The sequence below is a fragment of the Acidisoma silvae genome (assembly GCF_020618775.1).
Lineage (GTDB): Bacteria > Pseudomonadota > Alphaproteobacteria > Acetobacterales > Acetobacteraceae > Acidisoma > Acidisoma silvae.
Genome location: NZ_JAESVB010000002.1, coordinates 511,079 through 565,922, shown reverse-complemented (window position 1 = coordinate 565,922; position 54,844 = coordinate 511,079). Strand labels below are relative to the sequence as shown.

56 protein-coding genes and 1 pseudogene (2 of these 57 cut by a window edge) are annotated in these 54,844 nt (G+C 64.9%); 8 read left to right on the top strand and 49 right to left on the bottom strand.

Features of this window, described 5'->3' with window-relative positions:
* The 4 genes in view from addA to tsaE are tightly spaced (each overlapping or abutting the next) and all read right to left on the bottom strand, a layout consistent with a single transcriptional unit that may run on beyond the window.
* Positions 1 to 3,326: the 5' portion of a double-strand break repair helicase AddA gene (gene addA / locus ASILVAE211_RS07265; RefSeq protein ID WP_227320622.1), read on the bottom strand. The gene continues 232 nt to the left of window position 1, outside the view; the window shows 3,326 of its 3,558 coding nt (coding positions 1-3,326); the start codon lies at positions 3,324 to 3,326; the stop codon falls past the left edge of the window.
* Positions 3,323 to 6,295 (bottom strand): double-strand break repair protein AddB, encoded by a 2,973-nt coding sequence (addB, locus tag ASILVAE211_RS07260; protein ID WP_227320621.1) that lies wholly within the window; start codon positions 6,293 to 6,295, stop codon positions 3,323 to 3,325. The genes addA and addB overlap by 4 nt, the downstream gene beginning before the upstream one ends.
* Positions 6,292 to 7,053 (bottom strand): nucleotidyltransferase family protein, encoded by a 762-nt coding sequence (locus ASILVAE211_RS07255; protein ID WP_227320620.1) that lies wholly within the window; start codon positions 7,051 to 7,053, stop codon positions 6,292 to 6,294. The genes addB and ASILVAE211_RS07255 overlap by 4 nt, the downstream gene beginning before the upstream one ends.
* Complete coding sequence (tsaE, locus tag ASILVAE211_RS07250) at positions 7,050 to 7,523, bottom strand: tRNA (adenosine(37)-N6)-threonylcarbamoyltransferase complex ATPase subunit type 1 TsaE (protein WP_227320619.1); 474 nt, start codon at positions 7,521 to 7,523, stop codon at positions 7,050 to 7,052. Before tsaE ends, ASILVAE211_RS07255 begins: the two co-directional genes overlap by 4 nt.
* 85 nt (positions 7,524 to 7,608) lie before the next feature.
* Between tsaE and ASILVAE211_RS07245 the strand changes: the two genes are divergently transcribed.
* Entirely contained in the window at positions 7,609 to 8,622 is a 1,014-nt protein-coding gene (locus tag ASILVAE211_RS07245; protein ID WP_227320618.1) for an NAD(P)/FAD-dependent oxidoreductase, read from the top strand.
* A gap of 187 nt (positions 8,623 to 8,809) precedes the next feature.
* On the opposite strand, the gene ASILVAE211_RS07240 is transcribed toward ASILVAE211_RS07245, so the two are convergent.
* From ASILVAE211_RS07240 to ASILVAE211_RS07210, 7 genes are all read right to left on the bottom strand, one after another.
* Entirely contained in the window at positions 8,810 to 8,965 is a 156-nt protein-coding gene (locus tag ASILVAE211_RS07240) for a hypothetical protein (RefSeq protein ID WP_227307226.1), read from the bottom strand.
* Positions 8,966 to 9,073: 108 nt separating this feature from the next.
* Positions 9,074 to 10,603 carry a SpoVR family protein gene (locus ASILVAE211_RS07235; protein WP_227320617.1) on the bottom strand — a complete coding sequence of 510 codons (1,530 nt, stop codon included), beginning with the start codon at positions 10,601 to 10,603 and terminating at the stop codon, positions 9,074 to 9,076.
* The gene (locus ASILVAE211_RS07230; RefSeq protein ID WP_227320616.1) at positions 10,600 to 11,880 is read right to left on the bottom strand and encodes a YeaH/YhbH family protein; all 1,281 of its coding nucleotides are present in this window, start codon (positions 11,878 to 11,880) and stop codon (positions 10,600 to 10,602) included. The genes ASILVAE211_RS07235 and ASILVAE211_RS07230 overlap by 4 nt, the downstream gene beginning before the upstream one ends.
* Before the next feature lie 10 nt (positions 11,881 to 11,890).
* Positions 11,891 to 13,840 carry a PrkA family serine protein kinase gene (locus tag ASILVAE211_RS07225; protein WP_456304487.1) on the bottom strand — a complete coding sequence of 650 codons (1,950 nt, stop codon included), beginning with the start codon at positions 13,838 to 13,840 and terminating at the stop codon, positions 11,891 to 11,893.
* Positions 13,841 to 14,115: 275 nt separating this feature from the next.
* Positions 14,116 to 14,556 (bottom strand): RbsD/FucU family protein, encoded by a 441-nt coding sequence (locus ASILVAE211_RS07220; protein WP_227320615.1) that lies wholly within the window; start codon positions 14,554 to 14,556, stop codon positions 14,116 to 14,118.
* Positions 14,557 to 14,616: 60 nt separating this feature from the next.
* Positions 14,617 to 15,099, bottom strand: a complete 483-nt coding sequence (locus ASILVAE211_RS07215) for a phosphate-starvation-inducible PsiE family protein (protein ID WP_227320614.1) — start codon at positions 15,097 to 15,099, stop codon at positions 14,617 to 14,619.
* Between the two features lie 73 nt (positions 15,100 to 15,172).
* Positions 15,173 to 16,183 carry an alpha/beta fold hydrolase gene (locus ASILVAE211_RS07210; RefSeq protein WP_227320613.1) on the bottom strand — a complete coding sequence of 337 codons (1,011 nt, stop codon included), beginning with the start codon at positions 16,181 to 16,183 and terminating at the stop codon, positions 15,173 to 15,175.
* Positions 16,184 to 16,408: 225 nt separating this feature from the next.
* Between ASILVAE211_RS07210 and ASILVAE211_RS07205 the strand changes: the two genes are divergently transcribed.
* Complete coding sequence (locus ASILVAE211_RS07205) at positions 16,409 to 16,900, top strand: YciE/YciF ferroxidase family protein (RefSeq protein ID WP_227320612.1); 492 nt, start codon at positions 16,409 to 16,411, stop codon at positions 16,898 to 16,900.
* A gap of 21 nt (positions 16,901 to 16,921) precedes the next feature.
* Here the strand turns inward: ASILVAE211_RS07205 and phnN are convergent, their stop codons facing one another.
* The 8 genes from phnN to phnG are packed head-to-tail and all read right to left on the bottom strand — an operon-like array spanning position 16,922 to position 23,120.
* Positions 16,922 to 17,485, bottom strand: a complete 564-nt coding sequence (gene phnN, locus ASILVAE211_RS07200; protein ID WP_227320611.1) for a phosphonate metabolism protein/1,5-bisphosphokinase (PRPP-forming) PhnN — start codon at positions 17,483 to 17,485, stop codon at positions 16,922 to 16,924.
* Positions 17,482 to 18,618, bottom strand: a complete 1,137-nt coding sequence (locus ASILVAE211_RS07195; RefSeq protein WP_227320610.1) for an alpha-D-ribose 1-methylphosphonate 5-triphosphate diphosphatase — start codon at positions 18,616 to 18,618, stop codon at positions 17,482 to 17,484. The genes phnN and ASILVAE211_RS07195 overlap by 4 nt, the downstream gene beginning before the upstream one ends.
* A complete protein-coding gene (gene phnL, locus ASILVAE211_RS07190) occupies positions 18,615 to 19,331 on the bottom strand; it encodes a phosphonate C-P lyase system protein PhnL (RefSeq protein ID WP_406566022.1) in 717 nt (238 codons plus the stop codon). Before phnL ends, ASILVAE211_RS07195 begins: the two co-directional genes overlap by 4 nt.
* Complete coding sequence (gene phnK / locus ASILVAE211_RS07185) at positions 19,328 to 20,101, bottom strand: phosphonate C-P lyase system protein PhnK (RefSeq protein ID WP_227320609.1); 774 nt, start codon at positions 20,099 to 20,101, stop codon at positions 19,328 to 19,330. The genes phnL and phnK overlap by 4 nt, the downstream gene beginning before the upstream one ends.
* Positions 20,098 to 20,943 (bottom strand): alpha-D-ribose 1-methylphosphonate 5-phosphate C-P-lyase PhnJ, encoded by an 846-nt coding sequence (locus ASILVAE211_RS07180; RefSeq protein WP_227320608.1) that lies wholly within the window; start codon positions 20,941 to 20,943, stop codon positions 20,098 to 20,100. Before ASILVAE211_RS07180 ends, phnK begins: the two co-directional genes overlap by 4 nt.
* Positions 20,940 to 22,058 (bottom strand): carbon-phosphorus lyase complex subunit PhnI, encoded by a 1,119-nt coding sequence (locus ASILVAE211_RS07175; RefSeq protein ID WP_227320607.1) that lies wholly within the window; start codon positions 22,056 to 22,058, stop codon positions 20,940 to 20,942. The genes ASILVAE211_RS07180 and ASILVAE211_RS07175 overlap by 4 nt, the downstream gene beginning before the upstream one ends.
* 4 nt (positions 22,059 to 22,062) lie before the next feature.
* Positions 22,063 to 22,635, bottom strand: coding sequence for a phosphonate C-P lyase system protein PhnH (gene phnH / locus ASILVAE211_RS07170; RefSeq protein WP_227320606.1), 573 nt, complete (start codon positions 22,633 to 22,635; stop codon positions 22,063 to 22,065).
* Complete coding sequence (gene phnG / locus ASILVAE211_RS07165; protein ID WP_227320605.1) at positions 22,632 to 23,120, bottom strand: phosphonate C-P lyase system protein PhnG; 489 nt, start codon at positions 23,118 to 23,120, stop codon at positions 22,632 to 22,634. The genes phnH and phnG overlap by 4 nt, the downstream gene beginning before the upstream one ends.
* A gap of 72 nt (positions 23,121 to 23,192) precedes the next feature.
* Between phnG and ASILVAE211_RS07160 the strand changes: the two genes are divergently transcribed.
* Complete coding sequence (locus tag ASILVAE211_RS07160; RefSeq protein ID WP_227320604.1) at positions 23,193 to 24,338, top strand: alpha-D-ribose 1-methylphosphonate 5-triphosphate diphosphatase; 1,146 nt, start codon at positions 23,193 to 23,195, stop codon at positions 24,336 to 24,338.
* Positions 24,339 to 24,350: 12 nt separating this feature from the next.
* Here the strand turns inward: ASILVAE211_RS07160 and phnE are convergent, their stop codons facing one another.
* The 3 genes from phnE to ASILVAE211_RS07145 are packed head-to-tail and all read right to left on the bottom strand — an operon-like array spanning position 24,351 to position 26,871.
* The gene (phnE, locus tag ASILVAE211_RS07155; RefSeq protein ID WP_227320603.1) at positions 24,351 to 25,163 is read right to left on the bottom strand and encodes a phosphonate ABC transporter, permease protein PhnE; all 813 of its coding nucleotides are present in this window, start codon (positions 25,161 to 25,163) and stop codon (positions 24,351 to 24,353) included.
* 32 nt (positions 25,164 to 25,195) lie between these two features.
* The gene (locus ASILVAE211_RS07150) at positions 25,196 to 25,966 is read right to left on the bottom strand and encodes a phosphonate ABC transporter ATP-binding protein (RefSeq protein ID WP_227320602.1); all 771 of its coding nucleotides are present in this window, start codon (positions 25,964 to 25,966) and stop codon (positions 25,196 to 25,198) included.
* The gene (locus ASILVAE211_RS07145; protein ID WP_227320601.1) at positions 25,963 to 26,871 is read right to left on the bottom strand and encodes a phosphate/phosphite/phosphonate ABC transporter substrate-binding protein; all 909 of its coding nucleotides are present in this window, start codon (positions 26,869 to 26,871) and stop codon (positions 25,963 to 25,965) included. Before ASILVAE211_RS07145 ends, ASILVAE211_RS07150 begins: the two co-directional genes overlap by 4 nt.
* Before the next feature lie 182 nt (positions 26,872 to 27,053).
* On the opposite strand from ASILVAE211_RS07145, the gene ASILVAE211_RS07140 reads away from it, so the two are divergent.
* The 4 genes from ASILVAE211_RS07140 to ASILVAE211_RS07125 all read left to right on the top strand — a co-directional run bounded on the left by ASILVAE211_RS07140 (position 27,054) and on the right by ASILVAE211_RS07125 (position 29,984).
* On the top strand, positions 27,054 to 27,536 hold the full coding sequence (locus ASILVAE211_RS07140) for a YbaK/EbsC family protein (protein WP_227320600.1): 483 nt from the start codon (positions 27,054 to 27,056) through the stop codon (positions 27,534 to 27,536).
* 39 nt (positions 27,537 to 27,575) lie between these two features.
* Positions 27,576 to 28,208 carry a TetR/AcrR family transcriptional regulator gene (locus tag ASILVAE211_RS07135; RefSeq protein ID WP_227320599.1) on the top strand — a complete coding sequence of 211 codons (633 nt, stop codon included), beginning with the start codon at positions 27,576 to 27,578 and terminating at the stop codon, positions 28,206 to 28,208.
* A gap of 89 nt (positions 28,209 to 28,297) precedes the next feature.
* Positions 28,298 to 28,813 carry a DUF2852 domain-containing protein gene (locus ASILVAE211_RS07130; RefSeq protein WP_227320598.1) on the top strand — a complete coding sequence of 172 codons (516 nt, stop codon included), beginning with the start codon at positions 28,298 to 28,300 and terminating at the stop codon, positions 28,811 to 28,813.
* Between the two features lie 148 nt (positions 28,814 to 28,961).
* Entirely contained in the window at positions 28,962 to 29,984 is a 1,023-nt protein-coding gene (locus ASILVAE211_RS07125; RefSeq protein ID WP_227320597.1) for an alpha/beta fold hydrolase, read from the top strand.
* Positions 29,985 to 29,987: 3 nt separating this feature from the next.
* Here the strand turns inward: ASILVAE211_RS07125 and ASILVAE211_RS07120 are convergent, their stop codons facing one another.
* From ASILVAE211_RS07120 to ASILVAE211_RS07075, 10 genes are all read right to left on the bottom strand, one after another.
* Entirely contained in the window at positions 29,988 to 30,479 is a 492-nt protein-coding gene (locus tag ASILVAE211_RS07120) for a chemotaxis protein CheW (protein WP_227320596.1), read from the bottom strand.
* Between the two features lie 23 nt (positions 30,480 to 30,502).
* On the bottom strand, positions 30,503 to 30,850 hold the full coding sequence (locus tag ASILVAE211_RS07115) for a hypothetical protein (RefSeq protein ID WP_227320595.1): 348 nt from the start codon (positions 30,848 to 30,850) through the stop codon (positions 30,503 to 30,505).
* A 13-nt stretch (positions 30,851 to 30,863) separates the two neighbouring features.
* The gene (locus ASILVAE211_RS07110; protein WP_319799541.1) at positions 30,864 to 31,418 is read right to left on the bottom strand and encodes a chemotaxis protein CheD; all 555 of its coding nucleotides are present in this window, start codon (positions 31,416 to 31,418) and stop codon (positions 30,864 to 30,866) included.
* Positions 31,415 to 32,449, bottom strand: coding sequence for a protein-glutamate methylesterase/protein-glutamine glutaminase (locus ASILVAE211_RS07105; protein WP_227320594.1), 1,035 nt, complete (start codon positions 32,447 to 32,449; stop codon positions 31,415 to 31,417). The genes ASILVAE211_RS07110 and ASILVAE211_RS07105 overlap by 4 nt, the downstream gene beginning before the upstream one ends.
* Positions 32,446 to 33,312, bottom strand: coding sequence for a CheR family methyltransferase (locus ASILVAE211_RS07100; RefSeq protein WP_227320593.1), 867 nt, complete (start codon positions 33,310 to 33,312; stop codon positions 32,446 to 32,448). Before ASILVAE211_RS07100 ends, ASILVAE211_RS07105 begins: the two co-directional genes overlap by 4 nt.
* Positions 33,312 to 33,785 (bottom strand): chemotaxis protein CheW, encoded by a 474-nt coding sequence (locus ASILVAE211_RS07095; RefSeq protein WP_227320592.1) that lies wholly within the window; start codon positions 33,783 to 33,785, stop codon positions 33,312 to 33,314. Before ASILVAE211_RS07095 ends, ASILVAE211_RS07100 begins: the two co-directional genes overlap by 1 nt.
* Before the next feature lie 2 nt (positions 33,786 to 33,787).
* Entirely contained in the window at positions 33,788 to 35,854 is a 2,067-nt protein-coding gene (locus ASILVAE211_RS07090; RefSeq protein ID WP_227320591.1) for a chemotaxis protein CheA, read from the bottom strand.
* A gap of 9 nt (positions 35,855 to 35,863) precedes the next feature.
* Positions 35,864 to 36,229: a response regulator gene (locus ASILVAE211_RS07085; RefSeq protein WP_227320590.1), complete on the bottom strand. Its 366-nt coding sequence runs from the start codon at positions 36,227 to 36,229 to the stop codon at positions 35,864 to 35,866.
* Between the two features lie 6 nt (positions 36,230 to 36,235).
* Positions 36,236 to 36,493, bottom strand: a complete 258-nt coding sequence (locus ASILVAE211_RS07080) for an STAS domain-containing protein (protein WP_227320765.1) — start codon at positions 36,491 to 36,493, stop codon at positions 36,236 to 36,238.
* Positions 36,494 to 36,604: 111 nt separating this feature from the next.
* Entirely contained in the window at positions 36,605 to 36,976 is a 372-nt protein-coding gene (locus ASILVAE211_RS07075) for a response regulator (protein WP_227320589.1), read from the bottom strand.
* 156 nt (positions 36,977 to 37,132) lie between these two features.
* Between ASILVAE211_RS07075 and ASILVAE211_RS07070 the strand changes: the two genes are divergently transcribed.
* Complete coding sequence (locus ASILVAE211_RS07070) at positions 37,133 to 38,356, top strand: FliM/FliN family flagellar motor switch protein (protein ID WP_227320588.1); 1,224 nt, start codon at positions 37,133 to 37,135, stop codon at positions 38,354 to 38,356.
* Here ASILVAE211_RS07070 and ASILVAE211_RS07065 read toward each other — a convergent pair.
* The 17 genes and pseudogenes from ASILVAE211_RS07065 to ASILVAE211_RS06985 form a co-directional block, all read right to left on the bottom strand.
* Entirely contained in the window at positions 38,353 to 38,793 is a 441-nt protein-coding gene (locus ASILVAE211_RS07065; protein WP_227320587.1) for a hypothetical protein, read from the bottom strand. The two genes, ASILVAE211_RS07070 and ASILVAE211_RS07065, sit on opposite strands and share 4 nt — an antisense overlap.
* 14 nt (positions 38,794 to 38,807) lie before the next feature.
* Complete coding sequence (locus tag ASILVAE211_RS07060) at positions 38,808 to 39,128, bottom strand: flagellar biosynthesis anti-sigma factor FlgM (RefSeq protein WP_227320586.1); 321 nt, start codon at positions 39,126 to 39,128, stop codon at positions 38,808 to 38,810.
* A complete protein-coding gene (locus tag ASILVAE211_RS07055; RefSeq protein WP_227320585.1) occupies positions 39,125 to 39,502 on the bottom strand; it encodes a flagellar protein FliS in 378 nt (125 codons plus the stop codon). The genes ASILVAE211_RS07060 and ASILVAE211_RS07055 overlap by 4 nt, the downstream gene beginning before the upstream one ends.
* Before the next feature lies 1 nt (position 39,503).
* On the bottom strand, positions 39,504 to 40,892 hold the full coding sequence (fliD, locus tag ASILVAE211_RS07050) for a flagellar filament capping protein FliD (RefSeq protein ID WP_227320584.1): 1,389 nt from the start codon (positions 40,890 to 40,892) through the stop codon (positions 39,504 to 39,506).
* 65 nt (positions 40,893 to 40,957) lie between these two features.
* Positions 40,958 to 42,424: a flagellin N-terminal helical domain-containing protein gene (locus tag ASILVAE211_RS07045; protein ID WP_227320583.1), complete on the bottom strand. Its 1,467-nt coding sequence runs from the start codon at positions 42,422 to 42,424 to the stop codon at positions 40,958 to 40,960.
* A gap of 62 nt (positions 42,425 to 42,486) precedes the next feature.
* Positions 42,487 to 43,176, bottom strand: coding sequence for a flagellar basal body P-ring formation chaperone FlgA (gene flgA / locus ASILVAE211_RS07040; protein WP_227320582.1), 690 nt, complete (start codon positions 43,174 to 43,176; stop codon positions 42,487 to 42,489).
* On the bottom strand, positions 43,173 to 46,616 hold the full coding sequence (locus ASILVAE211_RS07035) for a hypothetical protein (RefSeq protein WP_227320581.1): 3,444 nt from the start codon (positions 46,614 to 46,616) through the stop codon (positions 43,173 to 43,175). The genes flgA and ASILVAE211_RS07035 overlap by 4 nt, the downstream gene beginning before the upstream one ends.
* 10 nt (positions 46,617 to 46,626) lie before the next feature.
* Positions 46,627 to 47,832 carry a flagellar hook-associated protein FlgL gene (gene flgL, locus ASILVAE211_RS07030; RefSeq protein WP_227320580.1) on the bottom strand — a complete coding sequence of 402 codons (1,206 nt, stop codon included), beginning with the start codon at positions 47,830 to 47,832 and terminating at the stop codon, positions 46,627 to 46,629.
* Between the two features lie 103 nt (positions 47,833 to 47,935).
* Positions 47,936 to 48,358: a hypothetical protein gene (locus ASILVAE211_RS07025; protein ID WP_227320579.1), complete on the bottom strand. Its 423-nt coding sequence runs from the start codon at positions 48,356 to 48,358 to the stop codon at positions 47,936 to 47,938.
* Entirely contained in the window at positions 48,355 to 49,698 is a 1,344-nt protein-coding gene (locus ASILVAE211_RS07020; RefSeq protein WP_227320578.1) for a FliI/YscN family ATPase, read from the bottom strand. The genes ASILVAE211_RS07025 and ASILVAE211_RS07020 overlap by 4 nt, the downstream gene beginning before the upstream one ends.
* Positions 49,695 to 50,351 (bottom strand): FliH/SctL family protein, encoded by a 657-nt coding sequence (locus ASILVAE211_RS07015; protein WP_227320577.1) that lies wholly within the window; start codon positions 50,349 to 50,351, stop codon positions 49,695 to 49,697. Before ASILVAE211_RS07015 ends, ASILVAE211_RS07020 begins: the two co-directional genes overlap by 4 nt.
* Complete coding sequence (locus ASILVAE211_RS07010; RefSeq protein WP_227320576.1) at positions 50,348 to 50,620, bottom strand: hypothetical protein; 273 nt, start codon at positions 50,618 to 50,620, stop codon at positions 50,348 to 50,350. The genes ASILVAE211_RS07015 and ASILVAE211_RS07010 overlap by 4 nt, the downstream gene beginning before the upstream one ends.
* 17 nt (positions 50,621 to 50,637) lie before the next feature.
* The gene (locus ASILVAE211_RS07005) at positions 50,638 to 51,093 is read right to left on the bottom strand and encodes an OmpA family protein (RefSeq protein WP_227320575.1); all 456 of its coding nucleotides are present in this window, start codon (positions 51,091 to 51,093) and stop codon (positions 50,638 to 50,640) included.
* A 325-nt stretch (positions 51,094 to 51,418) separates the two neighbouring features.
* A pseudogene (locus ASILVAE211_RS26455) lies at positions 51,419 to 51,586 on the bottom strand (flagellar motor protein MotB); the annotation flags it as partial.
* Positions 51,583 to 52,392, bottom strand: a complete 810-nt coding sequence (locus ASILVAE211_RS06995) for a MotA/TolQ/ExbB proton channel family protein (protein WP_227320574.1) — start codon at positions 52,390 to 52,392, stop codon at positions 51,583 to 51,585. The pseudogene ASILVAE211_RS26455 and the gene ASILVAE211_RS06995, both read right to left, overlap by 4 nt.
* Positions 52,389 to 52,895, bottom strand: coding sequence for a sigma-70 family RNA polymerase sigma factor (locus ASILVAE211_RS06990; protein WP_227320764.1), 507 nt, complete (start codon positions 52,893 to 52,895; stop codon positions 52,389 to 52,391). Before ASILVAE211_RS06990 ends, ASILVAE211_RS06995 begins: the two co-directional genes overlap by 4 nt.
* 54 nt (positions 52,896 to 52,949) lie before the next feature.
* Positions 52,950 to 54,844, bottom strand: the 3' portion of a protein-coding gene (locus ASILVAE211_RS06985) for a flagellar biosynthesis protein FlhA (RefSeq protein WP_227320573.1). Its footprint extends 190 nt past the window's final position; the window shows 1,895 of its 2,085 coding nt (coding positions 191-2,085); its start codon lies off the right edge, out of view; it ends in the stop codon at positions 52,950 to 52,952.

Below are 54,844 nucleotides of genomic sequence, written 5' to 3'. Positions count from 1 at the left end.
ACGACGCTGTCGGCCGTTACCGCCAGCCGGTCGACGACGCCGGTGATGACCTCGCCGGCGACCTCGCCCGCCAGCGGCACTTCGGCCCGGCTGCCGGGCGCGAAAGCCTCGGCCAGCGCAGGGTGGCCGAGCACCGCTTCGCATTGTGCCAGCACGGTTTCGACCTCGTCCGTGCTGACGCCGGCGCTGGCGCGGCTGAGGAAGTCGAAGGCCGCTTCTGCGCGCGTATCCGCCGGCATGTCCGGCATATGTTGCAGCAATTGATGGATGAGCGTGCCGCGCGTGAAGCGTGCGCCGCGCGATGCCGTCACGATCAACGGCGAATCGCTGGCCGGTACCGGGCCGAAGGCGACGTCATCCGGCCGGCTGGGCGCCAGCGGCGTCGGGCGTGGCGGCTCGCGCGGGGCCGGCACGGTCTGCCAGTCGGGTGCGCGACCCATCCAGCTAGGCAGGTCGGCAGTCAGACCGATGGCCTTCGCCTTGGCTTCCGGTGGCGGGCGCCGCTGCGGGGCCGTCACAACGCGGCGAAGCGGTGGGAAGGAATTGGGGTCTTCCAGCGTCTGCGCCGATAGCGCGTCGAAACCGCGCGCAATCAGCTCATGCCAGGTCGGCACCCGGCTGCCGGGCCCCCCGCTTTCCCAGCCGCAGACAATCAGCCGGTCTTCGGCCCGCGTCATGGCGACATAAAGCAGGCGGTGATGCTCTTCCACCGCGCGGGCCTGCACCATGCCCTGGAAGCTGCGGCTGGCCTCGCAATGACTGTCCTTGCGCGGACAGAGGATCGGCAATTCCAGGCCGCTATTTTCATCCTGCATCCAGAGGAGAGAGGAACGGTCGCCGGGCGGCTTGTTGGCCGCATCCGCCATGATGACGATCCGCGCCTGCAAGCCCTTGGAGGCATGGACGGTCATGATGCGCACGGCATCGCCGGCCGCGCCGGGTTCGCGCTTCGCTTCCGCCGTCGATTGCCGCAGCCAGTGCAGGAAGCTTTGCAGGGACGGCGCATGGCTTGCCGTATAGGTCAGCGCAGCGTTCAGCAGTTCATCCACCGGCTCGGCGGCTTCCGCGCCCAGGCGGCGGAACAGCCGCGCCCGGCCGCCCAGCGCGCCGAGCGCGCGGGACAGTACGGCATGGGGCGTGGCGTAATCGACTTCCGCTTGCAGCACTTCATAGAAATGCCAGGCGAATTGCCAATCCGGGCGTTCCGCCGCGCGCAGGCGCAGCGTTTCCGACAGGTATTGGTGGCCGCGCCCGGCGGCGAGGTCCATCAGGCTTTCATCTGACAGATTGCCTAAAGGACTGGTGAGCCAGCAAGCGAAGGAAAGATCGTCCTCCGGCAGCAGCAGGCTGTCGGCGAGCGCCATCAGATCCTGCACGGCGGCCTGGGCCGTCAGTTCCAGCCGGTCCAGCCCGGCGACGGGCACGCCGGCTGCCTTAAGCTCGCGCACCAGGATCGGCGCGATCGGCGCGCGTTTTTGCAGCAGGACCAGAATATCGCCGGGCTGCACCGGCCGGCCTTGGCTTGCCAGCGTCTGGCTGCCGTCGGTCAGCCGGGCGATCCATTGCGCGAGGTCGCGCGCCAGACGTCCGGGTGCCGAGGTTTGGCCCAGATTGCTGTCCGGAATGGTCCAGGCATCGGGGCTCGGCACCGCTTCGCGCGGCGTCAGCGGCCAGATTTCGACCTGCCCGCCATCTTCCGGTCGGGCCGAGACATGCAGCAGCGCTGTGCTGCCAGGTTCCACCACACCGCGGGCGGCTTCGGGGTCCGCGAAGACGGCGTCGACCAGCGCAAGCACCGGCACGACCGAGCGGAAGGAGACGTCCAGCGCGCCGTCATGCCAGTCCCGCTGGGCGCGGCGGACGCGCTGGCGCAACCGGTCCCGCCAATCGTCGAAGGAGCGCAGATCGGCGCCCTGGAAACCGTAGATGGACTGCTTGCGGTCGCCGACCGCAAAGACTGTGCGGCCCAGCGCATCCTTCTGCGTCTGCGCCTGCACTTCCCGTGCGCCGGTGCCGGCGAAGAATTCCGCCGTCAGGCTGCCGGCAATGGTCCATTGCGCGGGCGCGGTATCCTGCACCTCGTCGAGCAAAAGATGATCCAGCCCATGGTCGAGCTTGAACAGCACCCAGGCGGCGCCGGGATCGCGCAGCAACTCGTTGGAGCGGATGATGAGGTCGCCGTAATCCATCAGCCCTTCCACCTGCCGCCGCCGCGCCTGGTTGCGCAGCACCGGCAAAGCGAGGCGCAGGAAAGACGCGGACAGATCGGCCAGCCGGTCGGCGGCGAAAGCGTCTTCGATGGCGGTCAGACGCGCCTGCTCAGCCTCGATCACCGGCCACAGGTCAGGCCGGTCCGCATCGAGCTTTTTCCCGACCAATGTCGACCGGGCCAGCGGGCCGCCATCCGCCTTGAAGAAACTGCGGCTCCACACGGTCCAGTCGCGGCGGCGGCTGTCTTCGTCATCGGCCAGCCAGTCCAGCAAAGCCAGCGCCCGAATGCGGACGGTGGGCGGCCCCTGTTCGGCAATGGTGAAGAGGACGCGCCGCAATTCGGAGGCTGCGCCGCCCGACAGCGCGTCCTGCCAGATAGCCTCCGCGCTGCGCACGGCGCCCAGAACGCGGCGCTGGCTGGCGATCAGTGCCTCGGTGTCCAGCGCCAGCAGCGCCTCGGTTCTTTCCCGCGCCCCGTCCAGTTTGCGCAGCAGGCCGTCCAGGTCATCGGCGCTGAGTTCGGCGGCCAGCGCATCGACGGCGTCACGCATGCCTGGCGCGTCGTCATGAATGCGGGACAGGACAAGCTCCTGCTCCTCCCGCAGCGAAATCAGCGCGTCGCGTTCTTCGACCAGCCGGAAATGAGGGGAGATGCCGGCTTCCAGCGGAAAGCGGCGCAGCAGCGACTGGCAGAAGGCGTGGATGGTGTCGATGCGCATGCCGCCCGGCAGGTCCAGCACGATGGCAAACAGCGAGCGGGCGCGTTTGCGATGCGCCTCGCTGGGCAGAACCTCAAGCTCGGCCAGCGCCTGGTTGAGCACGTCATCGGGCAGGCTGACCCAGCGGCCCAGCCTGTCCTGCAAGCGCAGCGCCATTTCGGCGGCGGCATTGCGGGTGAAGGTGAGGCAGAGGATGCGGCCGGGGTCGACGCCGCCCAGCATCAGGCGCAGCAGCCGGTCGGTCAGCAGCTTGGTTTTGCCGGAGCCTGCGGACGCCGCGACGAAGGTGGAAACCAGGGGGTTGGACGCCGCCATCTGATGCTGGCTGGCGCGCACCCGCGCGTCATCGGCGGTGGGCGTCGGTGGCAAGGGCAGTCCGAGCTGGGGGATCGTCATGGGCTACCCTCATCCCCGCCGCCGGCCCATTCGGCTAGGCGGGCCAAGCGGCCATAGGCCGAATCCCGCGCCGCCCGGCCGGGATGCGGGCGCGCGAGGTAAGGTTTGGCCTCGTCATCGAAGGCCGCGATCAGGGCGCGTAGCGAGTCCGCCGATTGCGCGGCGAGATCGGCCAGTTCCGTGAGGCTTTCGATGGGTGTGATGACGGCTCCGGGTTCGGCCCCGCCGCGCAGGCGCCAATAGCTCATCTCGGCCGTGGGCCCCGCATAGTCTTCTCCGAAAGCGCCGGAGGCTGCCATGGCGGCTTCCAGCGGCAATTGCGGCGCATGGCCTTCGCGCACGCGCTTGTCGCTCGGCACTGTGCCAGTCTTGTAGTCGATGAGGGTGAGCGATCCATCGGCGCGCTTTTCGATCCGGTCGGCGCGGCCTTTCAGCGTGAAGGAACCCGCAGGACCGGACAGCGTCCATCGGCCGCTGACCTCGGTGCCGATTTTGGTCAGCGACAGACCGGCGCGGCGGGCGGTTTCCACCTCCGCGATCCAGTCCGCGATGCGCGCCAGGCGCGGGCGCCACCAATTGGCCAGCGCCGGCCGCAGCCGCGCTTCGCCCAGCGCGCGCTCCATGGCGATGCGCAGCCGATGAGGTGAATCCGACCGCCACTCCGCGCCCGCCTCGGTCAGGAAATGCTGCACACCGGCATGGACAAGGCGCCCGTAATCGGCGGCATCCGTCGCCTGATCCAAAGGATCGAGCTCCTTCAGCTGCAGCACATGGCGCGCATAGATGGCGTATGGGTCGGCGAGCCAGGTCTCGATTTCGGTGATGGAGAGGCTGCGCGGGCGCAGCGCCACGGCCGGTTTGGGGGCAGGCGGCCGCGCGGGTTCCGGCGCGGCGCCCGGCTGATCCAGCGCCTGCGCCCAGGTCAGCGCCGGATGGGCGGGAAGTTGCCGCGACTGTCCAGCCAGCATCGCTTCCAGCCGCTTCAGCCATCGGGCCGGCACGGCCGGCGCCCCGCCAACGCGGGACGGCGCGCTGAGAATGACGGTGGGGGCGGCGCAGGCGCCGACCAGAAAATCATGCGCGGCCTGGCCGATTTCTTCTTCCGGTGACGGCAGACCGGCCTCGGCGCGCATGCGGCGGCTGAGCCAGGGGCCAGGGTCGGGCGCGGGCGGCCAGACGCCTTCCACCAGACCGCCGAGAACGACGACTTCAGCGCTTTGCAAGCGTGCTTCCAGCAGGCCCCAGATAGAGACGCGGGGATGGATTTTAGCGCCTTCCAGGCCACGAATGGCGCGGCGGCTGCGCACGACCTTGCCTTCCAGCAGGGCTTCCAGCAGGCCGGGCAGAACCGAGGGGCTGATATCGGGCAGTGTGTCCAGCGCGGGCAAAGCCTCGGCGATGGCGGTCGCCAGCGCTTCGCCTTCCTCGCCGGCCCAGAGCCGGCCGGCGCCGGCATCGGTGGCGGTCGTCGCCAGCGCCTCGGCGGTCGCCGTCAAAGCGCGGAGCAGAGCGGAGGCAGGCTGAGCGGTATAGCCGTCTGTCAGGCGCAGCAGTGGCAGCAAAGCGGGTTCCAACTGCGCCAGCAGATCGACGGAGCGCGGCGAAGGACCGCCGCGCGTCTTGTCCAGCGCATCGCGCAGGCCGGTGAGCCCGGCCGCCGGGCGCGGTCCGCGCAGGCAATCCGTTTCCAAGGCCCGGGCGCCGGCGCGGCAGGCCGAGAGCGACAGGCCGGCGGCGGTCAGCGGGTGTTTCAGCACAGCCAGCAGGGGCACCGGCGCCAGACGGTCGGCCACCGCGCGCGCGATCAGGCGCAGGAAGGTGCCAGCCGGCGTCTCCCCCAAAGCTTCGCCCGCACTGTCATCGGCGATGACGCCGAAGCGGCGCAGTTCCACCGCGACACGCGCGGCAAGTTGGCGATCCGGCGTGATCAGCACGGCGCGGGCGGAGGGCGTTGCCAGCGTATCGCGCAGCAGGGCGGCGATGGCGATGGCTTCCTGCTGCTGGTCCGACGGCGACAGGCGATACAGCCCATCGAGCGCGAGCGGCGTCGGTTCGCGCCAGGCGCCGAGGGCTTCCGCGGGCAGCAGAGCACGCTCCAGAAGATCGGATCGGCTTGGCCCCGGTGCGGCCGAATCGTCCCAAGGCTGCACGTCTTCCCGCCGCGCGCCCATGGCCGCGATCAGGCGTTGCAATCCGGCCTGCGGATGGCTGGGCTGGAGGGATTTCCAGACGTCATCCGCCATGCCGTGGTCGAGGCCTTGCAGGATCACCGCGCCCTGCGGCAGCTTGGCCACCACCTGCGCGACATGCGCGATGGAAGGGCGGGCGGTGGTCAGCCCGGCGATCCAGACGGGATAGTCCGGCGGGGTCTCTTCCCAGGCCTTTGCCTGGGCATGGAGCAGGCGAACCTGACGCGCGACCGGGTCGATCAACTGCAATTCATTTAGGATGCGCGGCCATTGGTCGGTCGCGATGGCCAGGAAGGTCAGCGTCTTCTGCCAATGCGCGGCGAGCTCCTCCGGCACACTGGCGCGCAGCGCCTCGGCCAGCGGCACTTCAGCGCGTTCGGCCTCGTCCATCAGGCTGGCCAGTTCGCGGGCCAGGCGCCAGGTCGCATCCAGGCTGGGGCTGAGAGCGCCGCTCGCCTGTTCCAGCGCGATGATGAGGCGGGACAGCGTCGCCAGCCGCTGGGCTTCCGGCATGGCCGGCGGCAGCGCGAGGGCGGCGGGGCCGAGCGCCAGCGGCACTTCGTCCGACGCGCCGATGGCCGAGATGCGCGGCAGCAGCAGGGGCTTGCCGTCCGTCGCACGCAGAAAGGCTTCCGTCAGCGCGCGGGCGGCGCGGCGCGTCGGCAGCAGGATGAGCCCCTGGGCCAGTGGCGCCGAACCGTGGTCGCGCAGCCAGCGTTCGGCCAGGGCATCCAGAAACGGCTGGCCGCTGGGAATGGACCAGAGGCCGAGCGGTTTCACCGGCGATTGCCTGCCGCATGTTCCCGCAGCTCGACCTCGGCACGGGCCAGATCGGGCGGGGTGGAGAGGTGGAACCAGACGCCGTCATGCACAATGGCGCGCAGCGTATCGGCCGCGATGGCGCGATCCCAGATCAGGTTCAGGCTGAAGCGATCCGGCGGCAGATCCTGGAACAGGTCGGGCGAGAGAATCTGGATGCCGGCATAGATATAGGGAACCTGCTCATGCTCCGTCGGACGGCGCGGATGGCCCCAGACGTCGAGCGCGAAATCCCCCGCACCCGTGGCGCTGGCGACCTGCGTGGTCCGCTGTAGCAGCAGCACGCCCTTGGCGGTTTCGATTTCCAAGGCGCTGGCCAGGCGCAGCAACGCGGGGATAGGCCCGTCCAGCCAGAAGGCATCGCCATTGATGACGTAAAAAGGATCTTGCCCCAAATGGCCGGCCGCGAGTGCCGACGCCACGGCGCCCCCGGTGTCGCGCAGGCTGTCTTCGCGCTGGACGATGACGGCGGGGCCGCCCGTGCGGGCGGCGAGATGGGCTTCCACCGTTTCCGCCTGCCAATGGGTATTTACGACGACCGTTTCCACGCCCGCATCGGCCAGCCGGTCCAGCGCGTGATCGAGCAGCGCCCGGCCGCCCAAGGGCAGCAGCGGCTTCGCCGTCTTCACGGTGAGCGGGCGCATGCGGGTGCCGAGGCCCGCCGCCAGAAGCATGGCGGTGCGCGGGACTTGGACAGGCGAGAAGGCTGTTTGGGTCATGGCTGGTCCATAAGGCGATGAAGGCGATCCGGCCAGCCGGAAAGACGGGCGTCCCGCAGGCCATCCGCATGCGGATTGAGCGTAATTTCAAGCGCATCGGCCGGCGTATAGGCTTCCAGCCGGTCGGGCCATTCGATCAAGGTTATGTCATTGAAGGCGTCGTCCAGGCCGAGTTCGCGCAGGTCCGGCCCGGGTTCAACCCGCCACAGGTCATAGTGATGGACCATGCCCTTCGGCGTCTCATAGCTCTGCACCAGGGTGAAACTGGGGCTGGGCACGTCCAGAGTGGGGTCGCCGGATGCCGCGCGGATAACGGCGCGGGCGAGGGCGGATTTGCCGGCGCCGAGCGGGCCTGACAGCAGAACGACGTCACCGGGGCACAGCTGAGCTGCGATCCGCCCCGCCAGGGCTTCCGTCTCATCGAGCGTATGCAGCTGAAGGTCGAGCGAGGGAGAGGTACTGCCGGTCATGGGCCGGGACCATGCCCCAAGGCTGGACGGACCGGAAGGCCAGAGCCTATTTACCGGGACGGTTTGAACGGGGAACGGGCGCAGGATGGCTCAGGTCTTGGATACGGATGTGGCGATCGTGGGCGCGGGGCCGGCCGGGCTTTTCGCGGTTTTCGAATGCGGCATGCTGAAAATGCGCGCCGTGCTGATCGACGCGCTGGACGAGGTGGGCGGCCAATGCACCGCGCTTTATCCGGAAAAGCCGATCTACGACATTCCCGCCCATCCCGCGATCGAAGCCGCCGACCTCATCACGCAACTGGAAAAGCAGATCGCGCCTTTCGACGCGCCGCGCCTGCTCGGCCGTCGCGTGACGGGGCTGAGCGGCGCGGCCGGGGCCTTCACGCTTTCCACCGACAAGGGCGATCAGGTGAAGGCGAAGGCCGTGATCATCGCGGCCGGCGCCGGTGCTTTCGGCCCCAACCGGCCGCCGATGGGCGGGCTGGAGGCCTATGAGGCGACGGGCGGCGTGCAATATTACGTTCGCCGGCGCGAGGATTTTCGTGGCAAGCGCGTCGTCATCGCGGGCGGCGGTGATTCGGCGGTGGACTGGGCCTTGGCGCTGAAGGATATCGCAGCCTCCATCGCCGTCGTGCATCGCCGGCCGAAATTCCGCGCAGCACCGGAAATGGCGGCGCGGCTGGATGAGGCGGCGGCCAAGGGCGAAATCGAAATGGTCATCCCCTATCAGTTGCAGGGGCTGGAAGGCGGCCAGGGCAACCTGAGCGGCGTTGTGGTTGCAACGCTACAGGGTGAGCAGAAGGTGCTGCCCGCCGATGTGCTGCTGCCCTTCTTTGGCCTGTCGATGGATCTGGGGCCGATTGCCGACTGGGGGCTGGCGCTGGAACGCCATCATCTGCCGGTGACGCCGGCCACCTGCGAGACCACCATGCCGGGCGTCCTCGCTATCGGCGATGTCGCAACCTATCCCGGAAAGCTAAAGCTTATTCTTCAGGGTTTCGCGGAAGGGGCGATGGCGGCGCATGCCATTCACCCTATCGTGCATCCGGGCAAGGCGCTGCATTTCGAGTATTCGACCAGCCAGGGCGTGCCGGGCTGAGCGTCACGTCAGACAGACGGCAGCGCGCTCATGACGGCGCGCGCTGCCGCCAAAGGTAGTTCAGAGTGCGATCGCATCGCCATCAACCGTCATTCCCGCGAAAGCGGGCATCTTTTTGTTGCAGCCTGTAGCAAAGAAGATTCCCGCTTTCGCGGGAATGACGGTACTCAATCTCAATCTGAAGCGTCTACCCAAGAACAAGCAAAACAATAATGATGATGACGATCAGGCCGAGCCCGCCGCCCAGGCCGTAGCCATAGCTGCCGCCGAAGCCGCCGCCGACGAAGCCATAGCCGCCGCCGAACAGCAGCAGCAGGATCAGAATAATCAGAAGAAGCCGCATGGCCGTTTCCCCCAAGGTGACATTTCTGTAACCCAGTTGGGGTGCATTCCGCGTTCAGCAAGGCTCACGCCTGCGTGTGACCAGCTTGTGAAGGGTTTGTCGCGCGGATCACGTGGGCGGCGGGTTGGCCGTATGGGTGGAGAGGATGGCCTCGGTTTCGGTATCGACCTCCTGTAGCCGCACTTCATAGCCCCATAGAAAGGCGACGTGCCGCAGCGTCGCCTCGGCATCGCGCGTCGAGAGCAACTCGCCCGGCTTGGTGCGGTGTTGCAGCAGCAGCTTGCGGTCGCCGGCCAGATCGACATCGACGACCTGTACATCCGCGTCATGCAAGGCCGGGTCGTAGCTGGCGGCCAGCGACCGGCGCACGGCGCGATAGCCGGCATCGTCATGAATGGCATCGACGACGAGGGCTGAATCCGCGGTGTCATCTAGCAGGCGGAACATGCGGAACTGCCGGATGACGGCGGGCGAAAGATATTGCAGGACGAAACTCTCGTCGCGGAAATTGGCCCAGGCATAGCGCAGCGTGCCGACAGGGTCGCCGTTGCCGGCGATATCGGGGAACCAGCGGCGGTCTTCCTCGGTCGGATTGGCGCAAACACGCGCGATATCGGTCATCATGGCATAGCCGAGCGCATAGGGGTTGAAGCCCGGCCCACCACCTGGGCTGTCGAAATCCGGCTGGTAGATGACATTGCTGGTCGAATGCAGCACTTCCAGGAAGGCCGCGTCGTTGATCTGTCCTGTTTCATGCAGCCGCTGCATGATGCGCTGATGCACCCAGGTGGCGCAGCCTTCGTTCATCAGCTTGGCCTGCGGCTGCGGGTAGAAATACTGCGCGATCAGGCGGACGATGCGGATGATCTCCCGCTGCCAGGATTGCAGGCGCGGCGCCACCTTCTCGATGAAATAGAGCAGATTTTCTTCCGGCAGGCCCAGGCGCCGGCGGCGGTCTGAGGCGCTGTCCGACGTATGCTTCGGCTTGCCACCCGGCACCGTGCGCCACAGGTCGTCGAAGACGCGCTCATCATGCTCCCGCCGCTCGCGCTCCCGCTTCTGGTCCACCTTCAGGTTCAGCGGACGCGCGCCGCCGTGGCGATGCACGCCATGGCGTGACAGGGCATGGGCGGCGTCGATGACACGTTCGACGGCGGCGGCCCCATGCTGGTCCTCGCAGGAGGCGATATAGCCGCGCGCGAATTCCAGATAGTCGATGATCGCGGAGGCTTCCGTCCATTGCCGGAACAGATGATTGTTGCGGAAGAAATGGTTATGGCCGAAGGCGGCATGGGCGATGACCAGCGCCTGCATCGTCGCGGTATTTTCCTCCATCAGATAGCTGATGCAAGGGTTGGAATTGATCACCACCTCATAGGCGAGGCTTGAATAGCCGCGCTTATAGCTCTGCTCATGTTGCAGAAAGCGCTTGCCATAGGACCAATGACGATAGGTGAGTGGCATGCCATGCGCCGTATAGACGTCGAGCATCTGCTCAGCCGTGATGATTTCGATGCGATTGGGGTAAACTTCCAGCCCCAGTTCCTCGCAGGCGATCTTTTCGATCGCGTCATAGCTGCGCTGGATGGTCGGGAAATCCCAGTCAGCGCCCTCATAGAGCAGGTGGTTTTCGGTCACGCGGCCACCTTGCGAGCAAAGAGATGTCGAAAGACCGAGAAAATATCGCGCCGGTCGGAAACGCGGCTCATGGCAAGCCGACTGTCGCGTTGCGCAATCGGGCTGTAGCCGCGCCACAGATCGGTATCGCCGCGGATGACAGCCATGGTGCCGACTTCGATATAGGCGAAATACTGCACAACCGGCAGGATATCGTTTTCCAGCATGGCGGTCGATTTCTGGGTATCGCTGCTGGAATTGTCGCCGTCGGAAGCTTGCGCGACATAGATGTTCCAGCTGTCCTGCGGGTAGCGCTGCTTCTGGATTTTCAGGAACTCCGTCAGCGCGGAGGATACGACCGTGCCGCCGGTGCGCGGATCGGTGAAGAAGGTATTCTCGTCCACTTCCTCCGCCGTCTCGGTATGACGGATGAAGACCAGATCGACATGCTTGTAGCGCCGCTCCAGAAACACATGCAGAAGCAGGAAAAAGCGCTTGGCGAGATCCTTCATCGGCTCCGACATGGAGCCCGAGACGTCCATCAGGCAAAACATCACAGCCCTGGCGCTGGGCTTGGGCACTTGCGTAAAGCGGCGATAGCGCAGATCGACCGGATCGATCCAGGGGATGCGGCGCTGGCGCATCAGTGCGGTCGCCAGTTCATCCTTCAGGGCGCGCAGGCGTTCGGGATTGTCGCGGCCTTTTTCGAGCGCCGCGATTTCCGCTTCCATCGCCAAAATTTCAGGCGTCTTCGGGCGTTTCAGCCCGATCCGCCGGGCCATGGACTGCCGCATGCTGCGGGCCATGTCGATCTGCGACGGGGAGCCATCAACGCTAAGCCCCGTGCGCTGCGGCGTCATGGTTTCGGTCGCGACGATCTGGCTCTTGACGAGGTCCGGCAATTCCAGATCCTCGAAGAACAGATCCAGGAATTCGTCGCGGGTCAGCACAAAGCGGAAACCGTCCTGCCCGTCACCATTGCCCTGGCCGCCTTCGCCGGCACCACCCTGGCCTTGGCCGCCGGGCGGTCGTGTCAGCCGATCGCCGGTCGAAAATTCCTTATTGCCGGAAAAGACGATCTGGCGCTGGCCTTTGGTGAAGACGGTATGAAAGCTCGGTTCGTTCAGACTGTCGGCCGGGATGACGACACTCTGATCATGCCCGACTTCGCGAATGGTTCCCTGGTCGATCGCCGCCCGCGCGGCACGCGCGACGGCGGCGCGTGCGCGCGCCAGCACGCGCTGGCGATTTTCCAGGTTCTTGCCATGGGGATTGCGTCGGCGGTCGATGATCTCCAAGGGCTTTGGCTCACGCTGACTGTTTCACGCGCATATACCATTCCACCAGACGGCGGACCTGGCGCTCGGTATAACCGCGCGAGGTCATCCGGCTGACGAAATCATTATGCTTCCGCTCCGTATCATTATCCTTCTTGGAGCCGAAGCTGATGACAGGCAGCAAATCCTCCACCTGGCTGAACATCCGCTTTTCGATGACTTCGCGGATTTTTTCGTAACTCGTCCAGGACGGATTTTGCCCGCCGTTATTGGCACGCGTGCGCAGCGCGAACTTCACCACTTCGTTACGGAAGTCCTTGGGGTTGGCGATGCCCGCCGGCTTTTCGATCTTCGTCAGTTCACCATTCAGCAATTCACGATTGAGCATCTGCCCGGTATCGGGATCCTTGAAGTCCTGATCCTCGATCCAGGCATCGGCATAGTCCAGATACCGGTCGAACAGGTTCTGGCCGTAGTCGCCGTAGCTTTCCAGATAGGCTTTCTGGATTTCATTGCCGATGAATTCGGCATAGCGCGATGCCAGTTCATCCTTAATGGTCGCGATATAGGTGGCTTCGGTCTCGGGCGGGAATTGCTCGCGCCGGATGGACTGTTCCAGAACATACATCAGATGCACAGGGTCTGCCGCGATTTCGGCGGAGGAGTAGTTGAAGGTCTCCGACAGAACCTTATAGGCGAAGCGGGTTGAGATTCCGTCCATCCCTTCATCGACGCCGGCGGCGTCCTTGTATTCCTGCATCGTCTTGACCTTGGGGTCGGTCTCGCGAATGTTTTCCCCGTCATAGACGCGCATCTTGGCGAAGGGGCGTGAATTGGCATGCGGCTTCAGCCGTGACAGCACCGCGAAGCGGGCCAGCATTTCCAGCGTATGGGGCGCGCAGGGCGCTTCGATCAGCGCGGAGCTGGAAATCAGCTTTTCATAAATTTTACTCTCTTCCGTGACCCGCAGGCAGTACGGAACTTTCACGACGCAGACACGATCGAGAAAAGCTTCATTCGTGCGGTTGTTACGGAAACTCTGCCACTCGGCTTCGTTGGAATGGGCCAGAATAATGCCCTGGAACGGAATGGCGCCGATATTCTCGGTGCCGACGTAATTGCCTTCCTGCGTCGCCGTCAGCAGCGGATGCAGCATCTTGATCGGCGCTTTGAACATTTCGACGAATTCAAGCATGCCTTGATTGGCGCGGCTCAGCCCGCCGGAGAAGCCATAGGCGTCCGGGTCGTTCTGGCTATAGGTTTCCAGCTTGCGGATATCGACCTTGCCGACGAGTGCCGAAATATCCTGATTATTGTCATCGCCCGGTTCCGTCTTGGCGATGGCGAATTGCTTGCGGCGCGACGGGTAGAGTTTCACCACCCGAAACCGCTCCAGGTCGCCGTCCCATTCCTCCAGCCGCTTCAGCGCCCAGGGGCTGGCAATGCCGGTCAGCACCCGGCGCGGTATATTATAATTTTCGAGCAGCGTTTGCGCCATCGTGTCAGGATCGAAAAGACCGAGCGGGCTCTCAAACACAGGGCTCAGATCGTCTCCTGCTTTCAACACATAGATCGGCTCTTTCTCCATCAGCGATTTCAACCGCTCGCCGAGGGAGGATTTGCCGCCACCGACGGGACCGAGCAGATACAGAACCTGCTTGCGCTCCTCCAGGCCCTGCGCCGCGTGGCGGAAGAAGCCGACGATGCGCTCGATCGTCTCTTCCATGCCATGAAACTCGGCAAAGGCCGGATAGACGCGGATCGTGCGATTGAGGAAGATGCGTCCCGCCCGCGACTCTCGGGAGGTATCGATGATTTCGGGTTCGCCGATTGCCCGCAGCATGCGTTCCGCCGGGCTGGCGTAGCATCGCGGATCATCCCGGCAGGCTTTCAGATAATCCGCAAGGCTCATCTCAACCTCGCGCGTGCGATCCCGCAGGGTCGCATGAAGCGAGAAGACGTTATGCGGTTTATCCATCATGCGCGCGCTCTCCAGCCATTTTTAAAGGGCAGGTGCCGTCGACAAGTCTCCTTTGGCTAAAGCCAATGTCAGGAAACTTGGCGGTAGCAATGGAGCCTAGCGCAATGGGTTTGGAATTTTCATCAACAAGATTTTGTACTGGCCTAAATTATTTAACTTTTTTGACAAATGGGGCCGATATCAAAGCCTTGCACATATCGATTTTGCTGCGCTGCCGCGAACGCAAGGGCGGCTAAACTTTCCTAACCCTTGCATTCGCGCGGGCGACTCGTGGCTTAGCCTTCGCCGGGACGCAGAACGCCCTTTTTGAGAATAAGATTTCCGTACAGGCGGCGCTCGGCCGTCTGCACCACGGCGAAGCTGCTGCGCACGCGGTCATAGAAGGCGAAGCGCTCCAGCGCGACGACGCCGAACTGTCCTTGGCTATACTGTTTGACTAGTCCCTCGAACTCCACGCAAACCGGGGCAAGCTCGTCGGGTGCATGAACCTGACGCATGACGAAGGCACTGTCCTCGACAAAATCGTCGAGCGGCATGAGCTTGAGAATGGCTTCGGACAGATGGGTGGCGGAGACGCCATCGGCCCGCAGCACGCGCTCACCCATGGTGGCGGCCGGGAAATTGCAGTCGACGATGGCGATTTCGTCGCCGTGACCCATTTCGCGCAGGACGGCGAGAAGGTCGGGGGAGAGAACGGGGTCTATGAAACGTAGCACGGCCTTATGGCTCCTTCGCTCGGACGATTGACCCCGTCCTTCTACAGGAGAGTGGCGTCGTTACCCAATGGGGGTATCGGGCACATGGGCTTCCGTCGCCCGCCGCTCCTGATCACGCACTAGCCAATAGACCAGGCCGAGGGCCAAAATCGCGGCCGCGACGGCGATTGTTTCACCGACATTGATCTCCTTCAGATCGAGGACGATGAACTTTCGGAGCGTCGCCAGCAGGCCGATGAGGATGATGGAGCGGATGCGGACGATGCTGGCCTGGCTGGAGGTCACGATCAGGAAGGAGCGCTTGAACTCCAGGCCGATCAGCACCGTGAAGAACATGCCAAAGATCGCCGGATAGACGACCGGGTTGGCAGGGTCCAACTCCCCGGTCTGGATCAGGCCGATCGTGGCCATGACCAGGTGCCAGGTCGCAAAGCCGATCAGGATGACGATGACCAGGGTCAGCACCAGCATGACGAGATGCTCGAAGGTCTCATACAGCGTATTGCCGATGAAACGGCGGAGCGCGGTGTGATAATCAGCCATTATAGACAGGGTCCGATAGCAGTGAGGCCGCTGCCTTAGCCGACCAGGGCGGCGGATGCCACGTTAGGGTCTGTTAATGCTCCAGCCAGTCCCGCACCGTCGCACGGAGGAAAGCCTTTTCCTCCGGCAGATTGGATGGCGCGCCGGCGACATGGCCCCAGATGCTGGGGATGGGGGCCAGCTTTCCGTGCTTTAGGGACCGCAACTCGATCGCACTATCCTCGGGCGGAAAATACAGATCGGTTTCGCCCGGCATCAGCAGGACCTTGGCCTGGATGGCGGCGAGCGCCGCCGCGTTGTCCCGCCCGTATAGGTCGCTGGCGCTGATATCGCCCGCATACCAGGTGCGGAGCTGCGCATAGAGGTCGCAGGCCGCCAGAGAAAAACCAGGCTCCCAATGATCGTCCAGGAAGCTGTCCAGGTCGGCGGCACCGATCGAGGACAGGTGCAGCCCGGCGCGATACCAGGCCTGGCTCATGGCCCAGCCGGCATAGATGCGGGTAAAGGCGCGGCGGGCTAGCTTGGGCTCAGCCGAAAAGCGGCCCTGGCCCAGATGTTCGGGTGCGGCCTCCAGCGTCGCCATCAGGGAGGCGAGGAAGACCTGATTATGGGGGGAGGTGCGGGCGCTGCCACAGACGATGATGGCGCGGTCCACGGCCTCCGGCGCCAGGGCCGCCCAGTGATAGGCCTGCTGCGCGCCCATGGAGAAGCCATAGACCGCCGCCACCTGGGTGATGCCGAAGACCTGCGTCAGCAACCGGCGCTGAGCCAGGACATTATCGGCGGTCGTGACCAGGTCCGGGTAATCCGGCGTGTTCGACGGGCTGGAAGACAGGCCATTGCCGAACATATTGGGGATGACGACGAACCAGCGCGCGGGGTCGAACAGGCTGTCCGCGCCAATGGCCCATTCTGTGCCGGTATGCTGCGCGCCGTAGCTGGTGGGATAGACGATGACATTGTCGCGGTTCGGCGACAGGGTGCCGTAGCTGGCCCAGGTGATCTGCGCGTCGGGTAAAAGCTTCCCCGATTGCAGCGGCAGATCACCCAGCCGGAAGATGCCCGTTTCGGTTCGCATCGTCATCCGCGTCACCCTCGCCCTGTTCAAGCGGACAGCATCGCAAACGGGTGTGTGTCTGGGAAGAGCGGCTCGGCCTCAGACCGGTTCGTCCAGTTCTGTACACACTGCAGCGTGAAGCCTTGGGGGCTTGGGCCGCTGGCCGCCCAAGACCATCTGCCGCTGCACGCGAGGGTGAAATCATCAGCGATGATGACGCACCGTGAAAGATTCTGTCAAAAGGAATGTCTTATGAACACGATGAATGACCTGTTCCTGCATTTTCTGAAAGACGTCTATTACGCCGAACGCCAGATCTCCAAAGCACTGCCCAAGATGGCTAAGGCAGCGCATAGCCCGCATCTGCGCGAAGCCTTCACGGAGCACCGTGAGGAAACGCAGCATCATATCGAGCGTTTGCAGCAGGTTTTTGAGATCCTCGGCAAACGGGCGCAGACCGTCACCTGCGAGGCGATCAATGGTCTGATCGAGGAATGCGAGGAGCTTCTGGACGAAGCGAAGGAGCCCAGCGCCGTGCGTGATGCCGGTTTGGCGGCCTGCGCCCAGGCCGTGGAGCATTACGAGATGGCGCGCTACGGCTCGCTCATCGCCTGGGCCAAGTCTCTTGGGAAGGCCGATATCGTCACCATCCTGGAAAAGACGCTGGCGGAAGAGAAGAAAGCGGACAGTCTGCTGACCAAGCTTTCCAATGCCGAAATCAATACCCTCGTCAAAGCGGCGTAAGCATCGCGCCTATGGCCCTGCTCAGTGCCGCATCAGTTCGGGCAGGGCCTCGGCGGCCAGTGCGGTAAACTGCCGCGCGAGTGCCGCAACCCCTTCCGCGATCGTGCCGTCATTGACGATGCGATGGGGGGTAATGCCCTCCATCCCCATGTCGCGGGCAAGACGTGCGTCGATCGCTGCCGATGATTCCCGGCGGCGGTCTGCCAGCCGTGCGGCACGGACCGCTTCAGGCGCCGTGATTTCGATGACGCTGACGGGGTAGCGTTCGGCGGCGTCCCTGACCACCGAACGCGACACATTGGCGACGACGATATGGCCCGCCGTCAAGGCGCCGATGGCGCTATGCGGAATGCCGTAATGCAGGCCATGCGCTTCCCAGAAAAGCGCGAATTCGCCCGCCGCACGGCGCGCCAGGAAATCCGCGACCGTCGCTGTGTCATGATCCTCGAAGGCTGCTTCACGGGTCACAGTGCGGCGAGCGAAGACGAAATGCGGATTGTCCCCCAGCGCCCCCGCAGCGCCAGCGAGCAGCGTATCCTTGCCGGAACCCGATGGGCCGACGATCAAGACCAGCCGCCCGGTCATGCGACCCGGCTGCCTTGGCGCCAGACGGAGACGGCGGCCGTTAGACCGGCAACCCGGCGTACCCGCACCAAGTCCGCACGCAGTCCCGGCGCGATGCGCCCACGGTCATTCAGTTTGGCCATCCGCGCAGGACCGGTGGTGACGAAGCCGATCGCGCGGTGCAGCGGCACGCCGCTATCGGCGATGGCGAAGGCGGCTTCCAGCAAAGCGGGCGGCACGTAATCCGAGGCGAGAGCGTCCACGGCATCGGCGGCAATCATGTCGGCGGCCGAGACATTGCCGGAATGGGATCCGCCGCGCACGATATTGGGCGCGCCTGCGATGACCGTCATGCCCATAGCCTTGGCATGGGTTGCGGCCGCCAGCCGGACCGGGAATTCGCTGATATTGATGCCGTCTGCGGCGTTCGCCTCCACCTCCTCAATCGTCTCGTCATCATGGCTGGCGATAACAAGATTGCGCGCACGGACCAGTTCCAGCAGCGCCTGACGGTTGGGCGCGCGCAGACGAGCGCGTTGCGCCTGCAATTCCGCGATTTCGGCGTCGATCCGGGCGAGAGAGGAACCGTCGATGCCACGGCGCTTGCGGTAGCGCTCGAGGTCGGCATATTGGCCAACGCCGGGCGTATGGTCCATCAGGCTGACCATGCGCATCAGCGGATGATCCAGCACCGGGGCCGCCATCCGCAGCATGTCCTTGGCCGGCATTTCGCAGCGCAGATGCAGCAGGTGATCGGCCTTGAACAGACCGGTTTCAGCCAGCGCCGTCAGGTCCTTGACCCCGTCCTGAAAGGTCTGAATACGGTCTTCGTCGTCGAAATTGAGGTTACCGACACAAAGCGCGTCGAAAACCGTGGTGACGCCGGCGACCGCGCATTGTGCGTCATGCGCCAGAAAGGCCGAGCGGGACGGCCATCGCGCGCCGGGGCGCGGCAACACCTGCCGCTCCAGATTGTCGGTATGCAGGTCGATGATGCCGGGCATCAGAATATCGCCGTCCAGATCGACAGCGCCTGCGGCCACGACCTTGCCGGAAAAAATATCCCGGATCAGGCCGTCCTGCACGACGACCGTGCCCTGAACAACACTGTCCTCAAGAACGATGGTGGCGTTTGTTAAAACAATTTGGGTCATGCGGCGGCCATCTGCGCGGGGTAAAGTTTGAACAAGCGATCCGCGATGGCGTCGCGCGTCGGCAGGTCATGGACGATGCCGAGGATTGCGGTGCCAGCGGCTTTCGCCTCCGCCACCAATCCCACGACCGCATCACGGTTAATAGCATCAAGTGAGGCTGTCGGTTCGTCCAGAAGCAAAATAGGATGGCCGCCGATGAAGCCGCGCGCGAGGTTCACGCGCTGCTGCTCACCGCCCGAGAAGGTGGCCGGGGGCAGGTTATGCAGCCGCTCCGGCAGGTTAAGGCGCAGCAGCAGGGTGCGGGCGCGGGTGACGGCTTCCGCATGATCGGCGCCACGCAGCGTCAGGGCCTCGGCCACGATTTCGATGGTCGGCACGCGCGGCACCACGCGCAGGAACTGGCTGACATAGCCCAGCGTATCGCGACGCACGGCCAGGATGCTGCGCGGATCGGCGGTCGCCAGATCAACCCAACTATCCTGGTGGCGGATGAGGATGCTGCCCTCGCCCACGCGGTAATTGCCGTAAAGGCTGCGCATGAGGGTGGACTTGCCGGCGCCGGACGGGCCGGACAGCACGACGCATTCGCCGGAATTGACGGTCAGCTCCACATTCTCCAGCACCGGCATGGTGGTGCCGCCTTGCAGATGCAGGGTGAAGGATTTGTGGACGCCATGGGTTTTCAGCATGGGATGGCCGGCCGTGTTCATCATGCCTGGAGCACCGAACTGACGAGAAGCTGCGTATAGGGATGCTGCGGATCGTCCAGCACCTGATCGGTCAAGCCCGTTTCCACCACCTGGCCGCGCCGCATGACCAGAATGCGCCCGGCCAGCAGCCGCGCGACGGCGATATCATGCGTCACCAGAATGACGGCGAGGCCGAGGCGGGAGACGAGGGAGCGGATAAGGTCGAGCAGTTTTGCCTGCACCGAGACATCCAGCCCGCCGGTCGGTTCATCCATGAAGACCAGACGCGGATGGGTCGCGAGCGTGCGCGCAATTTGCAGGCGTTGCAGCATACCGCCCGAGAAGGTGCGCGGCAGATCGTCTATCCGGCGGCCGTCGATTTCGACCTGGGCCAGCCAGTCCAGCGCGACCTGACGGATATTGCCGTAGTTTCGGTCTCCCTGCGCCATCAGCCGCTCGCCGACATTGCCGCCGGCCGAAACGCCCATGCGCAGCGCGTCGCGCGGGTTCTGTTGCACAAACCCCCAGTCGGAGCGATGCAGGGCGCGCAATTGTGGCGCGCCCATGGCATGGACGTCGTGCAGCGCCAGTTCCGGATCGCGATACAGAACCTGACCGGCATCGGGCTTGTCGCTGCCGGACAGCACTTTCAGCAGCGTCGTCTTGCCGGAGCCGCTTTCGCCGACGATGGCTAGCACCTCACCCGGCCAAAGCGCCATGGAGACATGGTCCAGCGCGCGAATGGACCCGAATTGCAGTTGCAGGTCATGCGCTTCAAGGAGGGGAAGGGTCATGACGCGTCTCCTTCCATCTCACCGCGTCTGTCGGCGCAGTAATCGGTGTCGGAGCAGACGAACATGCGGCTGCCGCGATCGTCGGTCACGACCTCATCCAGATAGCTGTTCGTCGCACCGCATAGCGCGCAGGCATGAGGCGCGCGGGTCAGGCTGAAGGGATGATCGTCGAAATCCAGCGGCCGCACGGTGGTATAGGGCGGCACGGCGTAGATGCGTTTTTCGCGCCCCGCGCCGAACAATTGCAGTGCCGGCATGCGGTTCATCTTCAGCGTGTCGAAGGCGGGGATGGGCGAGGGCGACATCAGATAGCGACCGTTCACCATCACCGGATAGTCATAGGAAATGGTGACATGGCCGAAGCGCGCGATATCCTCATACAGCTTCACATGCATCAGCCCGTAATCGGCCAGCGCATGCATCTGCTTCGTCTCGGCGCGGCTGGGTTCCAGCTTCGCCAGCGGCTCCGGCAGCGGCACCTGATAGACCAGGATCTGGTCGCCAGTCAGCGGCGTTTCCGGAATGCGATGGCGGGTCTGAATAACCGTCGCGTCCCTCGTCCGCGTCGTCGTTTCAACGCCGGCGACGTGGGAGAAGAAGCGGCGAATGGAGACAGCGTTCGTGGTATCGTCGGCGCCCTGGTCGATGACTTTCAGCACGTCGTCCGCGCCCAGAATGGCCGCCGTCACCTGGATGCCGCCGGTGCCCCAGCCATAGGGCAAAGGCATTTCGCGTGCGCCGAAGGGCACCTGATGGCCGGGGATCGCGACGGCCTTCAGGATGGCGCGGCGGATCATGCGCTTGGTCGGCTCGTCCAGATAGGCGAAGTTATAGCCGTTCATTGCGGCTCTCCTGCACCCGTGTCAGGTTTTGTCTCGGCACGCCGCCGGATCTGACGGATCGTTTCGAGTTCACTCTGAAAATCGACGTAATGCGGCAGCTTCAGATGCTCGACGAAGCCGGTCGCCTCGATATTGTCGCTGTGGTACAAAACGAATTCGATGTCCTGGGCCGGCGCATCCGCGTCTTCCCCCAACTCCTCGGCGCGCATGGCACGATCGACCAGGGCCATGCCCATGGCCTTGCGCTCGCCATGGCCGAAGCACAGGCCGTAGCCGCGCGTGAATTGCGGCGGTTCCGTCTTCGATCCTCCGAATTGATTGACCATCTCGCATTCCGTCAGCGTGATGCGGCCGATATCGATGGCAAAGCCAAGCTCGGGCGGTTCGATTTCGATGGAGACATCACCCATGCGCAGTTCGCCGACGAAGGGATGGCTATTGCCGTAGCCCCGCTGGGTGGAATAGCCGAGTGCCAGCAGAAAGCCTTCGTCGCCCCGGGCCAGCGCCTGCAAACGGATATCGCGTCCGGCCGGAAAGGACATCGGTTCGCGGGTGATATCGCCGGGCACAGCGTCGCTCTGTGGTTCGGCGCCCATTAGCCCTTCAGCTTGCAGCATATCCAGCACGCGCGGCGTGACGGCAGGCGGTGACTGATCCGCTTCGGTGGATGATGGCACCGCCGCTGGCACCATGGCGCTGTCGGCGTCAGCAGCCAGCGCGAAATCCAGCAGGCGATGCGTATAGTCATAGGTCGGCCCCAGCACCTGGCCACCCGGCAGATCCTTGTAGATGGCCGAGATGCGGCGATGGATCAGCATCGCACTCGTCTCGACCGGGCGGGAGGAGGCGAAGCGTGGCAAGGTGGTGCGATAGGCGCGGAGCAGGAAGGCGGCCTCGATCAGATCGCCCTGGGCCTGTTTGATGGCCAGCGCCGCCAGATCACGGTCGTAGCAGGAGCCTTCGGCCATGACGCGATCGACGGCGCGGCCAAGCTGTTCCGCGATCTGATCGGTCTTGATCTCGGGCACCGCTGTCTCACCGCGTCTTGTGCGCGCAAGCCAGTCATGAGCGGCGTCGATCGCACGCTCACCCCCTTTGACGGCAACATAAGCCATTGTCTCAGCCTTCCCCGATCCTGACGCTTCGCGGCAGGGCACAGAATGAAGAACCCGCACAGAGCAGCAGATCGACACCGCGCGGAAAAAGGCGGTGGTTCTGCTCCCATTGGGCGATGAAATCCGCAGGCAGACCCTGCGGCGCGATCACGATCGGCGTTTCCAGACCGGGGCCGTAGAGGGTCAGCTTCGGGCCGCCGTCCAGCGCGGGCACTTGCAGGATGATGGTGGCACCCGTTTCCGGTGCGTCATCGGTACCGGCGAACACATCGGCCAGTGGCGGCAGTGCGGTCGTGCAGAGGAAAGCGGCCGTGCCGATATCCGCGGCACGCACGACGCCGGCATGGAAGGCCAGCCAGTCCCAGCTATCGGCCAGGGGCTCATCCAGCCAGAGCGAGACTTCGGCATCCACCAGCGTCAGCAGCACGGCGGCGGTGGCGGGAGCCAGCGGCGGTGTCGCGACATCGGTCGCCAGCGTGACGATTTGGCCGGGGCTCGACATGGTGCGCAGCACCAGGCGGAAGCAGGCCTGCGCTTCGGCGACGGGATCGATAAAGCCGGGTTTTTCGAGCGTCATGACCGCATCGTCGCCAAAGTGAAGAAATCGACGCGCGTGGCTTCCGCCTCTGCGCGTATCGCCTTGTCCGCCTGGGTCAAGGCTTCAGCCAAAGGCGCGATCACCCTTGCCTCAAGCCCAGCACCATCGTCCGGGTCTTGCAGGGCGGCATCCAGGGCGGCTGCCAGTTCCGCCTTCTGCCCGTCGCGCCCGGCGATATAGGCATGGCCGATCTGGCCGCGCGCATTGCGGATGGTGCAGCGCGTGACTGTCATCTCTCCGAGATTGAAGGGCGCGCCGCTGCCGCCCATACGGCCCCGCACCATGACGAGACCGGCTTCCGGGCCTCGCAGGCGGGTATGGTCAGGCAAGGCCGGCTCTGCCGATAGCTGCGCCTCGATCGCCGAACGCTCCGCCCGGGCAAGGGTCGCCATCCAAGTGCGGCGGCGGTTCAAGAAGTCCTGTGTCAACATCGTCACCCAGAATTCATCTAGACGTCTAGACATTACGACCTGTCCGGTTAAAGTCAATGACAATCGATTGACATCGACCGGACGACGAAAAAGGAAGGCTAAGTCATGGAACTTGCGATCACGGGTGGACGCGCCCTGCTGGCCGATCAGGGGCTGGTCGCCGCCGATATCGGTGTGCGGGACGGCCTTATTGCCGAGGCGTCCGGCGCTGGGCGCCGCATCGATGCCTCCGGCCTGCTGGTTCTGCCCGGCATCATCGACCTGCATGGCGACGCCTTCGAGCGGCAGGTGCAGCCGCGCCCCGGCGTCAGCTTCCCGATGGATCTGGCGGTGGCCGAGACCGAGGCGCAGCTGCTCGCCAACGGCATCACCACAACCTTTCATGGCGTGACCTTGTCCTGGGAGCAGGGGCTGCGCAGCGCCGAAACCTGGACTAGCCTGTTGGCGGCGCTGCGCGCCAATCGTCCGCGTCAGAGCTGCGACATGCGCATTCATCTGCGCTGGGAAACCTACAACCTGCCGGCGCTCGATCTCGCCCTGCGGGGCATCGAGAACGGCGATGTGCATCTGTTTTCCATCAACGATCACACGCCGACCATTCTGCGGAAGATGGGCAATGACGCGGCCGGTGCGAAATACAGCGAGCGCGCGGGCATGAAACTCGATGCCTTTCGGGCGCATGCGACCGAAATCGGCAAGCTGGCGGATCAGGTGCCGGCGGCCATGGCGCGTCTGGCGGAAGCCGCCCGCCAGGCCGGTCTGCCCATGGCGAGCCATGATGATGCGACCGTCGCGGATCGCGACGCTTTCCGTGCCATGGGTGCCCGCATTTCCGACTTCCCCATGAGCATCGAGGTGGCAAAGGCCGCGACCGAGGCCGGCGATCACGTCATCATGGGCAGTCCCAATGTCGTGCGCGGCGGATCGCATATGGGCTGGTCCGGCGCGGCCGAGACGGTGGAAGCCGGTTTCTGCGATATTCTGACGAGCGATTATTTCTACCCGGCGATGCTGCGCGCTGCCTTCATCATGGCTGAGCGTCATGGCGAGAACGGCTTGGCTGAGCGTTGGGCGCTGATCTCGGCCAATCCGGCGAAGGCGGCGGGGCTGGCCGATCGCGGTCGCATCGCGCCCGGCCTGCGCGGCGATCTGGTGGTGGTCAGCACCGAGCCTGCCCCGCGTATCGTCGCGACCATTGCCGGCGGGAAGCTGGCCTATCTCTCGGCCGAAGGGGCTGCCCGCCTGCATTGACCGGTCGCCTGCCTATGCAATCCGCTGCCGCAAGGCAGCGGAGATGCGCTCGGCACCGACGACGATGATGAAGGTCAGCACGAGCAGCATGGAGACGGTGCGATACTGGAACAGGTTCATCGCCGTCAGAAGCTGAAAGCCGATGCCGCCGGCGCCGACGAAGCCAAGGATGAGCGAGGAACGGATATTCTCATCCAGACGATAGAGCGTAATGCCGAGCAGCGACGGCATCACGGTCGGGATAACGCCATGGCTGAAAACGGCGAGGCGGCTGGCGCCCGTCATGGTCAATGCTTCCACCGGCCCCATGTCGATATCCTCGATGGTTTCAGCGAACAGCCGCCCCATCATGCCAAGGCTGTGGATGACGATGGCGAGCGCGCCGGGGAAGGGGCCGAGGCCGACGGCGGTGACGAAGATCAGCGCCCAGACCAGATCGGGCACGACGCGAGCCAGCGCGATGAGGCCGCGCGCCAGGAAATAAAGCGGCTTGGCCGGCGTGGTATTGCGCGCCGCGATCAGCGCCAGCGGCAGGGCGAAGACCAGGGCAATAGCCGTGCCGAAAATGCCCATGTCGATCGTCTCAAGCGCCGGCCACAGCGCGTCAGGCAGGCCCGCGAAATCCGGCGGGAAGGAGCGGTGCAGGATATCGGCGATGCCGGCGGCACCCGTGATCAGATCCTGCGGCCGGGCATGGACCACGAAGGCCGATTGCAGGAACAGCGCCGCACCCAGAAAAAGCAGCACGAAGGTCATGGGATGCAGGCGCCGTCGCGCCTGGGCAGCACCGGGCAGCACGTCGTTCACGGAAGCGGTGTTCAGCATGATGTCAATTCAACCTATTCCGGGCAGCCGGTTCACGCGGGCAGGGTTTCGAGCGGCGCTTTGGCGTAAAGGGCCGAGACGGCGACTTCCTGCACATCGCTGGGCTTTTCGTCGAACAGCACGCGGCCGTCTTTCATGCCGAGAATGCGGTCGGCATGGCGGCGCGCCAGATCGGGCTGATGCAGCACGCAGAGAATGCCCAATCCGTCCTCATGCGCCAGGCGCTTCAGCAGGCTCATCAGTCCTTCGGCGGCTTCCGGGTCCAAGGCGGCCACCGGCTCATCCGCCAGCAAAGCCAGCGGGCGTTGAGCGAGCGCGCGCGCGACGGAGCACCGCTGCGCCTGACCGCCGGACAGCGTGCCGGCGCGCTGGTCGGCGAAGCCGAGCAAGCCCACTTCGTCCAGGCAGCGTTCCGCGAAGGGCCTTTCGCTGTGCGGCAGCAAGCCGAGCGCCGTCTTCCAGTTCCGGTGCCGGCCCAGCGTGCCGGCCATGACATTGGCGATGACGCTGCGGCGCTTCACCAGATTCGCGTTCTGAAACACCATGCCGAGCGCCATGCGCGCGTCGGCCAGACGTTGCCCCGTCAAGTTCGAGATCGGGCTGCCGGCAACGGTGACGCGGCCGGCTGTCGGCTGCAGCATGCCGGCGACGCAGCGCAGCAGCGTTGACTTGCCGCAGCCATTGGCGCCCAGAATGACGACCAATTCGCCGGCGTTCACCGTCAGGCTTGCATCCGTCAAAGCCATGCGCCCCGTGGGGTAGCGCATGGCCAGGCCGGAAACCTCAATGAGCGGTTGGCTCATGAACCCATCTTGGCGAGGTCAAGATGCAGCACCGAGACGAGGCTGCGGATGCCGTCATAGGCCTTGTCATCGATGGCGACGTAACCTTTGCCCTTAAGGCCGGTGATCTTGAGCTCGGCCGCCGGGATGCTGGAAAGGTCGAGATGACCGAGCACATCGGCGAGCTTGGCCTTGTAGGCGGCGGGCAGATTGCCGCGCACCGTCACCGGGTCATCAGGAATCGGGGCGCTGGTCCACAGCGTCACGAAGTCGGACGGCTGATAGATGCCGGCGACCTGGGCAGAAATGATTTCCTGGCTGTTGATTTCGCCGGCCTGCACCTTGTGATGCAGCAGGGCCTCATAGCTCGCCGTATGGCTGCCGGCATAAACGGCCTGAACGCCATGGTCGGGGTCGATGCCGGCGCTCTTCAGCGCATAGGCCGGGAAAAGATGGCCGGAGGTCGAAGCGGGGTCGGAATAGGCGAAAGTATGGCCGGCAACGCCCTTCAGGGTGGTGATGCCGGAGCCCGGCCAGGTGACGACGCTGGCGGTATAGGTATCGGGCGTGCCGTCCGGCTTGGCATAGGTCGCGACGACCTGCGCGCCGGCGATCTTGGACGCCAGGATATAGCTCAGCGGACCGAATTCGGCGATGTCGACCTTGCCGGCGCGCATGGCTTCGATGGTCGCATTGTAGCTGGTACCGATTTCCAGATCGACCGGGCAGCCCATCTGCTTGGAGATGAGGTCCGCGATCTTGTGATACAGCGGCACGAAGGCGGCCGAGGCATCATAGGGGATGACGCCGTAATGGATGACGCCGCCCGGGCAGGGGCTGGCTGCCAGCGCGGAAGCGCTGGACGCGACGAGCGTCGCGAAGCCGAAAAGCGCCGAACAGGCGGCGCCCTGGAGCAGTTTGCGCATAGGGACGGGTTCCTTGGCTTTACGCGCCGTGGTGGGAGGCGGCGCGGTCTGTTCGCTCTCTAGCCCGAAGATCCAAGGATCTTTTTGACATCTAGATGAATAAGCCATGACGCCTGCGGCTTGCCCTGAGTTATGCCGCGCGGGATAGTCCCGCGACTGTTATGCGAAGAGAGAGTGGACGAATGACGATTGAGGCTGTGCGTCGCTTCCTGGCCGAGAAAGCCCCGGATATCGCCATCATCGAGTTGGACAGCGTGACGGCGACGGTGGCGCAGGCAGCGGAAGCGCATGGCGTGGAGCCTGCGCAGATTGCCAAAACCCTGAGCCTGCGGGTGGGTGACCGGCCGATGCTGATCGTCACCAGCGGCACCACCCGCCTCGACAACCGCAAGGCGCGCGCGATTTTGGGCGGCAAGCCGCGCATGCTGAATGCCGAGGAAGTGATGGAGATGACCGGTCATCCCGTCGGCGGCGTCTGCCCTTTCGGTCTGCCGCGCACTCTGCCGATTTATTGCGATCTGTCCCTGCGGGCCTTTGACGAGGTCGTGCCGGCGGCGGGCGCCATCAACGCCGCCTTGCGCATCGCGCCCGACCGTTTGGCCGGGTTGGTCGGCGGAGAATGGGTCGATATCTGCGAGGCGCCGAAGGAAGAGCAGACGGCCTGAGGGCGTGCCAAACCGCCTGTCTTGGCGTAAGGGGCGGGGATGAGCTGGTCAGGTCAAAGGCGGGGCTATCACCACGGCAATCTGCGCGAAGCGCTGATCGAAGCCGCGCAGGTGCTGATTGCCGAGCGAGGCCCGGCCGGTTTCACGATCGCGGAGGCGGCGCGACGGGCGGGTGTCAGCCCGGCTGCGCCTTATCGCCACTTCAGGGACGCGGATGCCTTGCTCGCCGAAGTGGCCCTGCGCGGCTACGAGCATTTGGCGGAAACACTGCTGCGCGCCTGGGCCGGCGGCCGTCCGACACCGGTGCGGGGCCTGGAAGCCATCGGCCGCGCCTATCTCGACTTTGCCCGCAGTGAGCCGGCTTTTTATGCCGCTATGTTCGAGGCAAGACTCAACCCGGAAGACCATGCCGGACTCTTGTCGGCCAGCGAACGCGCTTTCGCGGTCATGCGTGAGGCGGCCGAGGCTGTGGCAGCGACTTTGCCCAAGGGGGAGCGGCCGCCGCCGCTGATGGTCGCCCTGCATCTCTGGGCCATGGCGCATGGTGTCGCGGCCCTGTTCGGGCGGCGGGACGGCAGCCGCCGCACGCTGCCGATGTCGCCGGACGATCTGCTGGAAGCTGGCATTCTCGTCTATCTGCAAAGCCTCGGCCTGGCGGGCAGTCCGCGATAGGTCTTTTGCTGCTCTGCAATCATCTTGACGACGTCACGGCTCGATCCTAATGTAAATGTAGCTTACATTCACATGGAGCCAAAAAGAACATGTCTGGCGCGGCGAACCAAGGCGTATTCGGGCAAGGCCCGATCTGGCGGGATGATGCGCGAGCCTATGCGCTCTGGGCCATATCCCGGCCCTTCATGATAGCGGGGGCCATCATCGGCTTTGCACTGTGGTGGCCCATCGGTGTCCTGTTTCTGGTCTTCGCGGTCTGCAACAGGCGCTTCGGCCGTCTGGTCTTCGGCATGGAGCCCGGCGGCGGCGGCCAGGGTTTCCGGGGCGGATGCTGGGGCGGCGGCCCATCCGGCGCCCCGTTCGGCGCCTGGGGCCGGCGCGGCAGCGGGCCAGGTCGCCCAGGTGGCGGATCCAGCGGCAATCAGGCTTTTGACGATTACCGCATGGCGACGCTGCGTCGCCTGGAAGAAGAGCAGGCCGAATTCACCAGCTTTCTGGACCGGCTGCGATTTGCCAAGGACAAGGCGGAGTTCGACCAGTTTATGGACGAGCGGCGCACGCGCCCGGAATCAGGCAACGAGACAGGCTCTTCCGGCCAAAGCTGATCGGCGGCTCAAGGCCTGGGGCGGCCGCGAAGCCGCCCTAAGTCCGCTGGTTGGCTGCGCAAGTCGGAATCCTCGTGATGCCGCCATGTGACAATCTCATGTCATTTTTCTATGCGGCTGACCGTCCCGATGCTAGGCAGACAGGATCATGCACGATCCTCTCGGCAATATCGCAGCCTTCCCGACGGCAGACCGGCCCGGCGCCCGCAGCTTGCCGGCTTTCGTCCGGGCGAAACGCGCGCAGAGAGCGCAGGCGGGCCGGGCGCGGCCAAGGAAGATCGACGGCGCCTTCACCATGGCGGATGGCGTCATGCTGCCTTTCCGCGAATGGCTGCCGGCGGAAGCGCCGCATACCGTGCTGCTGGCCCTGCACGGCATCAATGACAGTGCCGATGCCTGGGAAGCGCCCTCGGCGCATTTTACCGCTTCCGGCATCGCCATCATCGCGCCCGATCAGCGCGGATTTGGCGCGGCCCCCGGCAATGGCCGCTGGCATGGCACCGAACCGCTGGTGGCCGACGCGGAAGAAATGGTGCGCGTGGTGCGCGCGCGCTTCCCAAAGGCGAAGCTGTTTCTGGCGGGCGAGAGCATGGGCGCCGCCGTGCTGATGGTATTGGCTGCCCGCAATCCGGGTCTCGCCGTCTCCGGCTATGTGCTGAGCGCGCCGGCCGTCTGGGGCCGCACGGAAATGGCCGCGCTGCATCGGCTGTCGCTGTGGTGGGCGCATAAGACGATCCCCTGGCTGCGGCTGAGCGCGGATCGCCTCGGCATCAAGCCGAGCGACAATCACGAAGCCATCAAGGCGATGCGCCATCCCAGCCTGCGGCGGCCCTCCGCCAGCATTCATGCCCTGAAGGGCCTGGCTGATCTGATGGATGCGGCGCTGAGCAGCGCCGGCCATCACCGGCCGCCGACTTTGTTTCTGTATGGCGGCAAGGACCAGTTGGTGCCCAAGCGTGCCATGGCGACCTGCTGGCGCCTGGAGCAGAAGAAGCGCCGTGGCCATCGCGTCTTCGCCTATTACCCGGACGGCTATCATCTGCTGCATCGCGACCTCGCCGGCAGCACGGTGACGCTGGACGTCGTGCATTGGCTGATGAATCCCGGGCAGCCGCTGCCCTCTGGCGCGCATCATCGCGCCGCCGATTGGCTGGAGCGCCGCGCTGCCTGACGCTCAGGCGTCTTCGAATGTCAGTTGCATCTGCGGCCGGGGGATGACCGCCGACAGCGACAGAATGCCGATGATGCTCTGGTCGATCATCACCAGGCTCTCGACATAGGTCGGAGCGGTGGCGTCACCCGTATCCGGTGTCGGCTGGCGCATGGCGTCGGTGACGGTGATGATGTCGGACACGGCATCGACCAGGAGGCCCAAGGTCTTCTCCTCCCATTCCACCACCACGACGACGGAGGCCGGTGTCGGTACGCTGGCCGGCAGGCCCAGACGTCGCGCCAGATCGACGATGGCCAGGGCCTGTCCGCGCAGATTGATCATACCCCTGATATAGTCGGGCGCATGGGGGAGTGGGGTTGAGGCGATCCAGCCACGGATTTCCCTGATATCCATGATGTTCAGAGCAAATTCCTGATCGCCCAGGCGAACCGACAGAAGCTGGTCGGCGCGCTCGCTTTGCCGTGCCGCTGCGTCCTGAGCGTGTTTTGACATCGCTTCGTCTCCTCCATGCGGTCTCAGAAAAGATCGACATCCCCTGACGCATAGTCGCTGCCTGCGTCTGCCTCGCCGCGCAGCCGATGGGCTAGCTGCGCCAGCTTTACCGCCTGCAAGGCAGCGGAAGGGTTAACGGCATAGCCGGCAGGGATGACGAGATTGAGCGAGACCATAAAGCACGAGATTTCGCTGAGGCGCTGGGACATCAGATCCAGCATCTGCGCGTCGCGCACCGTGTCCCGGTCGGCCGCGATATCGAACAAAGCGGGGCTGAGCATGGTCTGAAGGCGGTCGATGGTCAGGCCAAGTTCGCGCAATTCTCCGGCGATGGCGTCCAAAATCGGCACAAGCTGCGTTGGTCTGTCCACGGTCTGGCTTTCGCTAAAACAATGCGACGGCGCCGGCGCGGCGATCCGGCGGCAGGGTCGCGGCACGGCGCTCGTCCTCGAACATTGGCCGGCTATCACCTTGCAGGAGCACCTGCCTTGCCTTGCCGCTGGCCGGCCAGAACTGCACACGCCGGCCGAACTGACCGCGCAGGCTGCCGCCATCGAAGGTGATGCCTTCCGTCCGCAGGAAGGTCTCGGCGAAATCGGCATTGAGATGGCCGATATCGGTCAGGCCCTGAATCATGCGAGCGCCGCCGAACAGCTTGGCGCGCAGGTTCTGCCGCCGGGCGCCGGCCGCCAGCAGCGCATTAACCAGCAGTTCCATGGCATGGGCGCCGTAGCGGGCCGATGGGCCTGCGTCGCGCGCATCCGGCGGGCGGCTGTCCACACCGGGAAGAAGAAAATGGTTCATGCCGCCATAGCCGCTGACGGGATCCCACAGGCAGGCGGCGATGCAGGAGCCGAGAATGGTGGTGAGCATGGCATCCGGATGGTTGCTGACATGCTGCTCGCCCTGAACGACATGGATGCGTGAAGCGCCGGTCATGCCGTCCGCGCCGGGTGGCGCTGGCTGTTCGCCATGCGGATAATGTGGTCGCCGATCTGCGCCAAGGGCAGCTGCCGGCTGATGGCGCCGAGTTCGAAAGCCACGCGGGGCATGCCATAGACGATGCTGGTGGCTTCATCCTGACCGATGGTCTCGCAACCCGCCTGCCGCAGGGCGAGCAGTTCCTCTGCGCCGTCCCGGCCCATGCCGGTCAGGATGACGCCGATGGCGGCCTGACCGACTGCGCGCAGGACGGAAGCGAACATGACATCGGCCGAGGGGCGATGGCCATTGACCTTGGGGCCGGTATTGAGACGGCAACGCAGGGGCCCAGACTGGCTGAGCGTCAGGTGATGGTCACCGGGCGCCAGATGAATGGTGCCGGGCAGCAGGCGCGCGCCATCGGCGGCCTCGGCCACGGTTGGGGCGCAAAGCCGGTTCAGCCTCTGCGCGAAGCTGCGCGTGAAACTTGGCGGCATATGCTGCGTAACGATGGTGGGCGGGCAATTGGCCGGAAAGCGCGACAATACGGCGATGAGGGCCTCTACCCCGCCGGTGGAGGCGCCGATGGCGACGATGCGCCCATCCGGCTGGAAATCCGCGGCATCCGGCTGCGGAGCGGGGGCCAGCGTGCGCGGACGCGGGCGGAAGGCGGCGGCCGCCTTCACCACCTCGGTCAGCCTGTCGAAACCATCAGGCGCTGCCGGGCTGGGCTTGGCGATGCAGTCGAAGGCGCCGATTTCGAGCGCCCGGAGCGTGGCATCGGCACCGCGCTGGGTGAGGGACGAGATCATGACCACGGGCGTCGGCCGCAGCCGCATGATTTTGTCCAAAAATTCCAGCCCATCCATGCCCGGCATTTCGATATCGAGCGTCACCACATCGGGATTGAGTGTCTTGATGGCCTGCCGCGCCTCCAGCGGGCCGGCAGCATGACCGATCACCGTGATGGCCGTATCGGCACGCAGCCTTGCCGCGATGACGCCGCGCATGGTGGGTGAGTCATCGACGATGAGGACACGGATGGTCATGCCGGCGCGGACGCATAAGCGGTCAGGCGATAGGTCGTGATGCCGTCATGCCGTAAAGCGGAGGCGGCTGGGCCGGTTATGCGTTCGGAATGGCCGATATAGAGCGCGCCCTCAGCAGCCAGCGCCGGCACCATCCGCTCCCACAGCCGGGCCTGGGTCTCCTGGTCGAAATAGATCACCACGTTGCGGCAGAAGATGGCTTGGAACTGTCCGGCTAAGGGCCAACTGCCGATGAGGTTGAGGCGCCGGAAGGATAAAATTGCGCGCAGGTCGTCGCCCACCTGATGCTGCCCGTTATCGCCGATGACGAACCAGCGGGATCGCAGGAGGGCCGGCACGGAGTCCATAGCGGCTTCCGCGTAGAGACCAGCTTCCGCGCAGGCGATCATCTTCGGGTCGATATCGGTCGCGATGATCTTCACGTCATGGCGTGCTGCGTCCGGCATGACGGAGAGCACGGTCATGGCGATGGAATAGGCTTCCTGCCCGCTGGAACAGGCGGAAGACCAGAAGCGGATTCGCTGGCCCTTGCGCGCGGCGGTGATCAGCGCCGGCATCAGCTGGGTTCTCAGATGATCGAAATGATGCGGCTCACGAAAGAAGCGCGTCACGTTGGTGGTCAGCGCGGCAATCATTTCGCCAAGCTCGGCGGCACCCTGCGGGCCTTCAAGCAGCGTGCAATAATCCCGGAACGTGCGCAGTTTTAAAGCGCGCAGGCGTTTGGCGAGGCGGGAATAGACGAGATTGGCTTTGTTATCGCCAAGCGCGATGCCGGCTTCGGCCTGCAACAGCCGCGCGATGGTGCGAAAATCGGCGGGTTTGAACGGAAATTCGGCGTTCTGCACAAGGTCTTGGCTTTCCATCAGGCGGCCACCGCGCTGTCCGGTGGCAGAACGAGGTCAAGCGCTATCAGGCTGATCATGCGCCCATCGAGCGCGATGAGGCCGCGCACGAAATCGCTGACCGTTTCGGATGCGATATCCGGCGGCGGCTGGATGCGGCTCTGTGCCAGTGTGATGATGTCCGAGACGGCATCGACCAAAATTCCGATCTGCTTCGGACCGACCTGCACGACGATGATGACGTTGCGCGCCGTCGGCTCGGACGCTGGCAGGCCGAGACGAAGGGCGAAATCAACGATGGGCAGAACGGCGCCCCGTAGGTTGATGACGCCACGGATATAGCGCGGCGCCTTCGGCAGCATGGTGGCCGATGTCCAGCCCCTGATCTCCCGCACCGCGGTCACGTCGACGCTGAATTCCTGCCGGCCGACGCGAAAGGCGATCAATTTCCGCATCGGATTGTCGGCGGCGATGATGGCCTGACCGGGTCGCATGGTCAGAAGACTTGGGACAAGCTGCGCGGGGCCTCCAGCCGGCTGGACTCCCGGGTCGCGGAGACGATGGTGTCGACATCCAGGATCAGCGCGACATGGCCGTCCCCCATCACGGTGGCAGCGGCGATGCCGTAGACCGCGCGATAATTCGCCTCGATGCTTTTGATAACGACCTGCCGCTGACCCTGGATTTCATCGACCAGAAGAATGGCCCGGCCGCCGCCCTCGCTTTCCACCAGCAGGGCGACGCCCTGCTCCGGCTGGCCGATGCGGCTGCCGAATTCCAGCACATCGGCGATATCGATGATGGGCACATAGCCGCCGCGCAGGGCCAGCACGGCGGTGCGATTGTCCAGCGGATGGATATCCGCGCCATCGGGCCGCAGCGTTTCCAGCACCGAGGCCAGCGGCACGATCAGCGTCTGGTCAGCGGTCTTCACCACCATGCCGTCCAGCACCGCCAGCGTCAGCGGCAGGCTGAGCGTGAAGGTGGAGCCCTGACCGGGCTTCGAGGCGATGGAAATGCGGCCGCCCATGGCCTGGACGGCGCGGCGCACCACATCCATGCCCACGCCACGGCCAGAAATATCCGACACCGCGCTGGCGGTGGAAAAACCAGGCAGGAAGATCAGATTGTCGATCTCGTCGTCGGTCAGTGGCGCATCAGTGTTGATCAGTCCATGGTCGATCGCTTTCTGGCGCACGCGGGCACGATTGATGCCGGCGCCATTGTCGGAGACTTCGATGATGATGCGGCCCGACCGATGCAGCGCCACCAGACGGACCAGTCCCTCGGCTGGCTTGCCGGCGGCAATCCGCGCTTCGGGCGATTCCAACCCATGGTCGATGGCATTGCGGATCATATGCGTCAGCGGATCGGCAATGCGCTCAATGACGGTCTTATCGACCTCGGTGCCTTCGCCTTCGGTGACCAGCCGCACCTGCTTGCCGGTTTGGGCTGCCAATTCGCGGACCAGACGCGGTATGCGCTGAAAGACGGCGCGCACCGGCTGGGCGCGAATGGCCATGACGCTGTCTTGAATTTCACGCGTCAGAGCCTCCAGCTCCTCCAGGGCCATGGCGATGGCCGAGGTGCGGGCAAGCCCCGCTTCCAGCACGCGCTGGCTGACCATGGCTTCGGTGATGACGAGTTCGCCGACCAGATCGATCATCCGGTCGACGCGATCCAGATCGACCCGGATGGTGGCACCGACCGTGCCGGCGCTTTCCGCCTGGGCTGCCATCGCCTCGACCGGATGCGGGGGCAAGGTTTCAATCGCAGCAGCTGGCATCGGTTGCGGTGCGGATTCGGCGGCCGCCGTATTGTCCCAGTCCTGAAAGGCGAAATCGGGACGCTCGAAGATATCGAGATCACAATCGTCTTCCACGAAATCGAAGACCGCGCGCAGGGTTGCGGCATCGTGATGCGTCGCCAGCGTCACGGTCCAGGACAGATAGGCGTCTTCCGGGTCCATCTCCGTCAGGTCAGGCAGGGCGCTGCTGTCGATCTCGACCTCGGCCGTGCCGAGACGCGACAATTCCCGCAGCAGCAGCGCTGTTTCATTGGCATGCGCGTAGAGAGCGGCCTTGGGCGTGAAGCGGATGATCCAGGTGCGGAGCGGGCTGCTTGCCGGCGCGGCTCTGGGCAGGGTTGGAGCGGAGGGTGGTTTGGCATCGCCCTTGGCGGCCAGCCGTTCAAGCTCGGTCGCCAAGGCCTGCGCGCGGGCGTCCTGTGCCCCTTCGCCGTTGCGTGCCGCGCGGACAAGATCGGTCAGCGCATCGGCGGATCGCAGCAGCAGGGCCATGCCCGCAGGATCGATGGCGAGCCGGCCGCTCCGCACCCGATCAAGGCAGGTTTCGAAACCATGCGCGAAACGCACCAGCGTATCGAGCGCGAAAATGCCGGCCCCGCCCTTGATGGAATGAACGGCGCGAAAGACGGCATTGACGGTCTCGGCATCGCCTTGGCCGATCTCCATGCGCAGCAGGCCCATTTCAAGTTCGGAGATCTGATCTTCACATTCCTGAAAGAAGACCTCTCTGATTTCCGCCATAGGGTCCGCTGTCATGATCAGACCTCAGGCGGAGACGCGGCGGATGGCATCGACAAGCTTGGCCGGATCGAAGGGCTTGATGATCCAGCCGGTGGCGCCGGCCGCCTTGGCACGGCTTTTCTTGTCAGGGTCAGCTTCGGTGGTCAGCACCAGGATCGGCGTCATGCGCTTTTCGGCATCCCGCCGCAGCGCTTCGATAAAGCCGAACCCGTCCAGACGGGGCATATTGACGTCGGTCACGATGACATCCGCCGTCTCGCGTTTCAGAACATCCAATCCGTCGATGCCGTCTTCCGCCTGAAGAACGCGAAAGCCGGCGGCAATCAGCGAATGTTTCAGCATATCCCGCATGGTGCGGGAATCATCGACCGTCAGAACAGTCAAAGCCATCAGGCCTTATCCTTCGTCATCCAAGAAAGCATCGGCAGGAAGGCCCAGCAGGGACAATCCGGCCTCAGCCTCCTGCGACAGATTTTCGACCCCAAAGCGGCGACCATCCGCTTTCCAGGCTGATTGTGCTGCGAGCAAAAGCTGCAGCCCCAGACCGCCGATGCGCGTCAGTCTTGTCGCATCGACCTGCAAATCATGCCCACGTGCGGCCAGCAATTGCCGGTGCAGCGACGCCACGGCGGTCAGGTCAAGATTGGCGGGCAGGTGCAGCGTGTCGATGGCGTTTTATCCTCTTGGCCGATGGAGTGTAGGCGCCATTCCCTAATTTTTTCCTTGTGCTGCTCGCCCGCGTGCCATGCCGGCGTTCAAGTCACCTTATTTTGACGGTAGAAATTGCTTGACGACATAGAGCAGCTGATTGGGCTGCGGCGGTTTCGTCAGCCAGCCGGAAGCGCCGGCGGCGCGCGCCTCGTCCCGTTTGCGGCCGTCGGATTCGCCGCTGAGCACGATGATGGGGGTGAATTTGTGAACGGGCGTCTTGCGGGCTTCGCGGATGAATGCGATGCCGTCCATCTCAGGCATATTGAGGTCGGTCAGGATCAGCGATGGCTTCAGTCCATTGCTCAATTCGGTCATCCCTTCCCGGCCATTGCTGCCGGTGGTGACGTCATGTCCCGCCTTCGATAGAATCTGTGCCAGGGTCATCACGATGGCGGCCTGATCATCCAGTATCAAAATACTTGCCATCGCTGTCTGGCCTTGCGCCGCTGCTGTCTGCCGTCCGTCCTTCTATGGAAAGCGCGCAGTTAATTTTGACTGAAAAGATGCGTTAACATTACAGTAAATTTCTGCCGATAGCATCAGGCCGTAAACGGATGGCAAAATCTTCCGGCGGATAAATCCATGGGTCTTCTGAACGGCGCGGCTGAGTCTGAACCCGTGGATCTTCTCGCCTCCGCCTTGACGGCCCAGCTACGCTCGACGGTCATGGAAGGCCTGTCCGATCCCATCATGCGCAAGATTGCCTTCTCGCTCTCGCAGCGCATGCGCTCCCCGGTACAGCTGCTCAGCTGCGTCAATGCCGTTATCAGCCATGAAGCGGCTCTGTCGGCTTTGCCCGATGTCATGCTGGCCGGCATTGCCGATCTGGCACCTTTGCATGGACGCATCATCATCGCCGCCGAAGGCGAGCTGATCGGCACGGTGGTCGACGCCATGTTCGGTGCCACGACATCCGATTTCGTCACGCGGCACGACCTGTCGGCGATGGAAATCAGGATCGGCAAGCAGATGATCGAGCTGACGCTGGACGGTATCACCGACGTGCTGGCCAGCTTCACGCCGCTGAATTGGAAGATCGTCCAGTATGAAACGGCCGTGAATATGCTGGCCATCGCCGATAAGAAGGATTGGATGATATCGACGACTGGCATTTTCGAGACGTCGCTCGGCATCGGCTCCATGCGCGTCATCATTCCCTATGCCGCGTTGGAACCTTTCGAAATCAGGATCAATTCCCAGACCTGGCTGATCGGATCAGCCCTGGTCGATCATCGCTGGACCGCGACCATGGCGCATCTGACGGCCACGACCCTGGTCGATATCGCTTTCGATATTGCCCGCCTGCCGCTGCCGCTTGGCACCGTGCGGCGATTGGCCATCGGCCAGATCTTGCCCCTGACACTGCTGCCTTACGCGGTTGCATCCTCCACGGGGCTTGATTTGTTCCATGCCGATTACGGACAGGCTGACGGCGCGGTCTGCTGCCGCCCGATTGCCGGGCCGAGCGATCTGTTTCTGTCGCGGGCGCAGCGCCCGCTGGAAAAGCCGATGGAACCGCGCCCTGCCCATAAGGTTGTGGGCGACCCGCGTCAGGCGATGCGGTCGGTGGTCGATCTTGTGCGTGTCGATCTGACAGTCGCGTTAGGGAAGACGGTGATGACCGTCGGCGCCCTCAGCGATTTGAAGGTGGGCGCGTTGATCAGGCTTGACCAGCCGATCGAGGCGCCGCTGGCCTTGTCGATCAGCGGCAGGCCGCTGGGGCAAGGGGAGATCGTGACAACGGGCAATGGGCGTTATGGGCTGAAGGTCATCGATCTGACCGGCAGCGTGGAGGATATGGCTTAAGCCTGCGCCAGAAGTCCCTCCAGGCTGAAGGCGCCGGTAGCGTGCAATTGCTTGAGGGAAACGGCCAGGGATCGCGCCAGACCTTCTGCTTGCTTTTGCCCGGACAGGCTGCGCGTCACGACGGCACGCAGCGCTGCGGCGAGGGTCTCCACCCGCCGGCCGAGGTCAGACGCACCGCGACCATGCAGCAGGGTCGCGAGTTCCGAAAAGTTCCGGGTGGCGAAAGCTGGAAAATAGGCTTTCAGCCGGTCCAGCGCGGGGCCTGCGGCAATCAGCGCATGGTCAAGCTGATGCGCGCTATCGGCAATGGCCGGCGGTTGTGCGGTCAGCAGCAGATCCTGCAAGGCGGCAAGGGTCTGGGTTACGCCATGCAATGTGGCTTCCGCAGCCTGCAAGGCATGGTCAAAGCCGTCGAGATCGGCGAACCCTTTTGCCATATCCGGTCTTTCGGTCAGGGCTTCAGTTGCACATGGGCAGCGGCGATGGCATTTGCCAGCTGGTCCGGGGAAACCTGAAAGGAATCGTCCTGCACGGCCGATTGCAGTCTGGCGACGACAGACGCATCGACGCCTGGTGCCTGTCGCGCATGGGCCAGAAGCTGGGCCGAGGTTTTCGCACTTTGCGTCAGTGTCACCGCTTCATTCTCGGCCTTAGCCTGGCCGGTTGTGGCACCGGTGGGCGTTTGACCATGGGCGGCAGAGCCCCCAAGGCCGGAAACGTCACCGGCGGAAGCGTCGTTCGAAAAAGGGCGAATACCGCTGGTCATGGTCATGAGACTAATAATTGAGAAGTTCTTAAGAATTCACTGTCGAGAACACGCAAGGCGCGATCGAAATCATCCAGCGGCTCAAGACTGTTCTCGATATTGGCGTCGAGCAGTGCCAGACGCAAGGCGCTGTAGATGCGGGCCAGCGATTGTCCAAGCGGGCTGCCATCATCCGTGTTGAGAATGCCGGTCATGACGGTCAGAAGCTGATCCGCGCGCGACAGCATATCCGCCTTAGCCAGCCTATCGCCTGCCTCAATCGCCTCTTTGGCCTTGCGGGCGTAAAGACGCAGCGCACGCCAGCCCGGCCGCAGCCAGTCGATGCTGGCGCCGCTGTCGAACAGGCTTTCCCGATAGCGGTTGGCGGTGTCGGTGATCATGTCACTCACTGCCTGACCCGGTGGAGGCGCCGAGGAAGATGCTCAGATAGGCCTGCGTGACCGATGCGGAAGAGGCTTTGGTTTCCGCGAGCGTATATTCGTTGATGAGGTTTTCCAGCTGCGCGGTATTTGATTTCGTGATCTGCGCGATCTCAGCATTGATGGAAGTGACCTGCGCATTCAGGGATGTCGTCTGCGCGCCGATGGCGCCGCTGCCGCCGCTCGTGGCACTGCTGTCGCCGATCGCGCCGGTGGTGATGTTTTTCAGCGCACCATAGATTTGCGCCACGAGTTTCTGTACGGCCGCCGGGTTTTTCGCGTAGCTGGCGCTGAAGGTGCTGCTGTCAAAGGAGACAGCGCCGGAACTGCTGACGGTCAATCCCATGGCATTGGCGCTGATGCCGGAGGCGGCCGCCCCGGAAATGGCGGTCAGCAATTGGTTGGAAAGATTGGTGGCGGTGAAATTGCCAAGCAGTGGGCCGGCGGTTGCGGCGGTGGCCGCCGATCCGCTGCCGGTCGCCGCCACGTATTTGATCTGGCTGGCGATGCTGGAAATCGCCGCATTCAGCGATGTCGCGACCGATGACAGCGCCGTGGTCAGGCCTGTTGTGGAACTGCTGACGGACAGCGTGGTGCTGCCCGATCCGGTCAGGTTGATGGTCAGCCCCTGAATGATATCGGTCAGGCTATTATCGGCATTGGAGACCGGCACGCCGTTCAGCGTGAAGGTGGCATTCGTCGCGGCCTGCGCCACGGTCCATTCCCCGGTCGCGGCGCTGCTATTGCCTGCGGGATTGTAGTCGAAGGCCGCCAGCGCGCCTGTGCCGCTGACGGAAAAGGCTTGGGCGGTGCCGGTGGCGCTGCTTTGCAGCACCAGCCGCGCGCCGGCCGTTGATGTAACGACGCTGGCCGTCACGCCGTCACCGGCCTTGTTGATGGCGGCGGCGACCCCGTTCAAGGTCAGGCTGCCGGAGCCCAGGGCAATGCTTGCGGTGATGCCGTTCTGCACGAAGGTCAGCGACCCGGCGCTGCCGCCGATAGAGGCCGAGGCGCTGCTTTTCAGCCCGGTATAAATCGTCTCGGCCGTTGCCTTGTGAACATTCGCCAGGGTGTAGGTGCCGATGGCCGCCGCATTGCCGGCCGTGACGGTCGCCGTGGCCGAACTGGTGGAGGTGGCAGCGCGGGACGACAGCGTGCTGACATCGCTGATGCCGCCGAGCGCTTTCGACAGGGATGAGATTGTTCCCTGGATCGCGCCCCAGGCCGAGACCTGCGCCGTTTCGGTGGTGATCTGGCTTTTGAGCTGCGTGATGGGCGCCTGCAACCGCGCCTGATAGAGCGATATTTGGCTTTGTATCGCGGCGGAGCTCAGGGAGCTGACTGTGGCCATCGCCTCACCTTTGGGGCTTGCGGGAGATGCGACTGGGAGGTGTCAATCCCAGTCGCATCAGGTCGTTACGGTAGCAGAGACAGATAGGATTGCTGCAGGGTGGTGGAGCTTTTCAGCGCCGCCACGCCGGCCTGCGCCTGAATCTGCGCCTGTGTCAGCTGGTTGCTGACCTGCGGGATATTCGCATCCTGCACGACGCCAAGCGCGCTGGTGACGTTCTGGCTACTGGTATTGAGATTATTGATGCTCGCTGTCAGCCTTTGCTGCGCCGCGCCCAGCACGCCGCCCTGGTTGTTCAGGCCCTGAAGCGCGAATTTCACGACATTGATGGCGGTATCGGCGCCAGCCGTCGTCGTGACATTGATATCGGCAAGGGATGTCAATTTCGATCCCCCGCTCAACCCGATGGCGTTGCCGTTGGTGACGCTGAAGGCAGCGCTGGATTGCACTTCGACCTGGCCCTGAATGACGCCGCTGGCCGAACCTGCTGTGGATTTGAGGACATTATGCGTGGCGCTTGTGCCTTGGGCCGAGGCGCTGAGGCTGCCCGAGGTGACGCCGGTAATGACGATATTCTTGCCATTCGCCTGAGTGAGCGAGATCGAGGCGCCATTGGTCGAGACAGTGGCGGAAATGCCCGTCGTCCCGGTCTGGCCATTGATCTGCGCCGCCAGCGCCGACACCGTCGTCGCGTTGATCGTCTGCGCGCTGCCGCTGCCCTGAATTTTGAAAGCAAAACCGTTCGTGCCGGCGGTCGCTTTCAAGGTCACGCTATTGGTCGCCTGGGCGGTCACGCCCGTCTTGCTGGCAAGATTGTTGATCTTGGTGGCCAGCGCGGCGGCGGAACTATTGGCGGCGGCCGTGATGGTGCCGGTATAGCCGTTATTGCCGGTATAGCTGACATTGCCGGCCGCGAAGGCGCCCGCCGTCGCAGCATTGGCGGCGGCGAAGGTCGTCAGCACGCCCGTCGTCTTGCCGGCGCCGAAAATGGCGGCCGAAGCCGAGGACTGGTTGAGGCCGATGGTATTGGCGCTGGTATTGCCGATGCTCAGGCTCAGCGTCTGGCCCTCGTTGGCGCCGACCTGAAACTGAACGCCGCTGAAGGTGCCGTCCAACAAGCTGATATTGTTGAACTGCGTCTGGGACGCAATGGTGGTGACCTGCCCGGTCAATTGCGTCACCACATTCTGCAACGATTGGGATTCCGACGCGCTCTGCGTGCCGTTGGCGGCCTGCACGGCAATGGAATTGAGCTGCTGCACGACGCCGATCTGCTGCTGCAAGGCGCCTTCCGCCGTTTGTAGCAGGCTGACGCCCTGATTGGCATTGGAAACGGCCTGGGTCAGCCCGTTCAACTGGGAGGTAAAGCCCTGCGCCGTGATATAGCCTGCCGGATTGTCCGCGGGCGAATTGATCGACAAGCCGCTGGAGAGCTGCTGTTCCAGCGAATTGTTGAGATTGTTGGTGGCGGTAATCGAGTTCAGGGCATTCAAGGCGCCCTGGTTGGTCAGGATCGAGCCGACGGCGGACATCTTACGCTCCTTGGGTTCGGGTTGCCGTGCCCTCTATTCGGCAGGACCGACCAATGTTTTCCCTAAGATCCCAATTGGACGACGGCGCCATTCGGCGTGACCGTCGCCTGGAACCGTTTTCCGGTGGTTGGATTGGCGACCATGATGCTGTCGCCGATGCGCCCCGATTGCTCGGCGCGGGCTTCCAGCGTCACGTCGACAGCGCCGCTCCGCACATCGACGGCAATGGTCTGGCCGGCCTGCACCACGACGGGCTGCTGCACGGTGGTGCTGGTCAGGATAGCGCCGCGCGGCAAAGACAGCACGGCAATGGCGCCGGTTACGTCCTGGATATGGCGATAGACCTGCCGGCCGGCATAGAGCGATAAAGGTTCGTCCTGGAGCGTGACATCATCGGGCGTAATCGCGCTGCCGCCGGCAATGGGCTGGGCGGCGACCACGATCGCCATGCGGCTGTCGACGGTGACGCTGACATACAGCGTCCAGATCGGTGCCGCGCAATGCACCGCCGCCTGCTGATAGGGTTCCATGCCGCTGATGGTGACGCTGAGTGGCACCGTGCAGGCCGGCATATACTGCGCGGCGGCAACCGGGCCGAGGGTGATGGCCGCCTGGGCGGGTGCCGTCTGTGCCGCGGCCTGCCGCACGGCGCTGGTGACGGCACTGGGATCTTCGTGACGCGACGCATTGGCCAGGGCGCTGCCGGATGCCGCTAGACAAAACAGCACGAGGCTTGCGGCCGCCTGTCTCATTCCGCGGCCCGTGGCGCTCGCAGGGCAGAGGCCGGAAACACCGCCCAGGGTGGCGTGGTCTCCTCCATGGCCGGCAGAGATAGCGCGGCTGCCCGCGTTTCCTTGCCCTGGGTCAATGTCTGCGGAAAATCCTCGAGGGCCGTGCGGATGGCGCGCTGCCAGGCGGCCAGCCGGTTGGGCAGGCGTTGCGCCGGCAGGCTGTCCGGGTGGTCCAGCCGGTCATCCAGCAGCAGCCGGCAGCCGGCAGCGGCGGCCATCAGGGTGACATAGCAATCGGCTGCCGCGTCCTGGTCCTGGTCCACCGGCCGGACGAGCAGATGCGGCGCGAGCGCGCCGAGTTCGGCAGCCCAGGCTTCCTCGCTGTCGGGCGCGCGCAGGCGGGTGACGCCGCCGGTATAGATGCCGCCAGGCCGCTCGATGACGATCCAGAGGGCATCTTTTTGCGTCTCGTTGATAAGGTCGATGAGCCAGGGCGGCCCGATGCCTTCGTCGATCCACAGAATGCGCGGGCGGCTGTTGATGCCGCTGCCGATGGCCAGGTCCTGCCAGATCGGGCGAGACAGAGCTGGTTGCCATAGCGTCACGGGCCGGCTGGGCGGCAGCAGTTTGCGCAGCTGTGCCTGCAAGCCGGACGAGGTCGCGTAAAGCCTGTCGGCCGCCGTCAGCACCGGCTTGCTGTCAGGGTGCGGCGCGCGGGTGAAGATGGCGTCAAAAGCCGGCGCATGCGGAATAGCGCCATCCTCCGGATTGATGCGCAGCCACAGACTGGGCGCGCGGCGGCCGAGTTCGCCGGGCATGACGATATCCGCTGTCCAGGAGGCTGCGATGAGACCGGCACCCCGCAAGGCGCGGGCGGCGTTGAAGACCGGTTGGCCGGCTACCGGAGGGCCGCTGAGCAGCAGGCTGCTTCTGTCGGCTGGCGTTGCGCGGACAAGGCCCGGCCGCTGTTCCGGTGCCAGCAGATCGCCATGCAGCGACAAAGCCGGATGATGGAAGGGATCCTCCCAGGGCAAGCTGCGGGCGACCGGGCTGCCCAGGCGGAACTGGCCCTCGTAATCGGCGCGGATGGTCTGCCCGGCGATGATGAAGGAGACATCGGGCGTCCAGACCAGCGCATGGCCGGCGGCCCGGATCTGCGCGCCGAGATCGATCCACAGCGCGTCGCCAGAAAGGCTGGGGATGTCGCAACCGGCCAGCACGTGCCGTCTGGCCAGCAAAGCCGGCGGGGCCAGGGCGCTCGCCTCCTGGTCCACGGCCAGCCAGCCGCCCGGGCCTGGGTCATCCGACAGGTGGCCCGCCCCCATGCGGCTATCGGCGCCGATGATGATCGGCCCTTGCACGGTAAAGCGCGTGCGGTCCGCCAGCAGGGGGGCCAGCGTGCGGGCGCCGACAAGCCCGACGCGCGGATCGGCCAGCCGGCTGCGCAAGCCTTCCCGCCATTCGGGCGCCTGGGCCTGAGCGCGGGCGTCGATGATGGCGACATGCGCCGTCAGTACTAAAGCCAGGGCGTGACGCAGCGCATCGCCGGTGGTCAGCCCAGGGGCGGGCGCCACGGCCAGAACCTTGTGTTCCAGGGCTTCGGCCTTATCGGCGATCTGCTGAAAAAAGGTCGCGGTCGCGAATGGCAGGTCGGCGCCCGCCAGGATGATCGGCCCGGTCAGCACCGTGGTCATCAACATGGCGCGCAGCCAATGGTCGATGGCGGCGACCTCGGCCTGATCGCAGAGCAGGATGGTGGATGTGCCGGGATCGGCGACCTTGCGGTGATGGCGATACAGGCCCGGAAAAGGCCGCGCCACCACCGCCCCGTCCAGTCCCGAGCGCGCCAGGCTGGCGGCGATGGCGCCTTCGGCCCGCGCCATGAAAAGCGTGGAGGGGATATTGTCGCGCCGGCTGAGCGCACTGCGGGTGAACAGCGCCTCCGGCAGACGCACAACCGTGGCGCCGGCCTCGCTCAGTCGCAAATGGAGGTCGAATTCCTCAGCCCCGGCAAAGGCTGGATCGAAACCGCCGATACGCGCCAGGGCCTCTGTGCCATACCAGACCCAGTCGCCGATGAAGGGCGACTGGCGCAGGCGCGTGGGTTCCCAGGCCGGCTTGTGCCTGATCCAGGGGCCGGTATCGCGCGGCACGATTTCGTCGCAATAGAGCATATCGGCCGCCGTGCGCTGCGCCTCCAGGGCGAAGCGCAGACAGGCATCGGGCGAGATGATGTCGCCAGCATTGAGAACGGCGACATAGTCGGCGCTCTCTGCCAGAGCATTCGCCATGGCACAGAGCGCGGCGGTGATCGCACCGGCCTCGGCGGCCACCCGCGTCGTGACGAGATCGGGCAGGTCGCTATCCTCGCTGGTGAGCAGCCTAATCGCCGTGGGCGCGTGCCATTGCTGACGCAGCGATTGCAGGCTTTCGGCGATGGCATGCGCACGCGCCGTAGGCGCCACGATGATGACGCAAAGACGCGGCAGCGCGCCGCTTTCGGCGGCCAGCGCTGCCAGCCTGGCGCGGGCGCCCGCGTCCAGCCGCTCGGCCGGGCGCAGCCCCGCCGCCGAACCCTCGGCCGTCTTGGCCAAGGGCGCGGGCTGATGGCTGACCCAGGGCAGAACCGGCCCTTTGCTCTCGGCCAGTTCGACGACGAAATCGACCATTTCGGCGCAGGATTGCGCGAAACCGTCCCAGGTCGTGTCTGTCGCATCCTCGTCCTGCAAGGCCTGCCACATGCCATCCACAAGCCGATGCAGCGGCGTCAGCATCCGGTCCTGATCCACCGGCTTGCTGCGATCAAGCTGCAGCGTGAGGGTCGCGATCGCCTCGCGACGACCTTGCGGGCGCCGATCGATCAAAGCCAGCCCCAGATCGTCCTCGATCTTCCTGACCTGATCGAGAGGGGCTTTCAGCAGCTGTGCATAAGTCAGCCAACTGCGTTTCAGGCCGCGCGTCTGCCGTTCCGCTGCGATGCTGTAACTTGCCCACAGCAGCAAAGCGTGAGAGCGCGACAGGCCGTTCTTTTTGTGCTGACTGGCGGCGACGGTCCAGGGGTCGCGGCTGATATGAAGCGCATGCGGACGGTGGCCCGCTTCCCGCGCCGCCCGCTCATACAGCGGCAAAAGCCGGCAGAGATGCGGATGCTTGATTGCCCAGAGCGGTTCCTGCGCGAAGCGCCGGCGGATGATTTCGCCCAGCCGGGACAGAAACCCGGGCATATCGGCCCGTTCATGCCAGTCGGGTGGCAGGCTGCGCAGATCGGCCCATTGCATGCCGAGGCGATTGAACAGATCGACGTCGAACTCGATCAGCTCGGGAATTTCATAGAAGCCGCGTGGGTTATGCTCATTCGGGTCGGCGTCGTTATGGATGGTGACGCCCAATTTCTGCAGCATGCCGGAAAGCGCCGACGTGCCGCTGCGATAATAGCCGGCAATGAAAATGGCGTCCGACATGCGCCCGGCCTCACAGATACTGAAACAGGCTGAGGTTCTGCACGGCGGCGAAGGATTTTCCGGCGGCGGCGACGGCGGTGATGGTCTCGTTCAGCTGGGTCAGCGCGCTGGGCATATCGACACCGACGGCATTCTGCACCGTCAGCTGCAATTGCGTCGATTGATTGCTGTTGCTGGTGCCGGCACTGGCGATGGCTTGCAAGGTCACGCCATTTTGCGCCTGGGCTGTCAGCAGAGTCTGCTGATATTGCGCGAGGGTCGACAGCGCGCCGTTCAGCGCCTGCGTCGTCTGCGCGCGGTCGGCCGAGGAACTGCCGGTCGCGCTCAAAGCGCTTGCAATGCTTTGCAGCAGGGCAAAGGCCGTCTGCGGACGGCTGGGCGCGATGGTGAAACTGTCGCCCGCATCCGGCGTGCCGTTGATCTGGAAACTCTGCCCGGCCAGTTGCAATGTGGTGCCCGATGTGGCGCTGCCGGTCGCGAGCACCGTGTCACCCTGGCTTGCCGTGTAGGTCAGGCCGCTATCGCCCTCGGCGAAGCTGAGCGTGATGGGCGTGGTGCCGGATTGGAAGCTGGCGGCAGCGGCCGACTGCACGATGCCGGTGGCCAGCAGCGTGCCGCTGCCGGAATTGTTCGCGTCGGCGGAAATGACGCTGTAGCCGTTGCCGGCCAGCGCATTGGTAAAGACCGTGCCGCTGGCCAGCGTGCTGGCCGTGGTATCCGGCGAAATCGCCGCCTGCCCCTGGCCGCCGTCCCCGAGATAGACCGTTGTGCCATCGGCATTGGTCTGAAACGGCACCAGCATATTGCGTGACCCGCCGAACAGATAGGTGCCGTCCGGCGCTGTACCATTGGCGAGGCCCAGCAATTGCTGTCCGGCGGCAGAGACCTGCTGCGACAAGGCCTGCATGTCCTGCGCATTGCTGCTGCCGCTTAAGGCCTGTTCGATGACCGACTGCACCGTATCGTAGAGGGTCGAGACGGCGGTGTAGCTGTCGCTGACGGTGCCGAGCTTGGTCTGGATATTGGCTTGGGTCGCGTTTTGCGTCGTCAGCGCGGTTATCTGGTTATTGGTGATCGTCGCCGTCGCGAAAGCCCCGGGGTTTTGTGCGGCACTCTGCACGGCATAGCCGCTGGCGATCTGCTGCTCCAGCGTGTTCACCGTCGCTTCCTGCTGCGTGATATTGGCCAGGAAATGGGTGTAAAGCGACGCGCTCATGGGACTGGCCTCCTGCGCCGCGCGGCCTGCATCGCGCGGCATCTCTCGTTTGCTGTCTCTTTTCGTCCGACGGTGCTGAATTTTTCCTGAACCATGACGGGCCTCACGCCGGCCGCCTGTTGTGGACCAGCGGCTGCGCGCGTTCGCGCCGGATGTCCGCGGCCCGATCTGCCGCCCGGATGTCGCGCTGGCGCGCGTCATCCAGCCTGTCCTGGCGCTGCTGCAAAGCCAGCGCCGCCATGCGGGCCGCCGCCATCGCCTGCTGGGCCTGCTGCTCCATCTCGTCGATCTGGCGGTCGGCGGCGACGCTGGCGACGATGAAATCGACCGCCCGCCGTGCCGTTCCGGCTTCCACCGGCTGCCCGCTGCGCCAGCCGCGCGACAGGGTTTCGCGATAGGCTGCCAGCAACTGGCGTTGCTGTGACGCTTGACCGATGATCCGGTTCTGCCGCGCGATCTCCTCAGCAATCGCCAGGGACTGAATGTCGGCCAGACGTTGCAGGATCGTGATCGTCGGCGCCTTCATGCCGCGCCCTCCGCGAAAACAGCTTCCAGGAGGGCGCGACTCTCTGCCAGACCAGCGCTTTCACCCGCGTCCTGCCGGATGAGCGCGGTCATCGCCGCCTCCCGGCGCAGGGCCTCGTCCAGAACGAGGTCTCGGCCGGGCGCATAGGCGCCGAGGTCGATAATATCCTGCTTGTCTTGCCGCCGCGCCCAGAGCGTCCGGAACCGCGCCGCTAGTCGCAGATGCACAGCATCGACCAGCCCAGGCATAGGCCGGGACAGGGAGGCGCAAATGTCGATCGACGGATAAAGCGCGGCGTCCGACAGGCTGCGCGACAGCAGAATATGCCCGTCCAGCACCGAGCGCGCGGCATCGGCCACCGGGTCTCCCACATGGTCGTCGCCTTCCACCAGCACGGTGTAAAGCGCGGTGATGGACCCCTGGCCTGTGCTGCCATTGCCGGCGCGCTCGACGAAAGCGGCGATGGCGGCGAAGACCGAGGGCGGATAGCCCTTGGTTGCCGGCGGCTCTCCCACCGACAGCCCGATTTCCCGCAAGGCCATGGCGAGGCGAGTGAGGGAATCGACCATCAGCAGCACATGCTTGCCCTGGGCACGCCAATATTCGGCAATGGCGGCGGCGCGATAGGCGCCGTGCAGCCGGCCGAGTGCGGTGTCATCGGCGGCGGCGGCCACCACCACGCTGCGGGCGCGGGCCGGCCCCAGATGATCCTCGACGAATTCCCGTATTTCCCGGCCGCGTTCGCCGATCAGCCCAAGGACAACGACATCGGCGCTGGCATATTGTGCCAGCATCCCCAGCAGCGTGGTCTTGCCGACGCCGCTGCCGGCGAAAAGCCCCATCCGCATTCCCCGCCCGAGTGTGGCCAGCGCATTGACGGCGCGGATGCCGGTATCGAAAGCCGTGTCGATGCGCAGACGCGTCATGGGGTTGACGGATTGGCCCAGCAGCGGCCAGGGGTGGCGGACGTCGGGCGGCGGCCTCCCGTCCAGTGGGCGGCCGCGCGCGTCGATGACGCGCCCCAGCAAGGCATCGCCGACAAGGGGCGAGGGCGCGTGGCTGACGACAAAAACCCGCGCGCCGCGCGGAATGCCACGCGGCCCCTGTTCCGGCATGAGCAGCAGCGACCCGGCATCGAAGCCGATGACTTCGGCCTCCCTTTGCTCGCCCTTTCCCAGGTCGATCAGGCAGCGCGATCCGATGGGCGCCTTGATGCCGCTGGCATGGAGGATATCGCCTTGTGAGCGGAGAACGCGGCCGATGCGGCGGACTGGATCGCGGCTAAGTGCCTCCCGGCTTGCGTCTTCAACAGACCGTCGGATGGCGGCGATGGTGATCATGCCGTCTGGTCCGCAGGCATCATGGCCGCGCGCAGCGCGGCCAGCCGCGTATCAAGCCGCGCGTCCCATTCCAGCCGGTCGATCGGGTCGCCGTCTGTGCCGCGCAATTCGACCAGGGCACCACCGCGCAGAATCGTGTCCTGCACCAGAATTTCAAGGCCCGGCGCTGAGAATTGGGCCGCCAGCGCCCTGTGATCCTCGGGGTGCAGATGCAGTATGACGGTCTGGCCGGCGCGACGCTCCGCCACCGCTTCGGCCAGAAGCGTTGTGACCAGCGCTGTGATACTGTCGATATTCATGCGGACGGCGACGCCCAGAATATGCTGGGTCAGGGACAAAGCGAGTTCGGTCACCAGTTTCGCCAAGTCGTCTTCCAGGCGGGCGAGCGGCGCCGTCAATTGATCCGTCACCTGCCGCAGGGCGGTGAGTGCTGATTCCCTGTCCTGCTCCTGTCGCGCCAGGATCGGCGCGATGGCCGCACGCGCCTCCGCCGCGCCCTGAACGCGGCCTTCGGCCTCAGCGGTGGCGCGCAGCCGCGCGATACCCTCCGCCACACGCTCCGCGATGCGGTATTCCTCCTCCGCCGCACAATCCTCCGGCGATGCGGCCACAGGGTCGGGTGGTGGCACCGCTGACCGGATGATGAAACTCATGCGCTGTCCTTGGGCGGCGTGGGCGTGGACGGATGCCGCCAGGCTAGCGTGACGGCGAGCGTGAACGCCGGTTCGACGATCGCCAAACCGGCCCGGATCAGCAAAGCGACCGTCAGAATGGTCAGAACCCATATCAAAAGGTCTGGCATATCCAACCGGTCCGGCTGATGCGCGGCGGCCCAGAGAATGGCGAGCGCCAGCACAACCAGGTTGCGCCGGAAACCTGTGCCTGCGACACTTTTGCCCCCAGCAGTGATGGCTTTGCTCATGATGATATTTCTCCCGCCTATGGTCCTGGAGGTGACTGCACATCCGGCGCGCGGATGACGATGACGACGCGGCGGTTTTTGGCGCGCCCGCTATCGGTCGCATTATCGGCAATCGGCTCGAACTCGCCGAAGCCCTGCGCGGTCAGCCGGTTGCCGTCCAATCCGCCATCGACGAAAAGCTGCACGACGCTGACGGCGCGTTCGGCCGACAGCGACCAGTTGGAGCGGAACTGCGCCGTGGTGATAGGCACATTGTCGGTATAGCCCTGCAATTCGATGGTGAAGGGCGGTGGCAGAGCCTTCAGGCTGGCGGCGACATGGGCCAGCAGCGTGCGGGCTGTCGGCAGCAGGTCCGCCTGGCCTGAATCGAACAGTACGGCCGCATCCAGATTGATGGTCAGCGTCAGCGGCGAGGCATGGATCGACACCTGATGGCCACTGGTCAGTGGGCTCAGCACCGTCTCCAACGCCACTTTGACGCGTTCGAGGGCGAGGGGATTCCTCGGCCAATTGGTGCGAGACGGCTTCGCTCAAAACCGCATGGGACGGGCTATTGGGCAGCAGGCGTGCCAAGGGCGCGGGTTCCGCCGGCTGCGGCGACAACTGCGCCCGGCGCGGCTGAGGTGGCACAGGCAGTTTGACAGGGGCCGCTTCCCGCGCGGGCTGCGGCTGATGCGGGCTGCGCGGCGCCGGCGTCTCGGTCGGTTTGGGTATGGGCGACGGCTGATGGGTCATCACGCCCTGGGTCGCGCCCAGCAGCTTGCTGGCCGTCGGACTGACGCCGTGGAAAGCCGCCACCAGCCCTCGCACCTCCTCCTCCATCCTGGCGCGATTGCGCGAGGATGCCGCGAAGAGCACGACGAACAGCGCAAACAACAGCGTCATGAAATCGGCGTAGCTGATCACCCAGCGTTCGTGATTGGCGGCCTTTTTGCTGCCCTCTTCGTCATGCCCGCCGCTGCTCATGCTGCCTGCCCCGCCGCGGCGCCGAGCGTGCTGTCATCGGCGCTGCCCTTGCGGCCGGCTTTGGGCGCGGGTTCCGGCACGAAGCTTTGTAGATTCTGGCGGATCAGCGTGCCGGACTTGCCTTCGGCCAGCAGCATGAAGCCCTGGATGACGATCTGCCGTTCCCGCCTGCGGCTTTCCGCAAAGGCAGCCAGACGGGCGCCGAGCGGCAGGAACACCATATTGGCGAAGCCGACGCCATAGACGGTCGCGACGAAGGCGGTTGCGATGCCGCTGCCCAATTGATCCGGGTGATCCAGCCGCGTCATGACATGGATCAGCCCCAGCACCGCGCCCAGCACGCCGATGGTGGGCGCATAGCCGCCGGCTGCCTCAAAAAACTCCGACGCCATCATGTCTTTTCGGAAGTCGTTGTCGGACAGGATTTTGAAGATGGAGCGCAGATCCTCCTGCGTGGTATTGTCGATGATCATCTGCAACCCTTTCTGCTGCAGCGGGTCGGGGGTTTTGCCGAGCACGGTTTCCAGCGCCAGCGACCCTTGCGACCGGGCCAGATTGGACCAATCGGCAATCGCGCCGATGAAGGCCTGGATATCGGTCTTCGCCGGTTTCAGCAGAGCCAGAACGGCCTTGACCGCCACCAGCGCGCGGCTGACGCCGAATTGCGTGACGACCGCGCCGAAGGTGCCGCCGATCACGATCATGGCGGCGGAAACGCCGATCAGTTCGGCCGGGTTGTCGCCATCCATGATGACGCTGCCCAGGATGAGACCGACCGAAATCAGCAGGCCGAGCAGGACGGTCATTGTGCGGGTGCTCCCTGTGTCAGAGCGGTGAGACGTGCTGCCAGAAATGCCAGAGCACGCTTGCGGATGCGTGACGCATAGCCTTCGCTGATGCCGAGAATGGCGGCGATCTCGCGATTATTCGTCTCCTCGAAATAATGCAGCGCCAGAACCCGGTATTCGAGCGGCGGCAGGTGGCGCAGGGCGTCCGCAAGGTGCGTCTTGTCTTCGGATTGGGTCAGCAGCAGAAACGGGTCTGCCGGTGTCTGCCCATTGCGATAGGTGGCGGCGTCGATCGCCTCGGTTTCCAGATGCACGGCGCCGCGTTGCAGGGCACCGTCCCGGCGCAGCCCGTCGATCATCGCGCCGCGAATGCGCCGCGCGGCAAAAGCCTGAAAATCGATGGAGCGCGTCGTATCGAAGCGCTGCACAGCTTCCAGCATGCCGATGGCGCCCAGTTGCAGAAGCTCATCTAGATCCGCCCAGGGCATGCGTGCCTTCAGCAGCAGGGCCGTGCGCTTGATCCAATGGCCGTACAGCGCCTGCAGTGCCGCCTCGGTGGAACGGGCGTTGCGGTCTCAGCCATCGCTGCCCCCCGGCGTGGCCGTGAAGACCACCTGCAAGGCCAAGGTCTCGGGGATTTCATCCAGCGCCAGAACCGGAATGATGGAGCCGATGGTTTTGGCGACGGCGCGGCGCAAGGCGCCCTGAATGACGATGACGGGCTTGCGGCCCCGTTCGGTCAGCGCCGCAGCCGCGTGGCGCGCGGCATCGCGCAGATGCACGGCCGTATCGGTCTCGACCTCGGGGCCGATCCCGGCCTCCCGCGCCGCGCGCAGGCTGCGGCCGACAAGGTCTTCCAGCGGCGGCTGTAGCACCGCCACCCGCAGCGTCAGGTCCGGGCCCAGGAAGGGCGTCACCAGATAGCGGCCGAGATGCCGGCGTACGGCGGCCAGCAGAACTTCGCTGTCCTTTCCGGTAGTGGTGGATGCATCAACCAGGGCTTCCGCGATGCGCTCGAAATCGCGGATGGAGACGTCCTCGCTCAGCAGAGCTTGCAGCACCTGGCGGATGAGGCCGATGGGCAGATTGGTGCGCAGGTCTTCCGCCAGACGCGGCGCCGTTTCGGCCAGGCGTGCGATCAGCGTCTCCACCTGCGCGCGTCCCAGCAGTTCGGCGCCATGGCGTTTCAGCACTTCCGCGAAATGGGTCGCAATCGCGCTCGGCGCATCGACCACGGTATAGCCGCGCTCCTCGGCTTCCGGGATGGCGGTCTGGGCGATCCAAATGGCGGCCTGGCCGAAGGCGGGGTCGCGGATCGGTCGCCCGGCCGTCATCCGTTCCGTCACCATCGGCCCTTCGATGGCCAGCCACTGCCCGGGCCAGGCCTCGCCATGGCCGACGGCGGCACCGCGCAGCGTGAAGCGATAGCCATGCGGTGTCAGTTCGCTGCTGTCGCGGATATGAACCGCCGGGATGAGGAAGCCCATCTTCCGCCCATAGCGCTGCCGTACGGCCGTCAGGCGGTGCAGCAGCTTGCCTTCGCCGGCCGCGACCATAGGGGTCAGCGCGTAGCCGATGCCCATGCCCACGGGATCGACCCCGGTGACGTCGCCGATCGTATCGATGCGGGGCTCGCCCGCAATGCCGGCGGCGACCGCTGGCGGTGTCTGCTGTGTGCTTTCCGCCCGCAGCAGGCGCCAGACGATGACCGCGAGTGCGAGGGCGATGAGCAGAAAGGGCAGATGCGCCATGCCGGGCACCAGGCCGATTGTCGCCATGACCGCGCCGGCAATGGCCAGCGCCTGCGGATAGCGGCTGATCTGGCTGCGGATCTGCTGTCCCAGATCCTCGCTGGAAGCGACGCGGGTCACGACCAGGCCGGCCGCGATGGATATCGTCAGGGACGGAATCTGCGCGGCCAGGCCGTCTCCCACCGTCAGCAGCGTATAGGTGCGGGCGGCATCGGCCAAAGGCAGGCCAGCCTGCAAGGTGCCGATGATCAATCCACCGACCATGTTCACGGCCAGGATGATCATGGCGGCCACCACATCGCCGCGCACGAATTTCGAGGCGCCGTCCATGGCGCCGAAGAAATCGGCCTCCCGCCGCAAATGCTCACGCCGCTTTTCCGCCGCCTGCGGCGTCAGCATGCCGGCATTGATCTCGGCATCGATGGCGAGCTGCCGCCCCGGCAGGCTGTCCAGCATGAAGCGCGCGCTGACCTCCGCGACACGGCTGGCGCCGCGCGTGACGACGACGAAATTGATGATGATGAGGATGAAAAAGACGATGCCGCCGACGACGTAATTGCCGCCCACCACGAATTGCCCGAAGGCTTCGATCACGCGCCCGGCGGCGTCCGGCCCGCTGGCGCCATGCAGCAGGATGGCGCGGGCGGTCGCGACATTCAGGGCCAGCCGCATCAGCGTCGTCGCCAGCAGGACCGAGGGGAAGGCCGAAAAATCGGCGG

Bases quoted from the DNA above. Each gene is read 5' to 3' on its own strand.
- ASILVAE211_RS07255 (WP_227320620.1), bottom strand. From the start codon at position 7,053: ATGACCCAAACAGCCTTCTCGCCTGTCCAAGTCCCGCGCACCGCCATG.
- tsaE (WP_227320619.1), bottom strand. From the start codon at position 7,523: ATGACCGGCAGTACCTCTCCCTCGCTCGACCTTCAGCTGCATACGCTC.
- ASILVAE211_RS07245 (WP_227320618.1), top strand. From the start codon at position 7,609: ATGGCTCAGGTCTTGGATACGGATGTGGCGATCGTGGGCGCGGGGCCG.
- ASILVAE211_RS07240 (WP_227307226.1), bottom strand. From the start codon at position 8,965: ATGCGGCTTCTTCTGATTATTCTGATCCTGCTGCTGCTGTTCGGCGGC.
- ASILVAE211_RS07225 (WP_456304487.1), bottom strand. From the start codon at position 13,840: ATGATGGATAAACCGCATAACGTCTTCTCGCTTCATGCGACCCTGCGG.
- ASILVAE211_RS07215 (WP_227320614.1), bottom strand. From the start codon at position 15,099: ATGGCTGATTATCACACCGCGCTCCGCCGTTTCATCGGCAATACGCTG.
- ASILVAE211_RS07210 (WP_227320613.1), bottom strand. From the start codon at position 16,183: ATGACGATGCGAACCGAAACGGGCATCTTCCGGCTGGGTGATCTGCCG.
- ASILVAE211_RS07205 (WP_227320612.1), top strand. From the start codon at position 16,409: ATGAACACGATGAATGACCTGTTCCTGCATTTTCTGAAAGACGTCTAT.
- phnN (WP_227320611.1), bottom strand. From the start codon at position 17,485: ATGACCGGGCGGCTGGTCTTGATCGTCGGCCCATCGGGTTCCGGCAAG.
- ASILVAE211_RS07195 (WP_227320610.1), bottom strand. From the start codon at position 18,618: ATGACCCAAATTGTTTTAACAAACGCCACCATCGTTCTTGAGGACAGT.
- phnL (WP_406566022.1), bottom strand. From the start codon at position 19,331: ATGATGAACACGGCCGGCCATCCCATGCTGAAAACCCATGGCGTCCAC.
- phnK (WP_227320609.1), bottom strand. From the start codon at position 20,101: ATGACCCTTCCCCTCCTTGAAGCGCATGACCTGCAACTGCAATTCGGG.
- ASILVAE211_RS07180 (WP_227320608.1), bottom strand. From the start codon at position 20,943: ATGAACGGCTATAACTTCGCCTATCTGGACGAGCCGACCAAGCGCATG.
- ASILVAE211_RS07175 (WP_227320607.1), bottom strand. From the start codon at position 22,058: ATGGCTTATGTTGCCGTCAAAGGGGGTGAGCGTGCGATCGACGCCGCT.
- phnH (WP_227320606.1), bottom strand. From the start codon at position 22,635: ATGACGCTCGAAAAACCCGGCTTTATCGATCCCGTCGCCGAAGCGCAG.
- phnG (WP_227320605.1), bottom strand. From the start codon at position 23,120: ATGTCTAGACGTCTAGATGAATTCTGGGTGACGATGTTGACACAGGAC.
- ASILVAE211_RS07160 (WP_227320604.1), top strand. From the start codon at position 23,193: ATGGAACTTGCGATCACGGGTGGACGCGCCCTGCTGGCCGATCAGGGG.
- phnE (WP_227320603.1), bottom strand. From the start codon at position 25,163: ATGCTGAACACCGCTTCCGTGAACGACGTGCTGCCCGGTGCTGCCCAG.
- ASILVAE211_RS07150 (WP_227320602.1), bottom strand. From the start codon at position 25,966: ATGAGCCAACCGCTCATTGAGGTTTCCGGCCTGGCCATGCGCTACCCC.
- ASILVAE211_RS07145 (WP_227320601.1), bottom strand. From the start codon at position 26,871: ATGCGCAAACTGCTCCAGGGCGCCGCCTGTTCGGCGCTTTTCGGCTTC.
- ASILVAE211_RS07140 (WP_227320600.1), top strand. From the start codon at position 27,054: ATGACGATTGAGGCTGTGCGTCGCTTCCTGGCCGAGAAAGCCCCGGAT.
- ASILVAE211_RS07135 (WP_227320599.1), top strand. From the start codon at position 27,576: ATGAGCTGGTCAGGTCAAAGGCGGGGCTATCACCACGGCAATCTGCGC.
- ASILVAE211_RS07130 (WP_227320598.1), top strand. From the start codon at position 28,298: ATGTCTGGCGCGGCGAACCAAGGCGTATTCGGGCAAGGCCCGATCTGG.
- ASILVAE211_RS07125 (WP_227320597.1), top strand. From the start codon at position 28,962: ATGCACGATCCTCTCGGCAATATCGCAGCCTTCCCGACGGCAGACCGG.
- ASILVAE211_RS07120 (WP_227320596.1), bottom strand. From the start codon at position 30,479: ATGTCAAAACACGCTCAGGACGCAGCGGCACGGCAAAGCGAGCGCGCC.
- ASILVAE211_RS07110 (WP_319799541.1), bottom strand. From the start codon at position 31,418: ATGACCGGCGCTTCACGCATCCATGTCGTTCAGGGCGAGCAGCATGTC.
- ASILVAE211_RS07105 (WP_227320594.1), bottom strand. From the start codon at position 32,449: ATGACCATCCGTGTCCTCATCGTCGATGACTCACCCACCATGCGCGGC.
- ASILVAE211_RS07100 (WP_227320593.1), bottom strand. From the start codon at position 33,312: ATGGAAAGCCAAGACCTTGTGCAGAACGCCGAATTTCCGTTCAAACCC.
- ASILVAE211_RS07095 (WP_227320592.1), bottom strand. From the start codon at position 33,785: ATGCGACCCGGTCAGGCCATCATCGCCGCCGACAATCCGATGCGGAAA.
- ASILVAE211_RS07090 (WP_227320591.1), bottom strand. From the start codon at position 35,854: ATGACAGCGGACCCTATGGCGGAAATCAGAGAGGTCTTCTTTCAGGAA.
- ASILVAE211_RS07085 (WP_227320590.1), bottom strand. From the start codon at position 36,229: ATGGCTTTGACTGTTCTGACGGTCGATGATTCCCGCACCATGCGGGAT.
- ASILVAE211_RS07075 (WP_227320589.1), bottom strand. From the start codon at position 36,976: ATGGCAAGTATTTTGATACTGGATGATCAGGCCGCCATCGTGATGACC.
- ASILVAE211_RS07070 (WP_227320588.1), top strand. From the start codon at position 37,133: ATGGGTCTTCTGAACGGCGCGGCTGAGTCTGAACCCGTGGATCTTCTC.
- ASILVAE211_RS07065 (WP_227320587.1), bottom strand. From the start codon at position 38,793: ATGGCAAAAGGGTTCGCCGATCTCGACGGCTTTGACCATGCCTTGCAG.
- ASILVAE211_RS07060 (WP_227320586.1), bottom strand. From the start codon at position 39,128: ATGACCATGACCAGCGGTATTCGCCCTTTTTCGAACGACGCTTCCGCC.
- ASILVAE211_RS07055 (WP_227320585.1), bottom strand. From the start codon at position 39,502: ATGATCACCGACACCGCCAACCGCTATCGGGAAAGCCTGTTCGACAGC.
- fliD (WP_227320584.1), bottom strand. From the start codon at position 40,892: ATGGCCACAGTCAGCTCCCTGAGCTCCGCCGCGATACAAAGCCAAATA.
- ASILVAE211_RS07045 (WP_227320583.1), bottom strand. From the start codon at position 42,424: ATGTCCGCCGTCGGCTCGATCCTGACCAACCAGGGCGCCTTGAATGCC.
- flgA (WP_227320582.1), bottom strand. From the start codon at position 43,176: ATGAGACAGGCGGCCGCAAGCCTCGTGCTGTTTTGTCTAGCGGCATCC.
- ASILVAE211_RS07035 (WP_227320581.1), bottom strand. From the start codon at position 46,616: ATGTCGGACGCCATTTTCATTGCCGGCTATTATCGCAGCGGCACGTCG.
- flgL (WP_227320580.1), bottom strand. From the start codon at position 47,832: ATGAGCGCGTCGCTTTACACCCATTTCCTGGCCAATATCACGCAGCAG.
- ASILVAE211_RS07025 (WP_227320579.1), bottom strand. From the start codon at position 48,358: ATGAAGGCGCCGACGATCACGATCCTGCAACGTCTGGCCGACATTCAG.
- ASILVAE211_RS07020 (WP_227320578.1), bottom strand. From the start codon at position 49,698: ATGATCACCATCGCCGCCATCCGACGGTCTGTTGAAGACGCAAGCCGG.
- ASILVAE211_RS07015 (WP_227320577.1), bottom strand. From the start codon at position 50,351: ATGAGTTTCATCATCCGGTCAGCGGTGCCACCACCCGACCCTGTGGCC.
- ASILVAE211_RS07010 (WP_227320576.1), bottom strand. From the start codon at position 50,620: ATGAGCAAAGCCATCACTGCTGGGGGCAAAAGTGTCGCAGGCACAGGT.
- ASILVAE211_RS06995 (WP_227320574.1), bottom strand. From the start codon at position 52,392: ATGACCGTCCTGCTCGGCCTGCTGATTTCGGTCGGTCTCATCCTGGGC.